Source organism: Sphingomonas cynarae, assembly GCF_039537815.1.
GTDB lineage: Bacteria > Pseudomonadota > Alphaproteobacteria > Sphingomonadales > Sphingomonadaceae > Sphingomonas > Sphingomonas cynarae.
Window position 1 is genome coordinate 1 of the sequence record NZ_BAABBF010000002.1, and the last position, 56,284, is coordinate 56,284.

At 66.9% G+C, this 56,284-nt stretch carries 54 protein-coding genes and 1 tRNA gene (1 of these 55 cut by a window edge); 33 read left to right on the forward strand and 22 right to left on the reverse strand.

The features are described 5' to 3' along the window. Positions 1-50 precede the first annotated feature (50 nt). Positions 51-127, forward strand: a tRNA-Met gene (locus ABD719_RS03295). Positions 128-364: 237 nt separating this feature from the next. Here ABD719_RS03295 and ABD719_RS03300 read toward each other — a convergent pair. After that, positions 365-1,240 carry a LysR family transcriptional regulator gene (locus ABD719_RS03300; protein WP_344691965.1) on the reverse strand — a complete coding sequence of 292 codons (876 nt, stop codon included), beginning with the start codon at positions 1,238-1,240 and terminating at the stop codon, positions 365-367. A 93-nt stretch (positions 1,241-1,333) separates the two neighbouring features. Here ABD719_RS03300 and ABD719_RS03305 point away from each other — a divergent pair, with 93 nt between their 5' ends. The 5 genes from ABD719_RS03305 to ABD719_RS03325 are packed head-to-tail and all read left to right on the forward strand — an operon-like array spanning position 1,334 to position 7,269. Continuing rightward, complete coding sequence (locus ABD719_RS03305; protein WP_344691966.1) at positions 1,334-2,503, forward strand: isovaleryl-CoA dehydrogenase; 1,170 nt, start codon at positions 1,334-1,336, stop codon at positions 2,501-2,503. Further along, a complete protein-coding gene (locus ABD719_RS03310) occupies positions 2,503-4,098 on the forward strand; it encodes a carboxyl transferase domain-containing protein (protein WP_344691967.1) in 1,596 nt (531 codons plus the stop codon). Before ABD719_RS03305 ends, ABD719_RS03310 begins: the two co-directional genes overlap by 1 nt. A 5-nt stretch (positions 4,099-4,103) precedes the next feature. Next, positions 4,104-5,957, forward strand: a complete 1,854-nt coding sequence (locus ABD719_RS03315) for an acetyl/propionyl/methylcrotonyl-CoA carboxylase subunit alpha (protein WP_344691968.1) — start codon at positions 4,104-4,106, stop codon at positions 5,955-5,957. Then, positions 5,957-6,424: a MaoC family dehydratase gene (locus tag ABD719_RS03320; protein ID WP_344691969.1), complete on the forward strand. Its 468-nt coding sequence runs from the start codon at positions 5,957-5,959 to the stop codon at positions 6,422-6,424. The genes ABD719_RS03315 and ABD719_RS03320 overlap by 1 nt, the downstream gene beginning before the upstream one ends. Next, on the forward strand, positions 6,421-7,269 hold the full coding sequence (locus ABD719_RS03325) for an HpcH/HpaI aldolase/citrate lyase family protein (protein WP_344691970.1): 849 nt from the start codon (positions 6,421-6,423) through the stop codon (positions 7,267-7,269). Before ABD719_RS03320 ends, ABD719_RS03325 begins: the two co-directional genes overlap by 4 nt. A gap of 205 nt (positions 7,270-7,474) precedes the next feature. On the opposite strand, the gene gyrB is transcribed toward ABD719_RS03325, so the two are convergent. Then, positions 7,475-10,018: a DNA topoisomerase (ATP-hydrolyzing) subunit B gene (gene gyrB / locus ABD719_RS03330; protein ID WP_344691971.1), complete on the reverse strand. Its 2,544-nt coding sequence runs from the start codon at positions 10,016-10,018 to the stop codon at positions 7,475-7,477. Positions 10,019-10,106: 88 nt separating this feature from the next. Further along, positions 10,107-10,607, reverse strand: a complete 501-nt coding sequence (locus tag ABD719_RS03335) for an outer membrane protein assembly factor BamE (protein WP_344691972.1) — start codon at positions 10,605-10,607, stop codon at positions 10,107-10,109. Between the two features lie 153 nt (positions 10,608-10,760). On the opposite strand from ABD719_RS03335, the gene ABD719_RS03340 reads away from it, so the two are divergent. The 5 genes from ABD719_RS03340 to ABD719_RS03360 all read left to right on the forward strand — a co-directional run bounded on the left by ABD719_RS03340 (position 10,761) and on the right by ABD719_RS03360 (position 13,955). Continuing rightward, a complete protein-coding gene (locus ABD719_RS03340) occupies positions 10,761-11,288 on the forward strand; it encodes a ubiquinol-cytochrome C chaperone family protein (protein ID WP_344691973.1) in 528 nt (175 codons plus the stop codon). Then, positions 11,285-11,806, forward strand: coding sequence for a YceD family protein (locus ABD719_RS03345; RefSeq protein ID WP_344691974.1), 522 nt, complete (start codon positions 11,285-11,287; stop codon positions 11,804-11,806). Before ABD719_RS03340 ends, ABD719_RS03345 begins: the two co-directional genes overlap by 4 nt. A gap of 109 nt (positions 11,807-11,915) precedes the next feature. Beyond that, the gene (locus ABD719_RS03350) at positions 11,916-12,677 is read left to right on the forward strand and encodes a hypothetical protein (protein WP_344691975.1); all 762 of its coding nucleotides are present in this window, start codon (positions 11,916-11,918) and stop codon (positions 12,675-12,677) included. Further along, complete coding sequence (locus tag ABD719_RS03355) at positions 12,674-13,483, forward strand: metallophosphoesterase family protein (RefSeq protein ID WP_344691976.1); 810 nt, start codon at positions 12,674-12,676, stop codon at positions 13,481-13,483. The genes ABD719_RS03350 and ABD719_RS03355 overlap by 4 nt, the downstream gene beginning before the upstream one ends. A gap of 94 nt (positions 13,484-13,577) precedes the next feature. Further along, positions 13,578-13,955 carry a hypothetical protein gene (locus ABD719_RS03360; RefSeq protein ID WP_344691977.1) on the forward strand — a complete coding sequence of 126 codons (378 nt, stop codon included), beginning with the start codon at positions 13,578-13,580 and terminating at the stop codon, positions 13,953-13,955. A 15-nt stretch (positions 13,956-13,970) separates the two neighbouring features. Here the strand turns inward: ABD719_RS03360 and ABD719_RS03365 are convergent, their stop codons facing one another. Continuing rightward, a complete protein-coding gene (locus tag ABD719_RS03365; RefSeq protein ID WP_344691978.1) occupies positions 13,971-14,348 on the reverse strand; it encodes a hypothetical protein in 378 nt (125 codons plus the stop codon). 114 nt (positions 14,349-14,462) lie between these two features. Here ABD719_RS03365 and ABD719_RS03370 point away from each other — a divergent pair, with 114 nt between their 5' ends. Then, complete coding sequence (locus ABD719_RS03370) at positions 14,463-15,899, forward strand: S41 family peptidase (protein WP_344691979.1); 1,437 nt, start codon at positions 14,463-14,465, stop codon at positions 15,897-15,899. Positions 15,900-15,903: 4 nt separating this feature from the next. On the opposite strand, the gene ABD719_RS03375 is transcribed toward ABD719_RS03370, so the two are convergent. Next, complete coding sequence (locus ABD719_RS03375) at positions 15,904-16,464, reverse strand: DUF3833 family protein (RefSeq protein ID WP_344691980.1); 561 nt, start codon at positions 16,462-16,464, stop codon at positions 15,904-15,906. Between ABD719_RS03375 and ABD719_RS03380 the strand changes: the two genes are divergently transcribed. Then, positions 16,463-16,768: an alkylphosphonate utilization protein gene (locus ABD719_RS03380; protein WP_344691981.1), complete on the forward strand. Its 306-nt coding sequence runs from the start codon at positions 16,463-16,465 to the stop codon at positions 16,766-16,768. The genes ABD719_RS03375 and ABD719_RS03380 overlap by 2 nt on opposite strands. After that, positions 16,768-17,463 (forward strand): uracil-DNA glycosylase, encoded by a 696-nt coding sequence (gene ung, locus ABD719_RS03385; RefSeq protein ID WP_344691982.1) that lies wholly within the window; start codon positions 16,768-16,770, stop codon positions 17,461-17,463. The genes ABD719_RS03380 and ung overlap by 1 nt, the downstream gene beginning before the upstream one ends. 9 nt (positions 17,464-17,472) lie before the next feature. Here the strand turns inward: ung and ABD719_RS03390 are convergent, their stop codons facing one another. Beyond that, entirely contained in the window at positions 17,473-20,772 is a 3,300-nt protein-coding gene (locus ABD719_RS03390) for a trifunctional glycoside hydrolase family 18/polysaccharide deacetylase/glycosyltransferase family 2 protein (RefSeq protein WP_344691983.1), read from the reverse strand. A gap of 160 nt (positions 20,773-20,932) precedes the next feature. Next, positions 20,933-21,283 carry a hypothetical protein gene (locus tag ABD719_RS03395; RefSeq protein ID WP_344691984.1) on the reverse strand — a complete coding sequence of 117 codons (351 nt, stop codon included), beginning with the start codon at positions 21,281-21,283 and terminating at the stop codon, positions 20,933-20,935. A 139-nt stretch (positions 21,284-21,422) separates the two neighbouring features. On the opposite strand from ABD719_RS03395, the gene ABD719_RS03400 reads away from it, so the two are divergent. From ABD719_RS03400 to ABD719_RS03415, 4 genes are read left to right on the forward strand one after another with little or no spacing between them, the layout of a single operon-like run. Then, on the forward strand, positions 21,423-21,563 hold the full coding sequence (locus tag ABD719_RS03400) for a hypothetical protein (protein ID WP_344691985.1): 141 nt from the start codon (positions 21,423-21,425) through the stop codon (positions 21,561-21,563). Continuing rightward, complete coding sequence (locus tag ABD719_RS03405; RefSeq protein ID WP_344691986.1) at positions 21,560-21,898, forward strand: PDZ domain-containing protein; 339 nt, start codon at positions 21,560-21,562, stop codon at positions 21,896-21,898. Before ABD719_RS03400 ends, ABD719_RS03405 begins: the two co-directional genes overlap by 4 nt. A gap of 39 nt (positions 21,899-21,937) precedes the next feature. Further along, positions 21,938-22,624 carry a winged helix-turn-helix domain-containing protein gene (locus ABD719_RS03410; RefSeq protein WP_344691987.1) on the forward strand — a complete coding sequence of 229 codons (687 nt, stop codon included), beginning with the start codon at positions 21,938-21,940 and terminating at the stop codon, positions 22,622-22,624. Positions 22,625-22,639: 15 nt separating this feature from the next. Then, positions 22,640-23,995: a sensor histidine kinase gene (locus ABD719_RS03415; protein WP_344691988.1), complete on the forward strand. Its 1,356-nt coding sequence runs from the start codon at positions 22,640-22,642 to the stop codon at positions 23,993-23,995. A 10-nt stretch (positions 23,996-24,005) separates the two neighbouring features. On the opposite strand, the gene ABD719_RS03420 is transcribed toward ABD719_RS03415, so the two are convergent. Together ABD719_RS03420 and ABD719_RS03425 are read right to left on the reverse strand one after the other, a co-directional pair. After that, on the reverse strand, positions 24,006-24,815 hold the full coding sequence (locus tag ABD719_RS03420; protein WP_344691989.1) for a PEPxxWA-CTERM sorting domain-containing protein: 810 nt from the start codon (positions 24,813-24,815) through the stop codon (positions 24,006-24,008). 70 nt (positions 24,816-24,885) lie between these two features. Next, positions 24,886-26,976 (reverse strand): LamG-like jellyroll fold domain-containing protein, encoded by a 2,091-nt coding sequence (locus ABD719_RS03425; protein WP_344691990.1) that lies wholly within the window; start codon positions 26,974-26,976, stop codon positions 24,886-24,888. Between the two features lie 181 nt (positions 26,977-27,157). Here ABD719_RS03425 and ABD719_RS03430 point away from each other — a divergent pair, with 181 nt between their 5' ends. Beyond that, positions 27,158-28,984 carry a DUF885 domain-containing protein gene (locus tag ABD719_RS03430; protein WP_344691991.1) on the forward strand — a complete coding sequence of 609 codons (1,827 nt, stop codon included), beginning with the start codon at positions 27,158-27,160 and terminating at the stop codon, positions 28,982-28,984. 4 nt (positions 28,985-28,988) lie between these two features. On the opposite strand, the gene ABD719_RS03435 is transcribed toward ABD719_RS03430, so the two are convergent. Next, a complete protein-coding gene (locus tag ABD719_RS03435; RefSeq protein ID WP_344691992.1) occupies positions 28,989-29,654 on the reverse strand; it encodes an HAD family hydrolase in 666 nt (221 codons plus the stop codon). Between the two features lie 187 nt (positions 29,655-29,841). Between ABD719_RS03435 and epsC the strand changes: the two genes are divergently transcribed. The 3 genes from epsC to ABD719_RS03450 all read left to right on the forward strand — a co-directional run bounded on the left by epsC (position 29,842) and on the right by ABD719_RS03450 (position 32,300). After that, a complete protein-coding gene (gene epsC / locus ABD719_RS03440; protein WP_344691993.1) occupies positions 29,842-30,831 on the forward strand; it encodes a serine O-acetyltransferase EpsC in 990 nt (329 codons plus the stop codon). Positions 30,832-30,834: 3 nt separating this feature from the next. Next, positions 30,835-31,560 (forward strand): gamma-glutamyl-gamma-aminobutyrate hydrolase family protein, encoded by a 726-nt coding sequence (locus ABD719_RS03445; RefSeq protein ID WP_344691994.1) that lies wholly within the window; start codon positions 30,835-30,837, stop codon positions 31,558-31,560. 188 nt (positions 31,561-31,748) lie between these two features. Further along, positions 31,749-32,300 (forward strand): DUF4142 domain-containing protein, encoded by a 552-nt coding sequence (locus ABD719_RS03450; protein ID WP_344691995.1) that lies wholly within the window; start codon positions 31,749-31,751, stop codon positions 32,298-32,300. An 85-nt stretch (positions 32,301-32,385) separates the two neighbouring features. On the opposite strand, the gene ABD719_RS03455 is transcribed toward ABD719_RS03450, so the two are convergent. From ABD719_RS03455 to ABD719_RS03495, 9 genes are all read right to left on the reverse strand, one after another. After that, entirely contained in the window at positions 32,386-33,339 is a 954-nt protein-coding gene (locus tag ABD719_RS03455) for an FAD:protein FMN transferase (RefSeq protein WP_344691996.1), read from the reverse strand. 38 nt (positions 33,340-33,377) lie between these two features. Further along, positions 33,378-34,214, reverse strand: coding sequence for a DUF4198 domain-containing protein (locus ABD719_RS03460; RefSeq protein WP_344691997.1), 837 nt, complete (start codon positions 34,212-34,214; stop codon positions 33,378-33,380). 14 nt (positions 34,215-34,228) lie between these two features. After that, complete coding sequence (locus ABD719_RS03465) at positions 34,229-34,708, reverse strand: DUF2271 domain-containing protein (protein ID WP_344691998.1); 480 nt, start codon at positions 34,706-34,708, stop codon at positions 34,229-34,231. A gap of 11 nt (positions 34,709-34,719) precedes the next feature. After that, the gene (locus ABD719_RS03470) at positions 34,720-35,397 is read right to left on the reverse strand and encodes a PepSY-associated TM helix domain-containing protein (RefSeq protein ID WP_344691999.1); all 678 of its coding nucleotides are present in this window, start codon (positions 35,395-35,397) and stop codon (positions 34,720-34,722) included. A 39-nt stretch (positions 35,398-35,436) separates the two neighbouring features. Then, positions 35,437-37,914: a DUF3772 domain-containing protein gene (locus ABD719_RS03475; RefSeq protein WP_344692000.1), complete on the reverse strand. Its 2,478-nt coding sequence runs from the start codon at positions 37,912-37,914 to the stop codon at positions 35,437-35,439. 80 nt (positions 37,915-37,994) lie between these two features. Continuing rightward, complete coding sequence (locus ABD719_RS03480; RefSeq protein WP_344692001.1) at positions 37,995-38,924, reverse strand: glycoside hydrolase family 43 protein; 930 nt, start codon at positions 38,922-38,924, stop codon at positions 37,995-37,997. Positions 38,925-38,988: 64 nt separating this feature from the next. Continuing rightward, a complete protein-coding gene (locus tag ABD719_RS03485) occupies positions 38,989-39,897 on the reverse strand; it encodes a flagellin (RefSeq protein ID WP_344692002.1) in 909 nt (302 codons plus the stop codon). Between the two features lie 8 nt (positions 39,898-39,905). Next, positions 39,906-41,999 carry a flagellar hook-associated protein FlgK gene (flgK, locus tag ABD719_RS03490; RefSeq protein ID WP_344692003.1) on the reverse strand — a complete coding sequence of 698 codons (2,094 nt, stop codon included), beginning with the start codon at positions 41,997-41,999 and terminating at the stop codon, positions 39,906-39,908. 23 nt (positions 42,000-42,022) lie between these two features. Continuing rightward, positions 42,023-43,342 (reverse strand): flagellar hook protein FlgE, encoded by a 1,320-nt coding sequence (locus ABD719_RS03495; protein WP_344692004.1) that lies wholly within the window; start codon positions 43,340-43,342, stop codon positions 42,023-42,025. Positions 43,343-43,548: 206 nt separating this feature from the next. On the opposite strand from ABD719_RS03495, the gene ABD719_RS03500 reads away from it, so the two are divergent. The 8 genes from ABD719_RS03500 to ABD719_RS03535 all read left to right on the forward strand — a co-directional run bounded on the left by ABD719_RS03500 (position 43,549) and on the right by ABD719_RS03535 (position 49,069). Beyond that, positions 43,549-43,953, forward strand: coding sequence for a flagellar biosynthesis repressor FlbT (locus tag ABD719_RS03500; RefSeq protein ID WP_344692005.1), 405 nt, complete (start codon positions 43,549-43,551; stop codon positions 43,951-43,953). Next, complete coding sequence (fliI, locus tag ABD719_RS03505) at positions 43,950-45,320, forward strand: flagellar protein export ATPase FliI (RefSeq protein ID WP_344692006.1); 1,371 nt, start codon at positions 43,950-43,952, stop codon at positions 45,318-45,320. The genes ABD719_RS03500 and fliI overlap by 4 nt, the downstream gene beginning before the upstream one ends. Next, the gene (locus tag ABD719_RS03510) at positions 45,317-45,763 is read left to right on the forward strand and encodes a flagellar FliJ family protein (protein ID WP_344692007.1); all 447 of its coding nucleotides are present in this window, start codon (positions 45,317-45,319) and stop codon (positions 45,761-45,763) included. The genes fliI and ABD719_RS03510 overlap by 4 nt, the downstream gene beginning before the upstream one ends. Next, positions 45,760-46,710: a peptidoglycan-binding protein gene (locus tag ABD719_RS03515; protein WP_344692008.1), complete on the forward strand. Its 951-nt coding sequence runs from the start codon at positions 45,760-45,762 to the stop codon at positions 46,708-46,710. Before ABD719_RS03510 ends, ABD719_RS03515 begins: the two co-directional genes overlap by 4 nt. A gap of 145 nt (positions 46,711-46,855) precedes the next feature. After that, the gene (locus ABD719_RS03520; protein WP_344692009.1) at positions 46,856-47,749 is read left to right on the forward strand and encodes a sigma-70 family RNA polymerase sigma factor; all 894 of its coding nucleotides are present in this window, start codon (positions 46,856-46,858) and stop codon (positions 47,747-47,749) included. Positions 47,750-47,852: 103 nt separating this feature from the next. Next, on the forward strand, positions 47,853-48,356 hold the full coding sequence (locus tag ABD719_RS03525; protein ID WP_344692010.1) for a hypothetical protein: 504 nt from the start codon (positions 47,853-47,855) through the stop codon (positions 48,354-48,356). 62 nt (positions 48,357-48,418) lie between these two features. Then, positions 48,419-48,691, forward strand: coding sequence for a hypothetical protein (locus tag ABD719_RS03530; RefSeq protein ID WP_344692011.1), 273 nt, complete (start codon positions 48,419-48,421; stop codon positions 48,689-48,691). A 21-nt stretch (positions 48,692-48,712) separates the two neighbouring features. Beyond that, the gene (locus tag ABD719_RS03535; protein ID WP_344692012.1) at positions 48,713-49,069 is read left to right on the forward strand and encodes a hypothetical protein; all 357 of its coding nucleotides are present in this window, start codon (positions 48,713-48,715) and stop codon (positions 49,067-49,069) included. Between the two features lie 292 nt (positions 49,070-49,361). Here the strand turns inward: ABD719_RS03535 and ABD719_RS03540 are convergent, their stop codons facing one another. The 3 genes from ABD719_RS03540 to ABD719_RS03550 form a co-directional block, all read right to left on the reverse strand. Further along, positions 49,362-50,810 carry a radical SAM/SPASM domain-containing protein gene (locus tag ABD719_RS03540; protein WP_344692013.1) on the reverse strand — a complete coding sequence of 483 codons (1,449 nt, stop codon included), beginning with the start codon at positions 50,808-50,810 and terminating at the stop codon, positions 49,362-49,364. Positions 50,811-50,897: 87 nt separating this feature from the next. Continuing rightward, complete coding sequence (locus ABD719_RS03545) at positions 50,898-51,329, reverse strand: flagellar basal body protein (RefSeq protein ID WP_344692015.1); 432 nt, start codon at positions 51,327-51,329, stop codon at positions 50,898-50,900. 4 nt (positions 51,330-51,333) lie between these two features. Next, entirely contained in the window at positions 51,334-54,069 is a 2,736-nt protein-coding gene (locus ABD719_RS03550; RefSeq protein WP_344692016.1) for a hypothetical protein, read from the reverse strand. 108 nt (positions 54,070-54,177) lie between these two features. Here ABD719_RS03550 and ABD719_RS03555 point away from each other — a divergent pair, with 108 nt between their 5' ends. The 3 genes from ABD719_RS03555 to fliF all read left to right on the forward strand — a co-directional run. Continuing rightward, a complete protein-coding gene (locus tag ABD719_RS03555; RefSeq protein ID WP_344692017.1) occupies positions 54,178-55,200 on the forward strand; it encodes a flagellar motor switch protein FliG in 1,023 nt (340 codons plus the stop codon). Positions 55,201-55,210: 10 nt separating this feature from the next. Beyond that, complete coding sequence (locus tag ABD719_RS03560) at positions 55,211-55,879, forward strand: FliH/SctL family protein (RefSeq protein ID WP_344692018.1); 669 nt, start codon at positions 55,211-55,213, stop codon at positions 55,877-55,879. A 219-nt stretch (positions 55,880-56,098) separates the two neighbouring features. Then, positions 56,099-56,284: the 5' end (the start) of a flagellar basal-body MS-ring/collar protein FliF gene (fliF, locus tag ABD719_RS03565; RefSeq protein WP_425567103.1), read on the forward strand. Its footprint extends 1,422 nt past the window's final position; only the first 186 of its 1,608 coding nucleotides appear in the window; it begins with the start codon at positions 56,099-56,101; its stop codon lies beyond the right edge, outside the window.

Below are 56,284 nucleotides of genomic sequence, written 5' to 3' on the forward strand. Positions count from 1 at the left end.
CCCCGCATCCCAACGGGGAAGGTACACGCCGGCACCAACAAGCCGGCCACCGCGGGGTGGAGCAGCCCGGTAGCTCGTCAGGCTCATAACCTGAAGGTCACAGGTTCAAATCCTGTCCCCGCAACCAAACACCCGACATACACCACCGCCTCGGTAGCTACACGCTCCGAGGTTCTTTGCGTTTCTATGGGATTTTTTACGTTGCTGCCAGCCGTGCCAATCATAGGCTGACGAACTTCAGGTCAAACTTGGCGATCGTCTTGCCTATTCCCGGTGCGCTCGCCTACAAATCACGAAATATACAGGCTGATTAAACATCGGGGACTAACTATCGATATCACCATTGTGGCGACGGGCATGGGCGCTATCGATCGTCGGTGACGGCAGCGACCAGTGCGTCGGCGATCTGGCGATGGGAGGCGGATTGCGCGTCGACATGCGCGGCATGGATCAGCCCGATGGTACGGGTGAAGTCGAAACCTTCCAGTGGGATGCGCACGACGCCGGCTTCGCGAAAACCATCGGGCATCACCGTCACCCCCAGGCCGGCCCGCACATAGCCCAGCGCCCTGTCGTCACTCGTCGTTCGCGCCGGGAAAAAGGGGCGGATACCGCGCGCCGTGAAGAACCGGCTGGTTTCCGACAGCAGTTCGCAGTGTCGGCGCAGGATCATGGGATCGTTCGCCAGTTCCTCGACGCGGATGCGAACACGCGTGGCGAGGGGATGCGCGGTGCCGAGGGCCAGCGAATAGCCTTCGATCAGGATCGGTCGTCCCCTGTCCGCATCGTCGTCGTCGCGCATGATCGTCACCGCCGCGTCAATCCGCCCTCGGGCCAGCCGGTGGCGCAGGTCCCGCTCCGTACCCTCGACGATTTCGATCCGGTCGCCGGTCGGGAAGGCGCGGCGTTCGTGCAGGATCTGCTCGGTCCAGCGCCGCGGCGTCGTCGACAATACTCCCAGGCGGAGCGTGCCGCCATCGACCGTGCCGACTACCTCGCGTTCAGCTGCGGCGAATTCCGCTTCGATCATCCGGGCATGGCCGAGCAGCCGGACCCCGGCATCGGTCAGCTCCACGCGGCGGTTGGTGCGGTGGAACAGCGACCGGCCGAGCGCCGCCTCCATCTTGGCGATGCCGACCGACAGCGTCGGTTGCGACACGTTGCAGGCCGCCGCGCCGCGCGAGAAATTACCGGTATCGACCACCGATAGGAAATAGCGGAGGTGATACCGGTCGATCATAGACATGATCTATGAACTTCCCCCGGCTCTTTCAATTTTGCATGCAGGCCGCATCGCCCTAAAAGTCGCGGCAACGATATTCGGGAGAGCAAGATGGCAGAGCTGGACTTTGGCCTGGGCGAGATGGCGGATACGATCCGCGATACGGTACGACGGTTCGCGCTCGACCGGATCGAGCCGATCGCGGCCCGTATCGACGCGGAGGACAGCTTCCCGCGCGAACTGTGGCCCGAGATGGGGGCGCTCGGTCTGCACGGCATCACCGTCGAGGAAGCGGATGGCGGCCTCGGTCTCGGTTATCTGGAGCATCTGATCGCCTGTGAGGAGATCAGCCGCTCGTCCGCCTCGGTCGGTCTCAGCTATGGCGCGCATTCCAATCTGTGCGTCAACCAGATCCGCCGCTGGGGCAATGCGGAGCAGAAGGCGAGATACCTGCCGAAGCTGATCTCGGGTGAGCATGTCGGTAGCCTCGCAATGTCAGAGGCCGGTGCCGGATCGGACGTCGTGTCGATGAAGCTGCGCGCCGACAAGGTCGATGGCGGATATCGCCTGAATGGCACGAAGTTCTGGATCACCAACGCACCCTATGCCGACACGCTGGTGGTCTATGCCAAGACGATCCCCGACGCGGGGTCGAAGGGCATCACCGCCTTCCTGATCGAAAAGGGCATGTCCGGTTTTTCGATCGGGCAGAAGATCGACAAGGTCGGGATGCGTGGATCGCCGACCGCCGAACTGGTGTTCGACGATTGCTTCGTCGCCGACGAACAGGTGATGGGGCCGCTGAACGGCGGCGTGAAGGTATTGATGTCGGGACTGGATTACGAGCGGGTGGTGCTGTCCGGCATCCAGCTCGGCATCATGCAGGCGTGCCTCGACGTCGTCCTGCCCTATGTCCGCGAGCGGAAACAATTTGGTCGGGCGATCGGCGAGTTCCAGCTGATGCAGGCGAAGATCGCCGACATGTACGTCGCGCTGAACACGTCGCGCGCCTATGTCTACGCGGTCGCCAAGGCGTGCGATGCGGGACGGACGACGCGGTTCGATGCGGCGGGCTGTATCCTGTTCGCGTCCGAGAATGCGGTGAAGGTCGCGAACGAGGCGATTCAGGCGCTGGGCGGCGCGGGCTATACGAAGGACTGGCCGGTCGAGCGTTACTGGCGCGACGCCAAGCTGCTCGACATCGGGGCTGGCACTAACGAGGTTCGGCGGATGCTCGTCGGGCGCGAACTGATCGGTCACGACGCACCGAAAGCGCAATAATGACAACGCTTACCACGCTGATCGACCCGGCCTCGGACGAATATCAGGCGAATGAGGCGCATAATCGCGGTCTGGCCGAGGCCTTGCGCGCGACCGTCGCGAAGACCGCACTGGGTGGTTCGGAGCAGCATCGCGCCCGGCACGTCTCGCGTGGCAAGCTGCTGCCCCGCGACCGGGTGGAACGGTTGCTCGATCCCGGCTCGCCGTTCCTGGAGGTCGGCGCGCTGGCGTCGAGCGGGATGTACGACGATGGCGCGCCCGGCGCGGGCGTGATCGCCGGGATCGGCCGCGTTTCCGGGCGCGAGTGCATGATCGTCGCCAACGATGCGACGGTGAAGGGCGGTGCCTATTTCCCGATGACGGTGAAGAAGCATCTCCGCGCGCAGGAGATCGCACGCGAGAACCGCCTGCCCTGCATCTATCTGGTCGACAGCGGCGGCGCGAACCTGCCGCATCAGGCGGAGGTGTTCCCGGATCGCGAGCATTTCGGCCGCATCTTCTTCAACCAGGCGCAGATGTCGGCGGAGGGCATTCCACAGATCGCCTGCGTGATGGGCAGTTGTACCGCCGGCGGTGCCTATGTCCCGGCGATGGCCGATGAAAGCGTGATCGTGCGCAATCAGGGCACGATCTTTCTCGCCGGGCCGCCGCTGGTGAAGGCGGCGACGGGTGAGGTGATCTCCGCCGAGGAACTGGGCGGGGCGGAGACGCACGGCCGTAAATCCGGCGTCGTCGATCACGTCGCCGAGAATGACGAACACGCCCTGCTGATCGTGCGCGATATCGTCGCGACGCTGAACCGGCCCAAGGCGGTGGACATCGAGATCACCGCGCCGCGTCCGCCGAAGCTGGACCCGGCGGAACTCTACGGCCTCGTACCGCAGGACGTGCGCGCGCCCTATGACGTGCGCGAGGTGATCGGGCGGCTGGTCGACGGATCGGAGTTCCACGAATTCAAGGCGCTGTACGGCACTACCCTCGTGTGCGGCTTTGCCCGCATCTGGGGGATGCCGGTCGCGATCCTCGCTAATAACGGCGTGCTGTTTTCCGAATCTGCGCTGAAGGGCGCGCATTTCATCGAACTGGCGTGCCAGCGGCGGGTGCCGTTGCTGTTCCTCCAGAACATCTCCGGCTTCATGGTTGGCGGCAAGTACGAGGCGGAAGGGATCGCCAAGAACGGCGCGAAGCTGGTCACCGCCGTCGCCACTGCATCGGTGCCGAAGATCACGGTACTGATCGGCGGCAGCTTCGGCGCGGGCAATTACGGTATGTGCGGGCGCGCCTATGGCCCACGCTTCCTGTTCACCTGGCCCAATGCCCGCATCTCGGTGATGGGCGGCGAGCAGGCGGCGAGCGTGCTGGCCACCGTCCACCGCGATGCCGAAAGCTGGACGCCCGAACAGGCCGAAGCCTTCAAGGCGCCGGTTCGCCAGAAATACGAGGATGAGGGCAATCCCTATTACGCCACCGCGCGACTGTGGGACGACGGCATCATCGACCCCGTGCAGACCCGCGACGTCCTCGGGCTCGCCTTTTCCGCCACGCTGAACGCGCCGATTCCCAAGCGCGCGCAGTTCGGCCTGTTCCGGATGTGATGGTGATGATCCAGAGCCTGTTGATCGCCAATCGCGGCGAGATCGCCCGCCGCATCATCCACACCGCGAAGCGGCTGGGTATCCGTACCATCGCGGTCCATTCCGACGTCGATGCCGACATGCCGTTCGTGCGCGAGGCGGACGCGGCGGTATGCATCGGCACCGCCGCCGCCATCGACAGCTATCTACGGCAGGACCGCTTGCTGGAAGCGGCACGCGCGACGGGCGCGGCGGCGATCCACCCCGGTTATGGCTTCCTGTCGGAGAATGCCGAATTCGCCGAGGCGGTGGTCGCGGCCGGACTGGTCTGGGTCGGTGCGCCGCCCGCCGCGATCCGGGCGATGGGATTGAAGGATGCCGCCAAGGAACGGATGATCGCCGCCGGTGTGCCGGTGACGCCCGGCTATCTGGGCGCGGATCAGTCGCCCGAACGCCTGCAATCCGAAGCCGACGCGATCGGCTATCCGGTGCTCATCAAGGCGGTCGCCGGTGGCGGCGGCAAGGGGATGCGCAAGGTCGATGCCGCGGCCGACTTTGCCGAGATGCTCGAAAGCTGCAAGCGCGAGGCTGCGGCCTCGTTCGGCAACACGCAGGTGCTGATCGAGAAATACATCCTGTCGCCCCGCCATATCGAGGTGCAGGTGTTCGGCGACACCCATGGCGGGGCCGTCCACCTGTTCGAACGCGACTGTTCGCTGCAACGCCGCCATCAGAAAGTGATTGAGGAAGCCCCCGCGCCGGGCATGGATGCGGCCACGCGCGCGGCGGTGTGCGACGCGGCGGTGCGCGCGGCCAGGGCGGTCGATTATGTCGGCGCGGGCACGATCGAGTTCATCGCCGACGGGTCCGAGGGGCTGCGCGCCGACCGCATCTGGTTCATGGAAATGAACACGCGGTTGCAGGTCGAGCATCCGGTGACGGAAGCGATCACGGGACAGGATCTGGTCGAATGGCAGCTCCGCGTCGCATCGGGCGAGCCGTTGCCGAAGCGGCAGGAGGAATTGTCGATCACCGGCTGGGCGATGGAGGCGCGGCTCTATGCCGAGAACCCGTCGACCGGCTTCCTGCCCTCGACCGGCCCGCTCGACCGGCTGCGTTTTCCGGGCGACGTCCGCATCGACAGCGGCGTCGAGGAGGGCGGTGCGGTCACGCCTTGGTACGATCCGATGATCGCCAAGCTGATCGTTCACGGCGCCAGCCGGCGTGAGGCGGCGGCGAAGCTGGCAGCGGCGGCGCGGGGCACGCAGGTGTGGCCGGTCAGGACCAACGCCGCCTTTCTGGCACGCGCGGCGGCGCATCCCGATTTCGTCGCGGGGCACGTCGATACCGGCTTTATCGAGCGTCATGCGGATGCGTTGATCCCGTCGGCCGAGCCGTCCCCGGCGGTGCTGGCGGCGGCGGCGGGAGCGATCCTGCCCGTCTCCACCGGCGATCCGTGGACCAGCCTGCGCGGCTTCCGGGCCAACGCCGCACCGTCGCCGCGGATCGAGGTGGAGGTCGCGGGCAAGCCGTATCTCGTCACCGACGCGCCGGGCACCGGCGTGGTCGTGGCGGACGGCGTGCTGTTCCTCGACGGCGAGGCATGGCCGTTCGGTCCACGCCGCGCCGATCATGTCGCGGGCGGCGGCGACGGTGACGGCGCGATCCTGTCGCCGATGCCGGGCCGCGTGATCGCGGTGCTGGTCACGGCGGGGCAGGCGGTGAGCAAGGGCGAACGGATGCTGGTGCTGGAGGCGATGAAGATGGAGCAGGCGCTGCTGGCCCCGTTCGACGGCATCGTCGCCGACCTGAAAGTGGCCGAAGGCGCACAGGTGCCCGAGGGCACGCTGCTGGTGCGCATCGACAGGGGAGAGAGTTGATGGCCGGACGTTTCTACGACCAGTGGACGGTCGGTGACCGGATCGTCCACGACATCCGCCGCACCGTGACCGAGACGGACAACCTCCTGTTCTCGACCATGACGCACAACCCGCAGCCGCTGCATCTGGATGCGGAGGCGGCGCGGGCGAGCGAGTTCGGCCAGATACTCGTCAACGGCACCTTCACCTTCGCGCTGATGGTCGGGCTGTCGGTCGGCGACACCACGCTCGGTACGCTGGTCGCCAATCTCGGTTATGACAGGCTGGTGATGCCGAAGCCGGTGTTCCTCGGTGACACGCTGCGTGCCGAAACCGAGGTGCATGAGGTGAAGGACAGCCGGTCACGGCCGGATGCCGGTATCGTCACGTTCTCGCACCGCATGCTCAACCAGCGCGACGAGATTGTCTGCCAATGCCTGCGCAGTGCGCTCCTGAAGCGCGCCGTTGCCGGGCAGGTCGGGGCATGAGGCTGCGATCGCTGTTGTTCGTGCCCGGTGACCGGCCCGAACGGTTCGACAAGGCCGCCGCCAGCGGTGCCGACGCGCTGATCCTCGATCTGGAGGATTCGGTGTCGGCCGCGAACAAGCATGTCGCGCGCGCCGCAGTGGCGGCCAGGCTCGCCGCGCGTAGCGGCATCGCGACGTTCGTGCGGGTCAATCCGCTCGATACCGATCTGTTGGCGGACGATGTCGCCGCGCTGCACGGCCTGTCGCCGGATGCGATCGTGATGCCTAAGGCGGAGGGTGCAGACAGCGTCCGGCTGCTCGCCCGGCGGCTGGCAGCGGCGGGGATCGATGCACCGATCCTGCCGATCGCCACCGAGACGCCGGTCGCGATCTTCCAGCTCGGCAGCTATGCCGACGCGGGTGTGCCATTGGCGGGACTGACCTGGGGCGCAGAGGATTTGCCTGCCGCGATCGGCGCGGCGACCTCGCGCGAGGTGGACGGCCGCTACACCGCACCCTATGACATGGTGCGGTCGCTGGCGTTGTTCGGTGCCCATGCGGCGGGCGTGCCGGCGATCGAGACGGTGTATCCGGCATTCCGCGATCTCGACGGACTGGATGCCTATGCCCGGCGCGCGGCGCGGGACGGCTTCACCGGCATGATGGCGATCCACCCGACCCAGATCGCGACGATCAACGCCGCCTTTTCACCCGACGAGCGACAGGTGGCGGCGGCGCGGGCGATCATCGCCGCCTTCGCCGCCGCCCCGGATGCGGGGGCGTTGCAGGTCGATGGCCGCATGGTGGACGCCCCGCACCTGAAACAGGCGCAGCGCCTGCTCGATCGCGTCGACGGGACGCCATAGAGCCGGATGTCATCTGGCTGAACCAGATGTCCGTCATTGCGAGCATAGCGAAGCAATCCAGGGCGTCCTGATCCGGCGCTGGATTGCTTCGCTGTGCTCGCAATGACGGATCGGGTGAGCCCAATGTCATCCTGCCGTAGAGTCCATTGGGAAACTCGCGAAAGGGCGAGTTTCCCAATGGACTTTTAAACCGGGCCGGCTCCGGTCACACGTCCAGATTAGCGACGTTCAGCGCATTGTCCTGGATGAACTCGCGCCGTGGCTCCACCACCTCGCCCATCAGCTGCGTGAAGATCATGTCCGCCGCCGACACATCGTCGCTGGTCACGCGCAGCATCGTGCGGTTCGACGGATCGAGCGTGGTTTCCCACAGCTGTTCGGCGTTCATCTCGCCCAGCCCCTTGTAGCGCTGGATGGCGAGGCCCTTGCGCCCTGCGGCAAGGATCGCATCCAGCAACTGCGAGGGCCGCGCGACCCGCGATTCGCCACGGGCCAGCGTGGTCTTTTCGCCATTCTCGTCGGTGGGGGCATCGTCGCCCTCACGGTCCTCGTCCTCGGGGGCGGTCGCCTGCGCCGCGCCGCGCGCGGGCACCAGCTTGCCGGCCTGGGCGAAACTGTCGGCCTGTTCGGCCGACAGCGTGTGCAGCTTGCGCGCCTCCGCCGAGGCGATGAAGCTCGCCTCGACGATGTGGTGGTCGGTCACGCCGCGCCAGCGCCGCTCGAAATGGATGCCGCCATCCTCGGTCAGGCGCGCGGTCCACGTCGCCTCGCCGACGGTGCCGGTCTCTCCCGATTCCAGCCGCCGCGTCACTTCCGCGACGGTCGCCTGCCGCTGTTCGCGGGTCAGCGCGGGGTCGAGCGCGCCGCCCAGTGCCAGCACCTCGATGATCGACGGATCGTAGCGGCGCGGGACGTAGCGCATCAGCGTGCGCATCCGCCGCGCGTGATCGGTCAGGTCCTTCAGGTCGCGGCCGGTGCGGGCGCCCACCGCCGTCTCGAACACCATCGTCTGCACGCCGCCCTCGACCAGATATTCGTCGAGCGCGGTATCGTCCTTCAGATAGACCTCCGACCGGCCCTTGGTCGCCTTGTACAGCGGCGGCTGCGCGATGAAGAGGTGCCCGCGCTCGATCAGTTCGGGCATCTGGCGGTAGAAGAAGGTCAGCAGCAGAGTGCGGATGTGCGCGCCGTCGACGTCTGCGTCGGTCATGATGACGACCTTGTGATACCGCAGCTTGTCCGCGTTGAAATCGTCGCGGCCGATGCCGGTGCCCATCGCCTGGATCAGCGTCCCGATCTCCTTGGACGAGATCATCCGGTCGAACCGGGCGCGCTCGGTGTTCAGGATCTTGCCGCGCAGGGGAAGGATCGCCTGGAAATGGCGGTCGCGGCCCTGCTTCGCGGAACCGCCGGCTGAATCACCCTCGACCAGAAACAGTTCGGACTTGGCGGGATCGCGTTCCTGGCAATCGGCCAGCTTGCCGGGCAGCGATGCGATATCCATCGCGCCCTTGCGCCGGGTCAGTTCACGCGCACGCTTCGCCGCCTCGCGCGCGGCGGCGGCGTCGATGATCTTGCCGACGATGCTGCGCCCATGCGCGGGGTTTTCCTCCAGCCATTCCGCCAGCTTGTCCGCCATCAGGCTTTCGAGCGGCTGCCGCACCTCGGACGAGACCAGCTTGTCCTTGGTCTGCGAGCTGAACTTCGGGTCGGGCAGCTTGACCGAGACGATCGCGGTCAGCCCCTCGCGCATGTCGTCACCGGTCAGGCTGACCTTTTCCTTCTTCAGTAACCCCGATTTCTCGGCATAGTTGTTGAGCGTGCGGGTCAGCGCCGCACGGAACGCGGCCAGATGCGTACCGCCGTCGCGCTGCGGGATGTTGTTGGTGAAGGCGAGGACGTTCTCGTAATAGCTGTCGTTCCATTCCAGCGCGACGTCGATGCCCACTTCATCCCGCTGGCCGTGGATCGCGATCGGTTCGGGGAACAGCGGCGTCTTGGCGCGGTCCAGCCACTTCACGAACGCGGCGATACCGCCCTCGTAATACAGCTCCACCGTCTTGGGCTCTTCATGCCGTCCATCGGTCAGGAACAGACGCACGCCCGAATTGAGGAAGGCCAGTTCGCGGTAGCGGTGCTCCAGCTTCTCGAAGTCGAACTCCAGGATCTTGAACGTGGCGGGGGAGGGGAGGAAGGTGACGCGCGTCCCCTTCTGGCCGGGTGCCGCGGGGCCGACCACCTTCAGCGGCGCCACGGCGTCGCCGAATGCGAAGCGCATGTAATGCTCCTCGCCATCACGCCAGATCGTCAGGTCGAGGAACTCGCTGAGCGCGTTCACCACCGACACGCCGACGCCGTGCAGGCCGCCCGAGACCTTGTAGGCATTGTCGTCGCTGGTGTTCTCGAACTTCCCGCCGGCGTGCAGCTGGGTCATGATGACCTCGGCCGCCGACACGCCCTCCTCGGGGTGGATGCCAGTCGGGATGCCGCGACCGTTGTCGGTGACGCTGACCGACCCATCGGGGTTCAGGACGATGTCGATGCGGTCGCAATGCCCGGCCAGCGCCTCGTCGATCGCGTTGTCGCTGACCTCGAACACCATGTGGTGCAGGCCCGATCCGTCATCGGTGTCGCCGATATACATGCCGGGCCGCTTGCGGACGGCATCCAGGCCCTTCAGCACCTTGATCGACGAGGCGCCATAGTCGGAGGTATTGGCGGGATTCTGCGAATTCTGCGGAGTGGTCATGCCCGATCTATAGCCGGGCGGGCCGCCAATCCCAACTGCAATCCGCCCATTTCTGCCGTGCAGGCCGGGCGGATCGCGGGCAGGCCGCTCAGGGGTTGGTGCGCCCGCCGCCATTGGCGCCGCCGCCACCCGGTCCGCCACCGCCCGCCGCGCCGACCGTGCCGATATTGCCGAACAGGTCCTGGAAGAAACCGCGCTGGCGACCCAGCGTCGGCGTCGTCTTGCCATAGGGGCTGATCGAGGCGACCTGCGACACGTCGCCGCGGCGGATCGCGGTGACGTTGCCGGCGGGATCGAAGCTGATCTGGATGGTGATCTGCGACTTCACCTTGGGCGTCTGGAACCCGTAGTTGCGGCTGTCGCGGGCGACATAGTACCAGTCGCCCTGGCCATCGGGCGCGAACTGGCCGGACACGCTGGGCTGGCCCAGCACCTGCGCCACCGATTGCCGGGTGTCGACGCCCGGCTGCACCGAATTGACCAGATCGGCATCGATCACATAACCCTGATGCGAGCGCAGCGGCGCACAGCCGCCGACCGCGACCCCGACGATAAGCCCAGCGACAAGCGCGGCGGACGGGAAACGCATGGGGATCACTCCAGACGGGCACGCAAGCGATATGACGGGGCGGCCGCGCGCCCGCGATTGCATCGGCCACCGATCGCCTCGATATGCGAGGAGCCCGCAGCGCACAAGCCATGCACCGCCGGGCATGGTGGCCGGAGCGGGGCGACGGGAGAAATGCGGGTGAACTGGTGGAAGCGGATAAGGGGAGCGCACCGTGACGAGGCGATATTGCCGCTGTACCGGGCGGTGGTCGCTCGTGGCCGCGCGCCGCACTGGTATCTCGACGGGGCGGTGCCCGATACGCTGGACGGCCGGTTCGACATGATCGCCGCGGTGCTGGCGATAGTGCTGCTGCGGCTGGAGGAACGTCCCGATGAACAGGCCGTCGCGGCCGGTCCCTCGGCTGCGCTGACCGAGCATTTCGTCGACGACATGGACGCGCAGCTCCGCCAGATCGGTTTCGGCGACATGGTCGTCGGCAAGCAGGTCGGCCGGATGATGGCGGCGCTGGGCGGGCGGCTCGGCGCCTATCGCGACGGGCTGGCGACCGGCAGTCTCGCCGAGGCGCTGGTCCGCAACCTGTATCGCGGCGATCCGCCCGCACCCACCGCGCTCGCCCATGCCGAGCATCATCTGCGCACGCTGCGCACCACCCTGTCCGCCACGCCGCTGGCCAGCCTGATCGCCGGAGAATTGCCATGACCACCCCCGAATGGAGCCGTCCCGAGCGCCTCGATGCGATCGCGCATGACGAGCGCGCCGTGACGATCGAGGCCGACGAAACCGAACGGGCCGCGGTCGCCCGCCGGTTCGACCTTGTCGCGATCGACCGGCTGTCCGCGCACCTGACGATGCGCCGCGACGGGGCGGGTATCCTCGTCACCGGACGGGTGACGGCGGCGGTGGTGCAGGCCTGCTCGGTCACCGCCGAGCGGCTGGCCGTGACGGTCGACGAGCCGGTGCTGGTCCGGTTCGTCGAACCCGTGGCCGAGGAGGACGAGATCGAACTGTCCGCCGACGCGCTCGACACGATCGAGATCGAAGGCGGTGCGATCGACCTGGGGGAGGCGGCGGCGCAGACGATGGCGCTGGCGCTTGATCCCTTCCCGCGCGGCCCGAATGCCGGCAAGGTGCTGAAGGCCGCGGGCGTCATCGGCGAGGACGAGGCCCGGCCGCTCGGAGCGCTTGCCGGGTTGAAGGCGTTGCTCCAGAAGGAGTGACGACTCCCGGCGTTTCACCTGCAGCCGGCACCCGTAAACCATCGGTTCACGGGCAGGACGGCATGGCGTATGCGATGGCGGATACGTAAAGTACGTAAAGGTGGACCGGATGCCGGATGACAGGGTGGCCGATCGGGTGTCGGCCGACATGGAACGGATCTTCCGGCGGCATCCCCAGGCCGCCGAGACATCGGCGGCAGAGCGTGCCGCCAGCAGCAGGTCGCGCGAGTTCGTCGTCCAGACGCCACCGGCCACTCGCGCGCCGTCGCGGGTCGTGCGCGTGGTGACGATCATCGTCCCCCTGCTCGCCATTGCCGTAATAGCATTCCTGTTCCTCCAGATCGGCGCGGACCGGCGACCGGCGGCGGCGCTGGCCCAGCCCAGTCCGGTCAGGCGATCCATCGCCGTACCGCCCGCCCGGTCGATACCGGCGACCTATCGCGCCGCCGCGCCCGTCGTCGCCGCTGACGAAGCGGACATGCCTGCGGAGGCGGTCGCTTCTCCGGGCATGGAAAGGCCCGCCACTACGTCCGCCGTGCCCGCGCGCCAACCGCGCGCGGGCACGCGGACGATGACCGCCGCCACGGCGCCGTCCGCCGCAACCGACGATGGCTGCCGCCCCGGCAGCGAGGAGAACCGCTGCATCTATCGCGAGGTGCGGGCAGCCGATCGTCGTCTCGTCGCCGCCTATCATGCCGCCACCGCGGCGGGGGTGCCGCGGCGCGAAATGCTGGCGGTGCGCCGCATCTGGACGCGGGCGCTGGCGGTATCGCTCGACGATCCTGACGGCACGATCCGTACCTATGACGAGCTTGCCGCCCGGTTGCGCGACGCCGCGCGGCAGGCGCAGGCGGATGACGACCGGCCATGACCGGCCCGGATAGCACGCTCGACGCGGAGTCGGATTGGGAGGTCGGGCCGCACGCATCGGTCGAGGGACGGCTGGTCTATGCGATTGGCGACGTCCACGGGTGCTACGATATCCTGACCAGACTGCTGGCGATGATCGCCGACGATGTGGCGGCGCGCGGGCAGGGACGGCGGCCGCTGCTGGTCTTCGTCGGGGATTATGTCGATCGCGGACCGGCGACCGCCAAGGTATTGTCGTCGCTGGTCTGGTTGCAACGCCATGCCCCGTTCGAGCCGCGCTTCCTGAAGGGTAATCACGAGGAGATGCTGCTCGCGTGGCTCGACGATCCGGCGGAGGCACGCGGCTGGCTACGGGTGGGCGGGGCGGAGACGTTGCGGTCCTATGCGGTCGAACCACCTGCCGAGGTCGATGCGATCGACGATCACCTGCGCGCGCGCGACGATCTGCTCGAACGGATGCCCGCCTCGCACATGCGGTTCCTGCAGGCGCTGGAACTGACGCTGACGCTGGGCGACTACGCCTTCGTCCATGCCGGCGTGCGGCCCGGCGTGCCGCTGCGCAAACAGGTACCCGCCGATCTGCTGTGGATCCGCGAACCGTTCCTCAGCCATGGCAAGCGGTTCGAAAAGGTCATCGTCCATGGCCATACTTGGGATTCGGCGGAACCGATGATCCGGGAACAGCGGATCGGCATCGATACCGGCGTCTATCGAACCGGCGTGCTGACCGCGCTCAGGCTGGAGGACGGGCGGATCGGTTGTTTCCAGGCCAAGGGGGCCGGCGATCCACTCGCGATCAGGCTGTGACGGCGGACGTTTGTCATGCTTTGTATTGCCGCCCGACAACTTCTATGAACGATGGTCCATCCTGCCCAGACCCCTGCCGGAGCCACCGTCACGCATGTTGAAGATCCGTCTCTGGGCCGCCTTGTGGGCGGCGACGACCATCGTTCTGGCGTTGCTGCTGTTCATCACGCCATCGGCGGATCTTGCTCTGCCGATCCTGCTGGCCATCGCCGCGTTGTGCCTCGCGATCGTGACGCCGTTCGAGGCGACGAAGCGCGCCGCGCGTCTGCGCGTCGTGGCGGCATGCGGCGCCTATGCCGGCATCTGCGTGGGCGCGCTGGGTTGGGCGATCTGGCAGGGACAGTCGTTCGGCATCCTCGCGCTGCTCGCGATCATGGTGGCGTTCGGACTGTTCCTGTCCGGCTGGGCATGGACGACGCGGGCGCGCAAGCACCGCACCGGCTGGGGCGGCTATTACGACCGCGCCGATTAAGCGCTTGACCCTGCTTCAGCCGGGCTGGCGTTCGGCGCGGGAGGACGGCGATACCTTGTTGACGGCCGCGGTGCCCGACTTGTCGATCGTGATGACCCAGCGCGTGCTGCGGTCGCAGGTCACCACCCAGGCGGGTTTACCCTCAATCGCGGCGATGCCGTCTTCCTCCGTCACCTCTTGGCATTCCTCGCCGGCGTCGCGGATCGCGCGCAGGAATACACCCTGTCGCAGACGGGGGGAAAGCGCCGTGATCCGCGCCGCATAACCACCATCGGGTGCTGCTGCCGCAGCGTTGTCGGCCGTGTTATCGGCCGCTTCCGTGGCAGGTCCACCGGTGCCGCAGGCAGCCAGCATCAGCAGGGGAAGCGAGGCGACGAGCATCGATCGAATCATGAGGGGTCCTCCTGATCGCCCAAACGAGCGATCCACCGGCTGGTTGCGCATGTGATTTTCTCTCTGACGGCGTGGTGGCGATCGGCTAGACATACTTTGATACAGGGGGATTCGATGAAGTCCAAGTTCGCCGGGATGCTTGCCATGGTCGCGCTGCTGTCCGCCTGCGGCGGTGGTGACGGCAGCGGCGGCGGTGGTACGTTCACCGGCGGCACGACGACCGCAGGCGGCGGTGCGGGGGGCGCAGGGTGTTCGCTGCTGGAACGCCAGAACTGGGCGGCGGCGCAGTTGCGTGAATGGTATCTGTTTCCCGAACTGCTGCCCGCCTCGTCGAACCCGGCCGGCTATGGCAATGTCGACGATTATATCGATGCGCTGACCGCCACCGCGCGCAGCCAGCGCAAGGATCGCTATTTCACCTACCTGACCTCGATCCGCCAAGAGGACGCCTATTACAACGCCGGCACCAGCGGCGGGTTCGGTGTGCGCCTGTCCTACGATACGCTCGCCCGGCGCGTGTTCGTGGCGGAATCATTCGAGGGGGCCCCCGCGCTGGCCGCGGGGATCGACCGCGGGGCGGAGATCGTATCGATTGGCACCAGTGCCGCCAATCTTGCCTCGGTGGCGTCGATCATGGCTGCGAGCGGGCCTAATGGCGTGCTGACCGCGCTCGGCCCCGATACGGCGGGAACGACCCGGGTGTTGCGCATCACGGGCGGGGGTGGCGGGCAACGCGACGTGACGGTTACCAAGGCCGATTATGCGCTGACCCCGATCTCGTCGCGTTATGGCGTGCAGATATTGAACGATGGCGGCCGGCAGGTCGGCTATGTCAACCTGCGCACCTTCATCGGCACCGCCGATCCGGCGCTGCGCGATGCCTTTGCCCGGTTCAGGGCAGCGGGGATCACGCAGGTGATCGTCGACCTGCGGTACAATGGCGGTGGCGCGATCGTGATCGCCGAGTTGTTCAGCGATCTGCTGGGCGGGCAACGCTCCACTGCGGACGTGCAGAGCCGTACCGTCTTCCGGCCTGACAAGTCGTCGAACAATTCGATCAGATATTATGGTCCGCAGCCACAGTCGATCGCAGCGACGCGGATCGCCTTCATCGGCACCGGCGGCACCGCCTCGGCCAGCGAACTCGTCATCAACGCGTCGATCCCCTATCTCGGCGCGAACGCCGGACTGATCGGCACCAATACCTATGGCAAACCGGTCGGCCAGATCGCGCGCGATCAGGCGGCCTGTGACGACCGGCTGCGCGTGGTGGCGCTGGCGACCCAGAACGCGGCACGGCAGGGTGACTATTACGACGGGCTGGCGGGCAAGGTGCAAGCCAGTTGCCAGGCGACCGACGACGTGAACTATCCGATGGGCGATCCGCGAGAGGCATCGACCAGGGCGGCGCTCGATTTCCTGGCGGGGCGTAGCTGCGGTGCGGCGATCGGCGATGCCGGCCTTCGCAGCGCGACGTCGGGCGGGCGGCGAGAATTGCTGACACCGATGCGGCCCAACACCGCGCAGCGCGAGGTGCCCGGGCTGCTGTAGGGCGTCAGTCGGTTTTGACGATCGTCTCGTCCAGCGACGCCACCGTCACGCCGAACCGTTTGGCGGTCAGCCGGTTCTGCGCGGAACGGCCATCGGGCGACAATGTCAGCCATTGCTCGACCGCGAAGCCGCCGGTGCTGGTGTAGCGCAGGTGCAGGCGATCACCGGTCGTCTCGCCGGTGATAGGTCCCTTCGCATCGGTCAGCGTGCCGGTATAGCGGCCCGGTGCGGTCGCGCGGATGCGCCACTGGCGCGACTTGGGGGCGGTGCCCTCGCGTGTCACGATCTGGTCGAGAATCAGGGTGTCGCCCTCGATCCGGCCCCGGCCCTGTACCGTGACCCGGTGGCTGCCGCGCAGGATCACCTTGAACAGGCCGTCTCCGCGTGTGCCGCCTTCGAAAAACCGGATCGCTTCAAACTCGGGCGGCGGCGGCGTGGCCGATGCGGCGGTGGCGAACAGGGCAAGGACGATCAGGGCGGAACGCATGGTCGAGCAACGCACCATGTCGCCGGCCGGACGCATGTGGTGGACCATCGCCGCCGCCTGCTCTAGCGGATGCAACATGAGCGACGACGATTATGTCTATGACGAGGCGAGCGGCGAATGGGTCGCGGCCTCCACCGTGCAGGATGCGGCGGTGGCGGATGCCGATACGGTGGTGGTCCGCGATGCCGTGGGCAACGTGCTGGCCGATGGCGATCAGGTGACGCTGATCAAGGACCTGACCGTCAAGGGCGCAGGGCAGACGTTGAAGCGTGGCACGTTGATCCGGTCCATCCGGCTGACCGGCGACGCGCAGGAGATCGACTGCAAGTTCGACGGGATCAAGGGGTTGGTGCTGCGCGCCGAGTTCGTGCGGAAGCGCTGATGACCGATCCGAAGATCGATCCGACCTGGCTGGAGCCGCTGCGCGAGGAGTTCGCCGGCCCCGCAATGGCAGCACTGCGTACTTTTCTGAAGGGCGAGAAGGCGGCGGGCAAGCGCATCTTCCCCCATTCCAGCGACTGGTTCCGCGCGCTGGAACTGACGCCGCTGCCCGCCGTGCGCGTCGTGATACTGGGGCAGGACCCCTATCATGGCGAGGGGCAGGCGCATGGCCTCTGCTTCTCCGTCCGGCCCGGCGTGAAGCCGCCGCCGAGCCTGCTCAACATCTACAAGGAAATGGCGACCGATTGCGGCATCCCGCCCGCCACGCACGGTTTCCTGGAGCATTGGGCCAGACAGGGTGTGCTGCTGCTCAACAGCGTGATGACGGTGGAAAACGGCAAGGCGGGATCGCACCAGAACCGGGGCTGGGAACGGTTCACCGATGCGGTCGTGCGGCTGGTGGCGGCAAAGCCGGAACCGGTCGTGTTCCTGCTTTGGGGCGCCTATGCCCAGAAGAAGGTAGCGTTCGTGCAGGACGTGGCGGCGGGCGGCCGCCATCTGGTGCTGAAGGCGCCGCACCCTTCGCCGCTGTCCGCGCATAATGGCTGGTTCGGCAGCAAGCCCTTCTCGCAGACCAACGCGTTTCTGGAACAGCACGGCCGCGGCACGATCGACTGGGCCTTGCCGCCGGTGTGACGGGGCGGTTCACACCCCCGCCACGCCGACCCGGCCGGTGCGTTCCAGCTTGCCCCAACTCACCGTCCAGCCACCGATCGCCGCGCCGATCGCGCGCAGAACGACGCCGTACATGATCTGGCGGTAGACCAGCCGCTGGGCGATCAGGAGCAGTGCCGGAAAGCGCTGACCATGCCCGTCGAGGCTATAGCCGATCCATCCGCACGCTGCGTCGATCGCGGTGAACGCGGCCCAGTACATCGCCATCGTGCCGACATCGCCGCTGGTCTGCGCCCAGCCATGCTGCTCGACGCGGAGCGCGGTGCCGCCGATCGACAGCAGCAGCGCCAGATCGATCAGCGGAGAGATCGCGGCGAATATGATCTGGAACAGCCATGCCTGCGGCAGGCCGACCAGCGCGAGGCCGGATGGTGTGCGGGTGCGCAGGATGCCACGATGCTTCCACAGGCATTGCAGCGTACCGAACGCCCAGCGGAACCGCTGCTTCGCCAGCGCGCGGAACGTCTCCGGCGCCTCCGTCCAGGCGATCGCCTGCGGATCGTAGGTGACGCGCCAGCCGGCGCGCTGGATCGCGATCGTCAGGTCCTGATCCTCCGCCAGCGTATCCTCCGGATAGCCGCCGACCGCGTCCAGCGCGCTGCGCCGCCATGCGCCCACCGCACCGGGCACCACCGTCATCGCGTCGAACCCGGCGAGCGCGCGGCGTTCCAGATTCTGCGCGGTGATGTATTCGATCGCCTGCCAGCGGGTGACGAGATTGACGCGGTTGCCCACCCGCGCGTCGCCCGCGACCGCGCCGATCGCCGGATCGGCGAACCACCGCGCCAGCCGGGCGATGGTCTGTGCCTCGAACTGGGTATCGGCATCGAGCGCGATCACCACTTCGCCGTCCGACTCTTGCAAGGCGCGGTTGAGCGCCGCCGCCTTGCCGCCGTTGGCCAGCGTCAGCAGGCGGACGCGCGGGTCGTCGGCGAACGCCGCGCGTATCAGTGCGCTGGTCGTATCGCGCGACCCGTCGTCGGCGACGATCACCTGCACGGCGGGATAATCGCTCGCCAGCACCCGCCGGACCGAGGCGACGATGACCCGCTCCTCGTTATAGGCGGGGATGATGACCGAGACGGTGGGTGCGAACACCTGCGGTTCGGTGCGGCGGCGGCGCGCCTGCAACCGTGCGAGCCCCGCCATCATCACTGCCCGCGCCATGCCCAGCGCGATCGCGACGTAGAACAGCCAGGTCAGCGCCGCGGACAGCGCCGCCAGCACGACGAAGACCGCGACATCGGTACGCACCGCCCACAGGTCGCCGCCCGTCACCGCCGGCATCGCCCGCGCCGGCGACACGCCGACCAGTCGTGATGCGGTGACGAAGCGATAGCCGTTCGCCTTCAGGGCGGTGATGATCCGCGGCAGCGCCGCCACCGTCTGCGCCCGGTCGCCGCCGCCGTCGTGGAGCAGGATCACGTTGCCGCTGCTGCTCACGGTGGCGTCGTGGACCTGATCCAGCACCTGCCGCACGATCGCATCGGTGCCCGGCCGCTGCCAGTCGTTGGGATCGACGTGGAGGCCGACTACGGTATAGCCCGCGCGCTGCGCCTGCAGCGCCGGTCCCAGTTCGTCGGTAGTGGTCGGCTCGGCATCCCCGAAATAGGGCGCGCGGAACAGCGTCATCGACCGGCCGGTATAGGCCTGCACCAGCCGCTGCGTCGTGTTCAGTTCCAGCGCGGTGCCGCGCGGCCCCAGCCGGGCCATGTTGGGATGGGTATAGCTGTGGTTACCGATCTCGCTGCCGTCGGCGACGATCCGGTTGAGCAGACCGGGATGCGCCAGCGCGTTCTCGCCGATGACGAAGAAGGTCGCGGGTACGTGCGCGGCTTTCAGCACGTCGAGTATCTTCGGCGTCCAGGTCGCGTCCGGCCCGTCGTCGAAGGTCAGCGCCAGCGCCTTGGGGTCGGCGGCGCCGGCACGCTGCACGACATAGGGAGTGGGCAGCACGTCGTAGCGTTCGTCGCGGATGATGCCTTGTGCATCGGTGCGCAGCGTGCGCCGCCCGACCGTGGGTGTGGCGGCGATCCGCAGGATTTCACCCGATCCCTCGACATCGGTGTTCAGCATCGCGGCGGGGTGCGACAGGGCGGGGCGGTGGCCGGTACGCATCGCCGCCAGATCGGCCCAGAAGCCCTGATCCTCGCTGCCGAGCCGCCACAGCGCGACATCGCCGATTCCCAGCCGCTTCAGCGCCTGCATCTGGTTCCAGCTGGTGGCAGCGTCGAGCATCCACACCGCATGGTGCGTTCCCCCTTCGTCATAGGCAAAACTGGCATTGCCGCTGCCGGAATCGAAGACCGGCGCGGCGCTGCTGTCATGGGCGGCCAGCCATGCCTCCTCGATCGACAGCGCATCGGTATCGTCGCCGTGCCAGTCATAGGCATAGCTGCCAAGCGCCACGACCAGCTTCGCGGCCGGCACGATGCGCCGCGCGGCGCCGACCTGTTGCACGAACCAGTCCTGCGCAGCGATCGGGCCGGCGCTGCCCCCCTCCCAATGCTGGTCATAGGCCATGAAGATCAGCTTGTCCGACACGGCCGCCAGTGCCGCGAGCGGCCAGCGTTCGTCTTCCGCCGGCGCGGTGACGGCAAGGACGGTGCCGGCGGGCATGGCGCTGTGCAACTGGCGCAGGAAGTCGAGATAGGGGCGGATCGCGGTGGCGGGCAACGCCTCGAAATCCATCACCAGCCCCGTCACCTTGCGGGTCGCGACCATGGCGGCGAGCTTTCGGGCGAGCATCCGGCTATCGGTGCGGTGGGCCAGCAGCGCGGCGGCGCCGTCGCCGTCCCAATCGCTGTCGCCGAAATTCTGCACCATCGGCAGCACCCTGGGTGGATGTCGCATCGCCGCCAGCGTGCGGTCGAACGGGTCGTCGCGGGCGATGGACATGGTATGCCTCGGCCCCGCCACCGTGATGAGCGCGGGCACGATCCAGTCGAGCGCATCGTGGTTGCGGCGCAACGAGGCGAGACTGCCGTCATTGCCCGGTTCATAGAAGCCGATGCTGAGTGCGGACCCGCCTGCCGCTGCCCGGCGATGCGGCAGCCATGCGGCCAGCCCGCGCGGATGATGGTCGCCACGTGCAGCGGCCGCATGGGGCAGCGGCAGCGGCAGGCGGAAGTCCGGTCGTTGCGGCATCACCATCAACGTCGTCGCGAACGCGGCCGCCGCCAGCGCCACCACCAGCATCAGCACCGCCATCATCCGCCGCGACACGCGGCCGCGTCGCCCGGTGGGATCGAAGAAAACCGGTGCCGACATCGTTTCTGTCCTGCCCTGCTAATATGCCATCGCGGCCGATAGTGTCGCGACGGTCTTGCCCGCTCGCCTACCTGTGGCGACCTGAGCGGGGGCTGGGCGCCAGCTTACCTTTTCGTCATCTTGGCCCGTCCCGACGACGGCGGCGGGGTCCGGCTCCGGTTCAGGCGCTCAACGCATAGGTGATGACGAAGCATGCCGCCGTCAGCAGCAGCATGGCGATCATGAAGGTGGCATCCGCCACCCGTTCCATCCGATGCAGGCGATGACGATGCAGGCTACGCAGCGAGACGTAGGAGGCGAGCGTCGCGACGAGGAACAGGAGCGAATCGATCGCCAGCAGATCGTCGGCGATGCTGGCCCGCCGCCCGATTGCCACGCCGACGTGCAGCAGGCCGATGCCGGTCAGGCATACCCCGACCATCGCCGAGGCGATCGGGCAGATCAGCCGGCAGATCCGCTCGTCCAGCGCCGCGCGACGGGCCGGGCCGGGGATGGGTGATGGTTCGATCATCGCCATCCTGTGGGCGGGGGCGTCTGGCAGCGGGCTGACCGGAAGATGAGCGATCCGTCATGTTGCGCCCATCGCCCGAACAGGCGCGGTCGGCGACAAGGGCGGCCGAACCGGACGAACAGATGCAGGAAAATCGCCGATGCTCTCCCTTTCCTACCGGCAGGCCGCGACCTTCGCCGATCTGTTCGCGGCGTGGTTCGATACGGCAATGGGCGTGTGGCCGGGCGCACCGGCCGCAATCGTGCGGGCCGAACCGGTGTCGCCGGGGTGGGCGCCATGAACGACGTCCGCCGGCTCGGTCGGGTGGCGCTGGCCTTGGCGCTGCCCGCATTGCTGGTGGCGGCGCTGGCGCTGCACGGTATGCGGGGGCAGCGGATCGCGATGCAGGCGCGGCTGGGCGCGACGTTTGCCGGGGTCCGGCCGGTCGTGGTCACCAGCCTGCGCCGGGGCGGACCGGCGGACCATGCCGGGCTGGCGGTGGGCGACGTGGTGGAAACCATCGACGGCCACCCGGCCGGCTCGCTTGCCGGACTGGACCGGGCGGTGGCATCAGGCACCCCGGCGGCGGTGCGCATCCGGCGCGGCACGCGTGAGATCGGGGTCATCGTCTGGTAACGACGGGACGGTTACCGGAGCGGACATCGGAGGGCGGCCATGGGTCACAAGATATTGCTGGTCGAGGACGACGACGCCACCGCCGGCTACGTTGCCAGGGGGTTGGGCGAGGAGGGGTTCGTGGTCGATCGCGTCGGCAACGGGCGCGATGGCCTGTTCCACGCCACCGACGGCAGCTATGACTGCATCGTCCTCGACCGGATGTTGCCGGGCATGGACGGGATGGCGGTGCTGTCCGCATTGCGGGCCGCGGGGGTGGCGACGCCGGTCATTATCCTGTCCGCGCTGGGATCGCCCGAAGACCGGGTGAAGGGACTGGTCGGCGGCTCCGACGATTATCTGGTCAAGCCGTTCGCCTTCGCCGAACTGCTCGCGCGCATTCGGCTGCTGATGCGACGCGGTGCGGCCACGCCGACGGCGCAGACAGTGCTGCGATGCGATGATCTGGAAATGGACCTGCTCGCCCGCCGCGTGGTCCGGTCTGGTCGGACGCTGACGTTGCAGCCGCGCGAGTTCCGCCTGCTCGAATATCTGCTGCGCCATGCCGAGCAGGTGGTGACGCGCACCATGTTGCTGGAAGGCGTATGGGATTATCATTTCGATCCGGGTACCAACGTGATCGACGTCCATCTCAGCCGCCTGCGCAAGAAGGTGGATGAGGGGTTCGCCCGGCCATTGCTCCATACCGTGCGCGGGGTCGGATACCGGCTCGGCGTGGATGGTTGAGGGCCACGTGCCGGCATGAACTGGCGGTCGACCACGGTGCGGTTCGCCGCGCTGGTGTTCCTGTTGCAGATCGCGGCGGCGGGCGTGCTGCTGCTGGCGGTGCGCGTGATCGTCCATGGGCAGGTCTATGCCGGCGCCGCCGCGACCGGTGAGATGGTGCGGCAGGACGTGCTGGCGGTGCAGGCACAGGGTGTCGCGGCAATCGCCCACGCCATCGTCCTGCACACCATCGGCGACACAGGTTCACGCGCCGTGCTGCTGCTGACCGATGCCGCCGGCCGGCCACTGGCGGGGAATCTCGATGCGCTGCCACCCAATGTCATGCCCGACGGCCAGCCGGTGCAGATCGACCTTTATCGCCGCCGCCATGCGACGCCGGAGGCCATGTTGGTGCGCGTCGATCGACTGGCGGGCGGATTGCGGCTGCTGACCGGCAGCGTGGTGGAGGACGAGGCGCGCACCGTCCGCCTGCTCGAACTGGCGATGCTGGTCGCCCTGTCGCTGGCGGTCGCATTCGCCGCGCTGGCGGCGTGGCTGGCGGCGCGGATGATCGTGTTGCGGCTGGGGGATACGGTCGCGACGCTGGATGCGGTGCGCGATGGCGCGCTGTCGCGTCGGGTGCCCGCCGATGCCAGCGGCGATGCGTTCGCGCTGCTGGCGGCCTCTGTCAATGCCACGCTCGACCGGACCGGGCGGCTGGTGGAGGAACTGACGCTGGCGACCGACATGCTGGCGCACGACCTGAAATCACCGCTGACCCGACTGCGATCGGCGCTGGAACGCGCTGCGGTCGCGGCCGATACGCCGGCGGCGCAGGAGGCAGTGGAGCGTGCGCAGGCGGAAGGGCAGCGGTTGCTGACGACGGTGGAGACGGCGTTGCGCATCTCCCGCGCCGAGGCGGGGATCGGGCGCGATGCGTTCGCCCCGGTCGACCTTGCGATCGAGTTGGAGGAGATCGCGGAAATCTACGGCCCGCTGGTCGAGGAGGCGGGCCGCGCGATCCGGGTGGTGACACCGGTGCGACCGACGCTGAAACTGCACCGCGAACTGATGGCGCAGGCGTTGGGAAACCTGATCGACAATGCCGCGAAATACGGGGCCGGCACGATCACGCTGGCGGTGGAGGCGATCGTCGGCGGGGTGCGGGTGTCAGTGTCCGACGAAGGTGCCGGCATCGCGCCCGAACACCGCGCGGCCGCGCTTCGCCGGTTCGGGCGGGTGGATGAGGCGCGGGGCGGGTCGGGCGCGGGGCTGGGCCTGTCGCTGGTCGGGGCGGTCGCCCGATTGCACGGCGGCGCCCTCGCGCTGCAGGACGCGGGCGGCCTGCGGGTGGTGATCGACCTGCCGGTCGGGGAAGAACCGACCGGCTGATCGACCTGTATCAGGCGAAGGCGACGCGGGTGGGGCGGCGGCGGCGCAGCATCATGCCGGTTGCACCGAAGCCGATCAGCATCATCGCCCAACTTGCTGGCTCCGGCACCGCCGACACGGTGAAATTGACGATCGTCGCGATCTGCGCCGTCGACAGCCCGTCGACGCGCGGGGCCGCCATCAGCGCCTGCCCGGTGGTGCGGGCGAGGTCCACGTCGCTGGCGAGCGGCCCGGCCTCGCCCCTTGCCAGGAACGCGAAGTTGAGCAGGCTGACGCTCTGCCCGGCCGCGACGTCCAGCACGAAGCGGGCATTGTAGCGATCGGGTGTGATCGCGGCCTGTGCCAGCCCGTTATTGCCCGCGACCAGCGCCAGCACCGCATCGCTGGTGCAATTGCCGTCACCATCGTCCTCGCAGCTGACCGTCAGGCCACCCTGTGCGTAATGGACCAGTTCGTCGCCATCCGACCCGAGGTTGCCGAAGAAGTTCACCGTCGTGCGGATCGCGGCACCGGTGGTGTTCGTGAAGGTGTCGAGGAAGCGATAGGTATTGCCCGACAGCAATTCGACCTGCCGGTTGAGCGCCAGTCCGCCGGTGCCGGTGTTATAGAAACCGAACGTATCGAACGTGTCGAAGCCGCCATCGGCGATTGATCCCAGCGCGCGGTTGCTCGGCTGCACGTTGCCACCAGGGCCGACATAGCGCGCGGCGACGCCGGTGCCCGTGAAGATGTCGGCACCAGCTTGGAACTGCGCGGCATGGGCGCTGGCGGGAAGCGTGGCGGCCAGCAGGGTGAGCGCCGCGATCATACGGGTGTGCATGGGTTTCTCCGGGAAAGGAATGGTCGGTCGGCAACGGGCCGACCGCAAAATGGATGATGCCGGACGAGCGTCAGGCGCGGCGGGCGGTGAGCCACTGATCGGGCTTCAGCGGGCGGCCGACCAGGCGGACCTCGCCGATATTCCCGAAGAAGCCGTCGACACGGGCGCCGTTCCACCATGACGCGCCGATGATCCACGGATTGTTGACGCTCTGCGAGCGCATGCCGACCTCGCCCGTCACGTTGCGCAGCACGGGCGCGCCCTCGACGTACAAGATCGTTTCCCGTGTCGCGGGGTCGCAGACGATCGCGACATGATACCAGGTGTCGGCCATGATCTCGCCCGACCAGTTGGCCTGCGGCAGTGCGGCGTTGCTGGCCGGCACCACCTCCCACTGGATTTCACGCAGCGACGAGATTGCGAACAGCACCGACGACGCCTCGCGGTCACCGCCGCGGAAGCCGGGCAGGTTGCCGCGATTGCCGACGCGGCCCAGGATGTTGCCCCAACGGTGGTTCTCCCGCGTCCAGCCGGCATCCACCTTGATGAACGCCTCCACCGTATAGCCGTCCCAGAAGCTGCGGTTGTTGACCGCGGCGTTCATCGCGGTCGAGAACGAGCTGTTGCGGCCGGTGACCTTGTCGGTGTTCAGGAAGCGGACGCTGGCCGGGCACGACGACAGGTGATGACGGTCGTCGGACCATTGCACGTCGCCGGCCTGTGCCGGACCCGCCAGTGGCACACGCGTCATCGGGAAGGCGCCGGTGGCATCCGGCAGTGCCTCGCCCACCGCGACGATCGCACCTGCCTTGCCCGCCATTGGCCGCCAATGGGCATAGGTGTCGGCGACGACGGGATAGTCGTTGGCATCGCGCGGTGGTACCGCCACCGGTACGGCCGGCTCGACATAGCCGGCCAGCAGCTTTTCCTTCACGACCGGCAGGATCGGCGCGCCGGTGGTCGACCAGACCGGGCGGAAGCGCAGGAAGCCCGCGAACCGTTTCTTGAAGTTGATGTCGATGCTGAACTGTTCGTTTGGCTCGGTCAGCAGCGCACGATCGAACTGGTTGAGCGTCGCCTTGGGCTTCTGCACCACCCAAGGCGAGAACGACATAACGTCGATCCGATTGGCAGACAGGTCGAATTCGTACAGCCGCATCAGCGCGTTGCCGCCCTGATAATCCATCTGGTAATCGACCACCATCTCCTCGACCGAATTGCCGAAGTCGTTGAGCTTGGTCAGCCGTGCGGCGCCGTGGTGATGGCCGTTCAGCGTCATGAAGATCTGGTCGTTGTCGCGGATCAGCCGGTCCCACAGCATCTTGCCATAGTCGGTTTCGAGCGGGCTGATGCCGTCCTTGTCGATGTTGAGCAACTGGTGGTTGGACAGGATCACCGGCAGTGTCGGATTGCGGCGGATCACGTCGCGCGCCCAGCCGATCGCGGCATCGGAGATGCGCCACGACAGCGACATCACCATGAAGCGGATACCATGCGCCTCAAATACGTGATATTCGTGGAAGCCCGAGCCGTCGCGTTCCCGGAAGGTCGCCTGCGCCGCCGCCCGGCTGGCCGGGAACCACTGGAGATAGGGTTCGCCGCTGCCGTTGCGCTGTGCATCGGTGCCGGTCCCCTGATCCCAGGGGCCGCGATATTCGAAGGCGGCGGCGACGTCGTGATTGCCTGCCAGGATTGAATAGGGGATGCGGGCCGCCTCCAGCCGCTTCATCGCGGCATCGGCGACCTGCCACTGGCTGGGCTTGCCGACCTGGTCGACTACATCGCCCAGATGGATGACGAACGGGATATTGTACGCCGCCGCGTTGTCGGCGATCCACTTCGTCTGCGCGGCGAACGGCTCGCTGCCATATTTGCGGGAGAACTGGCTGCTCTCCTCCGGCGTGGCGTAGCGCGAATAGAATTGCGTGTCGGGCAGCACGGCCACCGTGAAACTGGTGGTGGCGTTCGGAATCTTCGCATCCGCCATTGACGAGGCGTCGCCGCTGGCGGCCGTCGGGGTGGCATTCGCATCCCCCTCCCCATCGCAGCCCGACAGCAACCCGGCGCCCAATGGCAGTATCGACAGTCCGGCAACATTGCGCAGCACCGCGCGTCGATCGGCGACGTGACGCATCGCGCCACCGCCCTGTTCGTCGTTCATGATGTATTTTCCCCACGGATCGGCATTTCGCCGTTGCCCGTGCAGCTACCCACAGCAGATTGCAGCCACGCGTCGGTTGCATGTCAATTTCACGACGCCGTGGCGCGATGGCGTCCGTGCAGCGGACGATTGCGTCGGGCGGGCAGGCGGACGACAAGGAGACAATTGACAGGAGTATCCCATGCGTTCGCTTGCCTTTGCCCTGCTGCCGATGATGGCGTTGTTGCCCGCCGCTACGCCCGTTCCGATCCAGGCGACGAAACCCGCAACCGGTTCGACGGCGACGGCACAGGATGCCGCGCTGATCCGCTTCCTCGATGCCGCCTATGACGAGCAATTGGCCCTCAGCCCGGAAGCGCAGACCCAGCTCGGCCTCAAGACCGATTACGGCCGGCTCGACGACTATACCGATGCCGCCGCGGTGCGCGCGCAGACGCTGGCCGAACGCCAGCTGGCGGCGATGCGTATGCGGTTCAAGCCCGATCAATTGGGCGAGGGCGGGCGGGTCAGCTATCGCCTGTTCGAATATGAGGTCGACCGGGGCCGCCGTTCGCTGCCGTTCCGCAATCTGCGCTTCCCGGTATCGACCAATGGCAGCCCGGCGGGAGAAATTCCTGTACTGCTCATCAACAACCACAAGGTCGACACGGTCGCCGACGCCGAAGCCTATGTCTCGCGGCTGCGCGAGACCGAGCGAGTGATGCGCGAGGTGGCGACGACGATGCGGGCGCAAGCGGCGGCCGGGATCATCCCCAACAAGGTCAATTTCGCGCCCGCGCGGGCCGACGCGCAGGCGATCGTCACCGGCGCACCGTTTGACGGGGCGGCGGATTCGACGCTGATGGCCGATTTTCGCAAGAAGGTGGCGGCGCTGGATGCCCCCGCTGCCACCAAGGCGCGGCTGCTGGGCGAGGCACAGGCAGCGCTGACCGGGCCGTTCCGGCACGGTTACGCGCTGCTGTTCGCGGCGCTGGACGAGATCGAGCCTAAGGCGACGGGCAATTTCGGCGCATGGCATCTGCCCGGCGGCGACGCCTATTACGCCGATCGCCTGCGCAATTCGACGACGACCGAACTGACCGCGGACCAGATCCATCAGCTCGGCCTGCGCCAGGTCGCGGCGATCCGGCAGGAGATGGAGGGGATCAAGCGCGAGGTCGGCTTTACCGGCACGCTGGAAGAATTCTTCACCCGGATCCGCACCGATCCGCAGTTCAAATATGCCAACACCGCTGCCGGGCGCGACGAATATCTGCGCGATGCGCGCGGCGTGATCGCGGCATCGATGGCGGCAGCCCCCCGCTATTTCAGGGTGCTGCCCAAGGCGGCGCTGGAAGTGCGCGCAGTGGAAAAATGGCGGGAGGGCACCGCCTCCACCGCCTTCTATAACCCGCCCTCGGCGGACGGATCGCGGCCCGGCATCTATTACGTCAATCTGGTCGACATGAACCAGACGCAGAAGGTGCAGGTCGCCGGCATCGCCGCGCATGAAGGCGCGCCGGGCCATCATTTCCAGATCGCCCGTCAACAGGAACTGGCCGCGCTGCCCAAGTTCCGCAAGTTCGGTGGCTATGGTGCCTATGTCGAGGGGTGGGGCCTCTATTCGGAGCGGCTGGCGAACGAGATGGGGGTGTACAAGACCCCGTACGACCGGTTCGGCATGTTGTCGTTGCAGGTATGGCGCGCGATCCGGCTGGTGCTGGATACCGGCATCCATTCCAAGCGGTGGACGCGCGAACAGGCGATCGCCTATTTCCGGGCGAACAGTTCCGTCTCCGACAAGGATATCGCGCGTGAGGTGGACCGGTATTTCAACTGGCCGGGGCAGGCGACCAGCTACATGGTCGGCCAGTTGAAGATCGCCGAACTGCGCGCCCGCGCCGAACGCGAACTGGGACCCCGCTTCGATATCCGCGACTTCCACGAGGCGGTGCTGGGGCAGGGCGCGCTGCCGCTCGACGTGCTGGAGGAGCAGATCAAGGACTATATCGCGGCGAAAAAGGGATAGCGGTTCAGCCGGCCAGCGGTGAACGGTCGTAGTCGCGCAGCAGCGCGGCGACGTCGTCATAAATCGCGACCGCGCCGGCTCGTGTCAGCGCATCGTCGGCGAACCCGCCGGAGCGGACGGCGACTGCGGCAATCCCGCATTTCGCCGCGGCTTCCAGATCATACGGGGTGTCGCCGACCACGATCACCTCGTGCGGGGGCAGCGATCCGATCTTCTTCAGCGCGGTGGCGAAGATATCGGGCGCGGGCTTGGTGTTCTCGACATCGTCGGCACTGGTGGTTTCGGCCACCAGTTCGCGGGCATCCAGCAGGTCCAGATAATGGTCGAGTTCCTGCTCCGATGCGGAGGAGGCGAGAACCACCCGCAGGCCCGCGGCATGAACCCGGCGCAGCAGGTCGTGCGCGCCGGGAAAAGGCTTCACCTCGTTCAGGAAGCGCGCCTTGAACACCTTGCCGTGCGTCTCGCCGAGCGCCGCCTGTTCCTCCTCGTCCAGATCGGGCAGCAGCGTGGGGACGAGCATGTCGGTGCCCTTGCCGATCTGGTCATGGATCGTCTGGCGATCGAACCGTGCGCCGATGCCCGCAAAGGCTTCTTCCCATGCGATGACGTGATGATCGTTGCTGTCGACGAGCGTACCGTCGATGTCGAACAGGACAGCCGTGATGGCCATAGGAATGCCTTTCGGGAAACGGGCGATGTGATCCGCCGCGCCTGTGATGGGAGCGCATGGCCGGATGCCGTGGTTCCCGTCGACCTTCCATGGCGCGGAAATAGCGGGTGGCGGCGGGACAGCGACGCTTGGCCGACGGCTATCTTTTCTATCAATTCCTATCGCGGTGATGGGGTATGCTGACGATATGTCAGCCAGCGTATCCGCCATCGACCGTCTTGCCCGACCCCATAACGAGGGCGGAGCTGGCGCGAGCATCGGTGAGGCGCTGGCCTCGCTGAAGGCCGCGCGCCTCGACTGGCGGCAGCGGCGCGCGGTGACCGCAGATTCTCCTCGCTTTCCGTCCCGGCATGGGCTGGAGCGGATCGTCGAGATGCTGGCGGCGGCACTCTATCCGCGCCGGCTCGGCCAGTTTCGCGGCGAGGCGGCGGACGAGGATGCGTTCGTCGTCGCCAAGCTGATCGCCGCGACCGGCGAACTGGAGCGCGAGATCGCCGCCGAACTAGGATATTGGCAGGAAGAGGCTCGCGGCGGCACGTTCGATTCCGATCAGCCCGGCCTGATCGTGCGATTATTCTCGGCCACGCTGGGCGCGGTACGTCGACTGGTGGACAGCGATGTCGAGGCGGCGTTCCTCGGCGATCCTGCTGCGCGCAGCGTCGATGAAATCCTGATCTGCTATCCCGGCGCTACCGCCAGCCTGTATCACCGCATCGCGCACCAACTGCACGAATTGGGCGCGCCGATCACCGCCCGGATCATCTCCGAGATCGCCAACGAACGCACCGGGATCGATATTCATCCGGGCGCGACGATCGGCGAGGGCTTCTTCATCGATCACGGCACCGGCGTGGTGATCGGCGAAACCGCGATCATCGGCGCGCGGGTGCGGCTGTACCAGCACGTCACGCTGGGTGCGCGCACGCCGATCGGCGATCGTCAGCCGGGGCCGATGGAGCGCCATGCCCGGCATCCGATCATCGAGGACGATGTCGTCATCTATGCCGGCGCGACGATTCTGGGGCGGGTGACGATCGGGCGCGGCACGACGATCGGTGGTAATGTGTGGCTGCTGGATGACGTGCCCCCCGGCAGCATCGTCGTCCAGCCTGCCGCACGGGTCGCCGCGGCGGCCGACGCCGCGGCGGTGCGCGACGCGCTGTCGGGCGGGGGCTGAAGGGTGGGTGGCATCCCCCGCAAGCCGGTGATCGGCGTGCTCTGCTGTAACGAGGTGGCGGATCGCCCCGTGCAGGTCGTCGCCAGCCGCTTCGTCCTGCCCCTGCGCAGCATATCGGACGCCACCGTGCTGCTGGTGCCCGCGTTGATCGATGGCAACGATGCCGGGCAACTGGCCGCGATCCTCGATGGATTGCTGCTGACGGGATCGCGATCGCACGTCGCGCCCTTGCGCTATGGCAGCGATGCCGTGGCCGCACCGCTCGACGAGCAGCGTGACGAGGTGGCATTGTCGCTGGCCGGGCGGATGATCGAGGCGGGCAAGCCGGTGTTCGGCATCTGCCGGGGGATGCAGGAGATCAACGTGCTGTTCGGCGGTACCCTGGCCGCGGATCGCGACGGCGCGCATCTGCACGGCACGCCCGGCGACTATGCCTCGCTCTTTGATCACCGCCACGATGTCGAACTGGTCGACGGCGGTCGGCTGGCGGGCGGGATCGGCACCCGGCGGCTGTCGGTCAATTCGGTGCATTATCAGGGTGTCGACCGGTTGGGCGGTGGCCTGTCGGTGGAGGCGGTGGCGACCGACGACGGGCTGATCGAGGCGATCTCGGCACAGCCCTGCGGCGCAGACGTGTTGGCGGTGCAGTGGCATCCCGAATGGAACGTCGAATCTTGCGCCGACGGCCGCGCGTTCTTCACGATGATCGGCACGTCGTTGCGACGTTAAACTGGATCGATGATCCAGATTACAGTTCGGCAGGCATCGTTGAAAAATCGTTATGCTCCGTGTTAATTCAGCCGCTTACCAGCGTTTCGAGTGGACCAATCACCCCGCCGTGCGTTTCGATCGCGACATCATGGATAACGGGAAAGCGCCGCATCCGGATGGCCGATCACGATCGAAAGGATGATGACATGATCCGTTTACGCACCCTGCCGCTGGCGCTGCTGCTCGCCGGGACAGCCGTAACCGCCTCTGCCCAGACGCCCCCGCCCCCGCCCCCGGCCGAGGCGAAGATACAGGCCACCGCCTATGTGATGGCTGCCGGCAAGAGCGACATGTATGAGATCGAATCGAGCCGTATCGCGCTCCAGAAGACGCAGAATGCCGGCATTCGCCGTTATGCCGACATGATGATCAAGCATCATCAGAAGACGACCGCCGACACGATGGCGGCGGCGCGCAAGGCTGGCATGAACCCGTCGCCGCCCGCACCGGACGCTGGCATCACCGCCTCGCTGGGCGAACTGCAGGCGGCGTCGGGGGCCGATTTCGATCGCCTGTATCTGGGGCAGCAGGTGCCCGCGCACCAAGCCGCACTCGACCTTCATCAGAGCTATGGTGCCGGCGGCGATCAGCCGGCGCTGAAGACGACCGCGAAGAAGGCGGTGCCGATCGTCAAACAGCATCTGGCTGCCGCCCAGCGGATGCAAGGTGCGATGGGCGGCAGCGCCGGCGGTATGTAACGACTGACCGGACCAGCGGCCGTTGGGCGACCGCTGGTCCGGCGATTGATGGCATACCGGCAGTCATGCCGTTCGTGAGGTGGCGCTAGTCCGCCAGCATCGCTGCCAGCGGGGCGGTTATCATTTCCCGTATGCCGACATCGTCATGGGTGATGATCCGGGCCGCGATGCCCATCCTGCCAGCCAATGTCGTACCTTTCTCGGCACCCAGCACCGTCAGTGCAGTCGCCCATGCATCCGCGACAAGTGTCGACGAATGGATGACGCTGGCGGAGATTATGCCGCCGGTGGCAGCACGGCCGGTGCGGGAGTCGATCGTGTGCTCGCCCCGCCGATAGTTCCCCGATGTCGCGACCGACAGGCCGTGAAGCGCGATCCGAAGCGACGGGAGATCGGCAATTGGGGGCACTTCCAGATCCACCCACCAGGGCTCGCCATCAGGGCGCAGGCCACGCCCGGCAAGTTCGCCCCCGATCTCGATCAGCGCATGACGGATACCGCGCGCATGAAGCAGGTCGGTGACCGCGTCGACCGCATGGCCCTTCGCGATCCCCGACAGGTCGAGTGACAGGCCGCCGGGCTGGCGCAATCGCCGCGTTCCCGCATCGAAGGCCAGCCGCCGCCAGCCCGATCGCGCCAATGCCGCCTCGATATCGACCGGGGTCGGTGGCGTGGCGACAGAGCGGGGGCCGAAACCCCACAAATCGACCACCAATCCGATCGCCGGATCGAATGCACCGTCGGTAATCCCGGCGATCGTCAGCCCCTGCGCCATCACCGTCGCGAAATCGGGCGGTAACGCACACCACTGGCCGCCGGCGGCACGGTTGAATCTCGACAGCAGCGAAGCCGGTTCCCAATGGCTCATCTCCGCGACGATGCCGTCCAGTCGCGCCTCTATCGCTATCTGGACGGTGGCGGCGTCGAAGCCGCGCGGTGCGGCGAGGCGGACATGCCACGTCGTTCCCATCGTCTCGCCGCCCAAGTCGACGATCGCCGCCGCCGGATCGCGGTTGGCGACGGCGGCGGGGTCGATCATCGCGGGCAAGGCGATCCGCATGGCGGGAGTGAGCGGCGTCAGGGGGTAAGCACTTCCAGCGTGGTGGTGTAGTTCATCCGCCGCTCGGTTGCGCGTGGGGTGGTGGGCTTGGCATCGGTAGCGGTCGCGTTCAGCCAGTACATGCCGGCGGCCGGCCACGTTACCGTCACCACGCCGTCCGGCCCGGCGACCAGTTCCCGCGCACCCTCCGCATCGCGATACCGCTTGCCGCCGGGAACCACCGTTGCCTTCAGGCCGGCGGCAGGCTTGCCGTCGATCAGGAAGCGGAACCTGGCCGGCTGGCCTGCGACCAGTTCGTCCGGATGGGTAATGGGGGCGAATTCCAGCCCCTTGCCCATGATGGCGAACACCTTGGTGGTAGGTTCGCCAGCGGTCACGAAAATCTCGTTGCGGCCCGACATCTCGATCACCTTGACGTCGGTGGCGTTGGCCGGAATGTCAGCGACGGTCAGCGCTGCCGCGTCACCTGGCCGGGGCGGGCCACGGCGGCCGATCCGCTTCTCGACGCCGTCCGCCTTGAAACTGCCCATGACCGCGTTCTGCACCAGACCGATCTTCCACGTGCCCGGCTTGTCGAGCTTCACGTCGAAAGTGGAGCGGTAACGGCCGGTCGCGCCGTTCTGCAACTGGCCTTCGCTACCGTCGGGCTGCCAGACCTTCATGGGCTCGATCCGCAGCGGCTGATGATCGAAGAAGAACAGGTCGTTCGATATCGCGGCATCGACGGTGACCCAGCCGTCCGTCCCCGAAAAAACGGTGCCGGACGGCAATAGCCAACTGCGATGCGCAGAGACCATGGCGGGAACGGAGACCAGCGCGGCGGCGGCGATCAGGCGACGGACGAACGGCGACATGCGGATGATCCTTATCAACGGGGGGAAATGGTGACGGCGCCAAGTTCGGCCTTGCCGGCGGCGCGGGCGATGGATTTGGGGACGGACAGCGGCACCGACACCAGCTCGCGACCACCGGTCTCGCGTGCGGCCTCGACGTTCAGCACATATTGGCCGGGCTTCAGGTCGGCGGGCAGGGGGATGCTGTACTGGCCGGGCGCGCGGGTCGCGCCGCTGACACCGTCGGCGGGCATCGCCATCGACCGGCCGCCCTTGCGCCACCAGGCGCGCAGATCCGCCAGCCATTTGGTCCCGGGTTCGTTGCCGCGCTTCTTCACATCGTACCAGACGCCCAGCGTGCGGGCCGTGCCGCCCCCGGCCGGCTCCAGCCAGATCGCGACATAGGGACGGTGGTATTCGGCGACGTCGAGGCGCGGAATGGTGACGCTGACGGTCCCGGCGGCGGCAGGGGCGCTGATGGCACCGGCCAGCAGGACGAAACGGGATGGACGCATGACAGGCCCTTTCAGTGAAGGAAGACGAGGATCAGGATGACGGGAATGACCACGCCGAGCGCGACCATCGGCCAGGTCAGCGGACGGTGGCGCGCGTGAAACTGAAGCAGCAGAAGCCCGGTCAGCGTGAACAGGATGCAGGCACCGGCGAAGATGTCGATGAACCAGCTCCATGCGGTGCCGGCATTGCGCCCCTTGTGCAGATCGTTGAGATACGAGATCCAGCCGCGATCCGTGGTTTCCGCGGTGATGCGGCCGCTGGCCCGGTCGATGCTGACCCATGCGTCGCCACCGGGGCGCGGCAACGCGACATAGACGTCGGTATCGGACCATTCGCCCGGCCGGTCGGCGGGATCGAGACCCACCACCGTGGCGATCCGGGTAGCCACGGCAGCTGGCAGCGGCGCGTCGGCGGCAGGCGTTTGCGCCAGCATGCGCCGCAGCGCGGGCGGCAGGGTGCCCGTCTTTTCCTTCACCACCGGCGTCGCGCCGATCGTGGCGGCATGGTTCAAGGTGATGCCAGTGGCCGCGAACAGCAGCATCCCGACCAGCGAGACGGCGGCACTGATCCAGTGCCAGCTGTGCAACTGCTTCAGCCACCAGCTGCGCCACTTGCGCTTCGGCTTCGGCCGGGCGGCGGGCACCACGGTGTGGCTGCGATCCGGGGGAGGGGCGATTGTGTCGGTCACGAAACGCTCGCTAACCGGTGTCCGTCACGGGTTCAACCGCTATTGCGAACCACTATCACGATTGTTGGTGGCGGAAGCGATCATGGTGCCGGGGGACGACACCAGTTCCAGCCGCTGCGCGACGGTGCCGATCTCCACCCCCTCCTCTCGCAAGGTGTGGAGGAGCGCGAGCAGCACGTTGCTGCGCGCGCCGTACGCGGCACGGGGCGAGACAACCTGCGCCATGCAATTGAACAGGATACGGCCATCGGCGATGCCGTCGACGAATGCGTTGGGAGCGGGATCGGCGAGTACCGCTTCCTCGGCGGCGAAGGCATCCAGCACGATCCGGCGGACGCGCGGCGCATCGGTGCCGATCGGCACGGAGAAGAGAATCTGGATTCGCCCCAGCGGGCTGCCCAGCGTCTTGTTGAGCACGGATTTGGTGATGAGTTCGGAATTGGGAACGATCAGCGTCGAATGATCGCCCAATTCGATCTCGGTGGAACGGACGCTGATCCGCTTTACGTCGCCCTCGTCGGTGCCGACGCGGATCAGGTCGCCGATCTTGATCGGGCGTTCGGCCAGCAGGATCAGGCCGGACACGAAGTTCTGCGTGATCGCCTGCAGGCCGAAGCCGATGCCGACCGACAGCGCCGACAACAGCAGCGCGATCCGTTCCACCCCGATGCCCAGCGACGCGAGCGTCCAGATCACCGCCAGCGCGACACCCAGATAACGCGCGATCAGGCTGACCGAATTGCGCCCGTTGCCGTCGAGGTCGGTGGCGGGCAGGTAGCGGCGCTCCAGCCAGCCCATGAACGCACGCAGCAGCGTCAGCCCGACGAACAGCACGACGATTCCGCGCAGGATCGTGCCGGGCGAGATGGTGATCCCGCCGACCTTCACCCCCTGCGCCAGTACCCCCAGCCGCCCGAACAACGTGCCGACGCCATCGCCCGCACCGAACGGCGACACCAGCATACCCAGCGCGACGATCGCGAGCAGGACGCGCAGCACGCCCGACAGCAGCACGCCGAACTGGTCGATCGTGCTGCCGCGCAGGCCGAAGCCATGGCTCAGCGCCAGCCCGACCCCGCTGTCCCGCGCGAACACGGTCGAAGCGATATCGTCGACCGCGACCATCAGCAGATAGACGGCACTGCCGAGCAGCACGATCCAGACGATGAATTGCCCGACCAGCAGCCCGAACTGGACATAGCCGATCAGCAGCGCGAGCAGCGCCGCAGCCAGCGCGATCCACGTCGCCAGCATGACGATGCCGAGTCCGGTGCGGGCCGGCGCGGGCGCGGCTGGCACATCGTCGCCCGCCGCGGCGTCCATGGCGGCGGTCTGTTCCGCGCGCAGCCGTCCGACCGTCAGCAACGTCGCGCCGATCAGCATCAGGTACAATAGCGCTAGAAAGGCGGCGGTCGCGGTCTGCGCCGTATCGCTGGCCCCGATCGCCGTGTTGAACCCCTGCGTGACCAGCACGACGAAGCACAAGGCGCCGAGCAGCGGCGGGAACGGCCGTAGCCGGATCGCCGCGGCATCGGCGATCGGCGCTATCCGCCATGACGGCTGGCTAGTCATCAACACCGCCCCGCAGATCGAGATCGCGAACCCGGTGAACCCGGCCGCCCCGACCAGCACGTCGAGCATGTCGGCCCAGCCGGGCGGGGAGATACCCGACCAGCGCAGTCCCTGCATCGTCAGCACGCCGGCAAGAATCGGCGACAATGTGCCGACCAGCACCCGCCAGATCGCATTGGCCGACCGACGGATACGTTGGCCGGGCGCCTCCTCGATCAGCAGCCGGCGGCCGAGCCGCCTTGCCGCCTGTCGCCCCGGCATCAGCACCAGATAGCCGCCGACCAGCCCCAGTATCGCCTGCCACGGCAGATCGCGCCGCAGCCCCGCCTCGATCTGGCGTACCCCCGTCGTCACGAAATTCACGGCACGGCGCGCATCGCGGGGAAAGGCATGGAATACCGCCGTCCAGAACGCCGGCGTTACCGGCGAAGGGACCTTGGAGGAAATGCGGGCGCTGAACTGTTCTGCCTGACTCTGCTGAATCTCCTCGACCAGTTGCTGCCCCTCGATCGCCAGCAGGCGCGCGCGTTTGATCGCCGAATCGAGTACCGCGCGCTGCCGTGACAGGTCAGTGCGTTCCGCCACGATCTCGGGCGTTTCGGGGGCGCCCGGCGTGACCGGGCCAAGCTGGGCGATCCGCACTGCGATCAGGTCGAACTGGGCTTGCAGATCGGTCGCGGCGGCAGTGGCGGTGGCACGCGCGGCATCGGCGCGGGCGCGCAGTTGCTGGCGGTCCTTGTCATCGACGCGTTTGTCGAGCGCGCGGTCGATCGCGGCCAGTTCGGTGGCGACGCTGCCGATCTGCGCCGACGGTACCGGCGGCAGCGCGGGAGATGCGGCGGCCGCGACCGTCGCCCATGCCAACACGAACAGGACGATCAGTCCCGCAAGCAGCGTCGGGCACCGGCGGCGGCCGGCGGGTCGGATCAGGTCAGCGATATCCACCTCCCGTCCGGGTGCCGGACGTGGCGGATCGTCTAGGCACGGGGCCAGACCCACGCAACCGTCGCACCCGTCCGCCGCGATCAGCCAAGTGCGGCCAGCGCCGCGTGGCGGACACGGTCGATGGGGATGATCGTGCCATGGTTTGCCCCGGCGGGGATCACGATCCGGTCCGACACGTCGCGCCACGTCACCAGATCGCGTGAGGCGATCGCGCCGTATTTCTTGTCGATGTACCGATCGAAGAACACCACCGTCTCGCCATCCACCTCGATCGCGGTCGGCCCCTCGGCCCAGGCGGGGGTGATCGACGGCGACAGCGGCCCGAACCGGCCAGTCACAGGCGACAGCTCGCACCACTGGATCACCTTGCGCAGCGGTTCCTTGCGTTCGTCCTTCACGAACATGATCGTCCGGTCACCACGGTTCAGGAAGGTGGCGTCGATCACGCTGAACCCGGGATCATAGAACAGCCGGGTCGGTGAGAAGCGGCGGAAATCGGTGGTATCGGTGGCATAGAGGCGGTGATCGCCCTCCTTGCCCGCACCGTCGCCCCGCGTGCTGGCCCAGACGATCGTGAAGCGACGCCGCGCCGCATCGTACAGGATATCCGGAGCCCAAGTGTTGCGGGTGTCGGGAAACGCCGCCATCACCGGCACCGCCTGCTGCGCCGACCAGGTCACCAGATCGCGCGAGGACGCATGGCCGATCGTCCTGCCCGTCCAGCTCGTCGTCCAGACCATGTGATACAGACCAGTACGGGGATCGAGCGCCACGCACGGGTCGCGCATCAGCCGGTTCTCGCCGACCTGCGGGACCAGCATCGGCACCCCGCCGCGGACCGGACGATAGGTGAAGCCATCGTCGCTGATCGCCAGCCGCATCCCGGCGCCGCCATTGTCGGCATTGGCGAAATAGGTGAAGGCGAAGCACCGGTCACCGCGCGCCGCGAGAGCCGGCCCCGCCACCGCGGTCGCGGCGAGGGCGACGCACAAGTCGCGTCGGTCGAGCATGGTCTTCTCCCGAAAATTCTTCGGGCGGGACCGTGCCGTCTTCCCGCCGGATCGTCCAGACGCCCTATCGCAGATATTGGGTCAGGCTGAGGTCGCTGAGCTGCGTGAAGACCGAATAGCTGGCCTTCAGCACCGTCTGCTGCTGGGTCAGCTGCATCGCGATCTCGCCATAGTCGGCATCCTCGGCATCGGAGATCAGGCTGGTCAGCAGATTCGACCGTTCCTCGCCGCGGGTCGCCAGCGTCTCCGCCTCCGTCTGCTTGCGGCCGTTTTCGGCATTGATGGCGCGGACCTGGGGCAGGGCGGAATCGATCTGGCCCAGCGCGGTCTTCAGCGCATCGATCTGGCCGGGGCTCAGCGTGTCGCCGATCGTCCCCGCGCCCGCCAGCGTCTGGAACGCCGACAATATCCCAGATCCCAGTTCGCGCGCACCGACCCCGTAGGTCATGTCGACGCCGTCGCCGATCCGGGCAGAGGCACGGACATCGTCGTTGCTGAACGCGGTGGCTGGGGTCAGGCCGATCGTTGCGGACAGTGTCTGGGGCTTGAACGGCGTCGCGTCGGTCTGCGCTCCGGCGAACAGGGGGTTGCTGCCGTCGGTTGCGTTCAAAGCGGCGCGGAACTGGTCGAACGCCCCCTCGATCGCGCCTTGCAGGCCGGCGGTCTGGCCGGTGCCGATCACCGTCATCAGCTTCTGGCGCAGGCCCGCGGCGGATTCGTCGATGTTGGAAATGTTGGCGTCGTAGAGCGACAGCGTGGTGCCCAGCCGCTTGGCGGATGAGGACTGTGCGTCCTGCGCGGAACGCAGGCTGCGTGCCGACAGCGTGCGGCCGGCATCGATGCCGAGGCCGGCCAGGTCGTTGGCCTTCTTGCCCGAGTTGAGCTGTAGCTGCGTGTCCGCCAGCCGCTGCTGTGCCTGCTGGATGCCGGCGGACAGCGTACGCTGGAGGGGAATGGTGGCGACGCGGATCATGGCGGTTCCTATCGTCCAAGTTGAAGCAGGGTATCGTACATCGCGGTCGCCGCGCTCATCACGCGGGCCGAAGCGGCATAGCTGTTCTGAAGAACCACCATCTGGGACAGTTCCTCGTCGATGCTGACGCCTGAATAGTTATCGCGTCGCGCGATCGCGTCGTCGCGGCGCGCGGTCGCTTCGGTCGTGCGGTCCTTGGCGCGAGCGGCGGCGGTGCCGGTATCGCCGAGCAGCGTATTGGCGAAGCGCGACATCGTCGTGATGCCGCCGGCCAGATCGATATTGGCCCCCAGCGCGTCCGCGAACGCGGCGGCACCGCGCCGGTCGCCGTTACCCAAACCCTTCTGGCCGATCGTCGCGGTCTGCAACCGGGCGAGGGGCAGGCCATCGGGATTGCTCGCGATGTCGCGACGCACCTCGCCGGTCGCCAGTGCATTGCCACCGCTTAGCCCCGTGATCGCGGCCAGTCCGATGCCGATGCCGCCACGATCGGTGGTGTCGGACAGTACCGACAGCGTGCTGCCGGCGGCGGACGCTTTCGATGAAAAGCCGATCCGCCCCATGTCGTCGAGCGCGAAGCTGCCATAGGCAGCCATCGGGCTGGTATTGAGGTCGGCGACGAGGGCATCGAAGCCGGAACCGGTCGAGGCGGTGATCTTGAGCGAATAGGTGGCGACCATTCGGCCGGACGTATCGCGCAGGGCGAATTCGGTCGCCTGACCGGCCGTGAAGCCGTGCGGATCGGTACCCTTCAAACCCGTCGGGGTCAGCATCGCTCCGTCGCTGCGGACCAGATCGTTGAGGCCGAAAAACTGCGAGAAGCCCGCCCCGGCGCGGTTGCTGGGGGAGGCGGCGTCCTGTGCGACGACCACGCCGTTACCGCCGCTTGCCGCCTTGATCGTCAGCTTGCCGTCGACGAAACTGGCGGTGCCGGTGCCGCTCAGTCCGGCGTTGATCGCGTCCACCGCCGTAGCGATAGTCGCGCCGCTGCCCAGGGCATCGAAGTCGATCGCGACACTGTCCACCACGGTGCCGTCCCGCGCGGTGACCGCAAAGGTCGCCTTGCCCGAAAAGCCGAGCCGGTCGGTTTCGAGCAGCGGCGTGCGCGTCCCCTCCAGTATTGCCGGGGCGGGAGAGGTGGTGCCGGCATTCGATGCCGCATTCAACGATCGGGCAAGGCCGTCATACAGCGTGTTCAGCTTTTCGGAAAAAACCGGCAGCTCCGCATCGCGCAAGCTGATCAGCCCACCCAGCTTGCCACCCGCCGCAGCGTCGATCCGCTCACCCGTGGCAGCGCCGGCGGTGCCGTCCGTGTCGGCAAAGCGCAGTTCGACGGGGGGGTAGAGCGTCTGCGAACTGCCCGCGCCGTTCGACGGATAGGACAATTGGCGCAGGCGGCGGTCAATCAGCTGGACGCCGGCGGTGGTGTCGATCGTCAGTCGGCCGTCGGGCTGCTGACGCGAGACGATGCCGATCAGTCCGCCTAGTTCCTCGACCGCGGCGTTGCGCTGGTCCGCAGCGCCAGCGGAACTGCGGCCCAGCCCTTCCGAACGGGCGACGGTTTCGTTGAGCTCGTGGACCTGGCGTAGCAGCGAGTTGATGCGGGTGACGGTATCGCCGACCTCGCCCTCCACGTCGCTGCGCAGTCCGGATACGTCCTTGGCGAGTTGCTGGACCGAACGGATCGCGTCGCCGACATCGCCGATGAAGGCGGCGTTGGTCTGTGTCCCGCCGGCCGCACCGGTCATGGTGGTGGCGGAGGCGGCGACCGCGTCGAGCCGCGACGGCAGACCCGCCTCCGCACCCGTAGTGCCCAGGAACGACTGGAGCCGATCCAGATAGATAGACCGGGTTTCCGCCGCGCCGGCGGCACCGGCTCGGGTGAAGACGGTCGCCTCCAGAAACTGGTCGGCGACGCGGCCCGGCTCGCCCACCGTCACGCCGCTGACGCGTCCGGCGGCGGTGTCGGTCGACAGGTTCGTCTTCTCGCGCGCGTAACCGGGCGTGTTGACGTTGGCGATGTTGTTCGAGACCGTGCGCATGCTGGCCTGCGCCGCGCCCAGCCCCGAAAGGGCCGAATTGAGGATCTCGCCAAGGGACACCGCCGTATTCTCCTAACCGTCGATCAACGCTTCAGATTGCTGACTTCCTGAAGCATGTCGTCCACCGTGGTGATGATCTTCGAGGCGGCGCTGTACGCACGCTGAAAGCGGATCATATTGGTGAATTCCTGCGCCAGGTCGGACGTCGACGCCTCCAGCTTGAAGGCCTGGATCGCTCCTGCGCCGAGCGAGCCCGGCGCGTTGATCGCATAGGAGCCCGACTGTTCGGATACCGCGAAGGCGTTGCCCGACACGCGGGTCAGCGCGTTGGGATTGGGCACGGTCGCGACCGGCAGCTGGAACACGGTGCGGCTGGTGCCGTCGTCGAACAGCGCGCTGACCTTACCGGTATCGGACACCTGCACCGAGGCGACGTTGCCCAGCTTGCCGCCGTTGACGGTATAGTTGATGGCCGAAGAATCGGTGTTGAACTGCGTCAGTCCGTCGAGCTTGCCGTCGCTGCCGAGGCTGAGGACGATCGGCTGCGCGCCGGCGCCGTTGGTCCAGGTCGGCACGACCGGATCGAACACGGCGGCAGTGCTGTTCGCTTTGTCGAGGCTGCCGTCCGGATTGAACTTGATCGTCCCGCTCTGCATCAGGCCGTTGGTGACCGCGGTGCCATTCGAGGCGGAAACGTCGCCCGGGGGCTGCATGTAGATTTCGGCCTGCCAGGTGTTCGGCCCGGTCTTCAGATAGCCCATCGTCATCTGGTGCGATCCGCCCTGCGCGTCATAGACGTCGAACGAGCGTGACCAGGTAGGGGCAACCGCGCCGGTCGCCATGTTACCCGCGACATAGGTGCCGGCGAAGGTCGTCGCGGTCGACTTCAGGTTGGCGCGCAGCGTCAGCGACGAGGTGGAGGCGGCGGTACCGGTCAGATCATTAAGCCGGATCGGCTCTAGGCCATTGACCGAGCCGGTGTTGTTGTAGTTGCCCTGGGTGTCGAGACGCCAGCCCTGCAGGTAGAGGCCCGCCGAGTTGCGCAGATAGCCTTCCTTGTCGGGGGTGAACGAGCCCGCGCGGGTCAGTGCGACGGACGTGTCCGCGCCCTTGCCCGATCGGGTGACGAAAAAGCCCTGGCCGTCGATGCCGAGATCAGTCGAACTGCTCGACGCCTGAAGCTGACCCTGTTGCGAGATCAATGCGCGGGGCGCGGCGTTGACGCCGCCTGCGACATAATTGGGACCGGTCTTGCCGTCCGCCACCATCGTGCTGAACTGCGCGTCGACGCTCTTGTACCCGACCGTGTTGATGTTGGCGATGTTGTCGCCGACCGTGGCCATCGCGGCCGCTTCGGCCTTGAGGCCGGATACGCCGGAAAACAGCGCGGAATACAAGCTCACTCGACATCTCCCGTGGATGGGGCCGGCCCATGACCGGTTTGGATGCCTTATAGGTGACGGTGCCCGGTGCCGGTCGGAGCCGGCTGAGATAATCGTTGTTGGAACGCCAAACTCTGGGGAAGGCGGCAATTTCTGCCGGGTAGCCCGACCGCGGCCGATCCGGTGATCCTATTAGAGAGCCGATAGCTGTTGAGGATGATGATGCGATGACCCTGCGGATTTCGCTGCGCGATGGTGAGAAGATGATCGTGAACGGTGCGGTGATGCGCGCCAGTGGCCGTGTCGAACTGATGATCGAGAACCATGTCGCGTTGCTGCGCGGTCGAGAGGTGATGCAGGCGGAAGAGGCCAGCACGCCGGCCCGGCGTCTCTATTTCACCTGCATGATGGCCTATATTGATGAGAGCGGCCGATCAGACCACCAGCAGCATGTTGTCGGGCTGCTGGGCGACCTGATGAGCGTGTTCCGCACCGACGAGGCGCGTATGGCCTGTCTTGAATTCGCCCGGCTGGCGGCGCTTGGCGATTATTATCGCGCGTTGGGCGTCTGCCGCCAGCTGATGACCTACGAGGCTGCGGCCTTCGACCGGCTGGCTGGCGAGGCGGCGTGACCCCGGCTGTCGACCTCTTTCGGGCCGCCGCCGCCACGTTGCGCGACACCCCGACCGAGGAGCGCTATGGCCGGGTGGTCGCCGCGCGCGGCGCGTTGATCGAGGTCGATGGTCTGGCGGGCGCCGCGCAGATCGGCTCGCGCATCCGGATCAGCACCGGCAAGGGCATGATCGAGGCGGAGGTGACCGGGCTCGATGCCGGGCTGGCGCAATGCCTGCCGTTCAGCGAGGCGCAGGGGCTGGCTGCGGGCAATCACGCCGTGGTCGCCGCAGGGCAGTTCGCGGTGCGGCCGTGCGATGCGTGGCTCGGGCGGATGGTAGACGGTCTTGGTCGTCCGGTCGACGGGGGCGGGGCATTGGCGTCGGGCAATCTCGCCCGTCCGATCCGCGCCAACCCGCCGCTGGCCGCAACCCGGTCGCGGGTCGGCGAACGGGTGGAGACGGGGGTGCGCGCGCTCGACGTGTTCGTGCCGCTGTGCCGTGGCCAGCGGCTTGGCCTGTTCGCGGGTTCCGGCGTCGGCAAATCGGTGCTGCTGTCGATGCTGGCGCGCTGGACCAAATGCGATGTCGCGGTGATCGGCCTGATCGGCGAGCGCGGGCGCGAGGTGCAGGAGTTCGTCGAGGACGATCTGGGGCCGGAAGGGTTGGCGCGCAGCGTCGTCGTCGTCGCGACCTCGGACGAGCCGGCACTGATGCGGCGGCAGGCGGCGTGGACCACGCTGGCGATTGCCGAACACTTTCGCGATCAGGGGCTGAACGTGCTGTGCCTGATGGATTCGGTCACCCGCTTCGCGATGGCGCAGCGTGAGATCGGTCTCGCTTCTGGCGAGCCGCCGGCGACCAAGGGCTATACGCCGACCGTCTTCGCGGAACTGCCGCGGCTGCTGGAACGCGCGGGGCCGGGCGCGGCGGGGCAGGGGTCGATCACCGGCCTGTTCACGGTGCTGGTCGATGGCGACGATCATAACGAGCCGGTCGCCGATGCCGTGCGCGGCATCCTCGACGGCCACGTCGTCATCACCCGCAAGATCGCCGAGCGGGGTCGCTATCCCGCGATCGACATCCTGAAATCGGTGTCGCGCACGCTACCGCATTGTCATTCCGCGGAAGAGAACGCGATTCGCCTCGCCGCGCGGCGCATCCTGTCGACACACGGCGACATGGAGGAGATGGTGCGGCTGGGTGCGTACAAGCCTGGCTCCAGCGCGGAGGTGGACGAGGCGATCCGCATCGCGCCGGATATCGAAAAGCTGCTGACGCAGGGCAAGGGCGATCGCGGCTATGCCGGCGCCACGTTCGACACGCTGGCCGGGCTGATGGAGCCCGCTGCACCCGTGGACGCCTTCCCGATGGGCAGAGCGGCATGAAGACGCCCTACGACGCCCCGTTGCGCGTCGCCGAACGCGAGCTGGACGAGGTCCGCGCCGCGATCGGCGCGGCGCTGGGGGAGATTCGACAGATCGAGGACGCCGCGGCGTCGCTGCGCGATACGATGGCGCGCGAAACCGCAGCGGTGGCCGGCGATCATAGTCTGGCGGCGGAGCGGTTCTTTGCCCGCGCCCGCGAACGCCGCACACAACTGGCCACGGCCTGCGAAGCCGCGAACGCACGGGTGGAGACGCTGCGCGAGCGGGCGATCGAATGTTACGGTGCGCGTACCGCGATCGGCAACGCCGCCGCTCGTTATCGACAGGAGGCGGAACGCGCCGCCGCCGCCGCTGAACAGGCCGCGCTCGACGATATCGCCGCCTCGCGGCTGGTGCGGCTGCGGCGGCGACGTCGGCCGGTCACGGCCCGGCTTGCATCATGATCGACCGGCTCGCGCTCCAGTCGCTGCCGCCTGCGCAGCGGGCCCGCCTGATCTATGGTGAGGTGCAGGCCGATATGTCGCGCCGGCTGTGGCAGGCGGCGTTGGGCAATGGCGATGGCGCGGCTGACGGCGATACCGTCACTCGCGCGCAGTTGCCGGGGGCGGCGGAGGAGCGTTCGTCGCTCGACACGCTGCTCGCGCTGCTGAAGCCCGATGCCCCCGCTACTCCCATCGCGCCGCGCGCCATCGCCGAGCCGCGGGTGGCGGAGGCAAGGATTGCCCAGCCATCGCACGACGATGCGCCGGTGGCCGGGCTGGGGCCGAACGCCCGTTATGCCGGGGTGATCGACGCGGCGGCGGAACGTACCGGCCTGTCTCCGGCCGCGCTGGCGGCGATCGTCGACGCCGAGGCGGGTCGATCCGCCGACGGCAGCTGGCAGACCTGGTCGCGCAACCCGCGTTCCAGCGCCGCCGGGCTCGGCCAGTTCCTCGCCGGGACATGGCAAGGCATGGCCGAGATTCCAGGCACCTGGCTCAACCAGCAGGCGCGCGGCAACGGCTGGCTCGATGCGCATGGCAAAGTGGCGGCCGGCGCGCGCAGTGCATTGCTGGCGCTGCGCTACGACCCCGCCGCCTCGATCAACAGCGTCGCCGATTATGCCCGCCGCAACATCGACGGGCTGGCGCGCGCCGGCGTGACCGATCGGGATACCGGCGGCAATACCGCCCAACTCGCCTATCTCGGTCATCATCTGGGGCTGGGCGACGCGATCCGTTTCATGCGCGGTGGCCTGCCCGAATCGCGGGCGCGCGTCCTTCTCAATGCCCAGGTCGGCACCGCCGGCAGCGAGCGGCGGATCGAGGCGGCGGGTGGCGCACGGGCGGCGCATCGCAGCTGGTTGATGGGTTATCTCGACCGGAAATTCAGCCCCGAGCGATTCGGTTAAGCCGATTGGGCGCCTGGAAGCGGTGTTCGCTCCAGGAAGCAAAATAAATCAGGCGGTTAAAACCGAAAACCGGATGTTAACCATTTGAGCCGAAATTGCCCTTGTCCGGCGGGAAAGCCCGCCCCGAGATTCGAGGGAATGTTCGATGTCGAAAATCACTGCCGCTCTGGAAGCCGCGGTCACGGTCGTGATCGGCAACACCCCCGCAGAGGGCGCACGGCAGACCAACCGGCAGCGCGTCGAATCGGATCGTGCCTTTGCGCAGATCCTGAAGCTGATCGCTCCGCGTATCCGCCACTTCATCCGCCAATACGGTCTGGTCGCGCATTGGGACGATGCCGAGCAATGCTGCGCGATCGGCGTGCATCGCGCGATCCTGGCCTATGATCCCACCAAGGCGCAGTTCACCACCTTCGTGAACTGGCAGCTGCGCGGCGAATTGCAGGCACTGCGTTTCCGCCTGATGACCGACCAGCGCCAGTCGGCCAAGAAGGTCGCGGCGACCACCGTCTCGCTCCATGCCGGCATCGCCGGTGCCGATGGCGAGGAAAGCTCGCTGGAGGCGACCATCGTCGACGAGCAGGCGCTGGAACTGACCGAGGCGGGCGCATCGAGCTACATGGCCGCGATCACCCGCACCAAGCTGATCGAGGAATATGTCGATCAGCTGCGCATCGCCGGTACCGAGCAGTTGCAGCGCAAGGCGCGTAGCAAGAGTGCCGAACGTCCGCTCGACCCCTCCGTACCCCGTCTCAAGGCGGCGCTGTATCCGGTCGATGCCGCCGAACTGGCCGCCGTCGAGGAAAAGATCGCGTTGCACCGCGAGGCCCTGATCCGCCGCCTGTCCGACGATGTCGAGGTGGACACCACGGCCGTGGTCGACGAGGCGGCCCGCGAGCGGCTGCGCCAGGTCGCCAAGCGCGCCACCGCGGCGATGGCCGACATGGCCGAGCGCACGCCGCGCTTCGCCGAGGTGCTGACCGCGCCGGCCCCGTCGCGCTGGCGTCGCCAGGCCGCCACGGTGGCGGTGGCGGGCTGAAGCCGGCAGGTAGGAAAAAATTGCCGATCTTCACGAAAAGTTGACGAACCCGCCCGCGACTCCGTTTCTCGTCCTACTATAAGGACAGTACGGGAGACAGCGGATGATGACGGCCAGCATGATGGAAATACCGGCATGCCGCACGCTGCCGATCACGGATAGCCTGTTCGCCGAGGCGGCAAGCGACATCGCGCTGATCGGCGGCGGCCTGTTGATGCTGCACGATGCGCCGCTCATGGCGGTGTCGCTGCCCAGTGACGGCTGGCAGACCGGTTGGCCGCTGATGATCTGGAACGCGGGGCTGTCACCATGCGAGGATCATGTCCGCGCGGTATGCGAAAACTCGCTGACCGGCCCCGCGCTGGAGGCGCTGTGCCTTGCCGCCGACGCGCTCCACGACCGGCTCACTGCCTGGGCCTGGATGGATGTCGACGTGCGCGGCCTGTGCGCGATCACTGACGGTACCGGGCTGGCGATCGGCCGCATCGCCGACCTGATAAAGGGCCTGCTCCACGCCGCCCCGCGCGTGACGCCGGTGCTGCCGATGGCGACCGACGGCCTATGGGCGCTGCTCGGTGAAGTGGCGGGGGATGCCGTCTGCCACTAGGTTGGTTATTCGTTCATATCTTGTTCGTGTAGTGTAAAATTTCATGTGCTGAATGGAAACTCTTGGCTCTTGCAGCCAAGAAGGAAAATCGCATGACGACCTATTGCTATCAACCTTTGATGCCCTGTGCCGATTATCTTCAGGCATATTTCTTCCGATTGGGTGGCGATATCGCAATATTGGGCCGGGTCGCGGGTCAATTCGCGGTCAGCGAAAACTCACCCTCCGGCATGACGTTGCTCGTGACGGCCGGTGCCGCCTTTCGATCCGGCTCGGTGATCGAGGTACCTGCGCGTGTCACGGCGACCATCGTCGCGCCCACCGGCAATCCATAGATCGATCGCGTCGTCATCAACATGACGACGGATGTGCTGGTGGTGCAGGCAGCGGAGGCATCGGTGCCGACGGTCCGGCTTGTTCCTGTCGGGCACCTGCCGCTCCTGACACCCGGCATGACGGCGATCACCAACGCCGCCATCACCGACGAACGCCCGAACGGCGGTGATGGCACCACGCAGGGCGGTGGGTTGGTTGGCGTGCTAGACGTTCACGACGAACGGCATTTACATGCCGACGCCGGGCACGAACAGCATCATCGTAGAAGTCGTAGACGGCGGCGGTACGACAGCCACTGGAGGAAGTACGGGAGCTGCTTCCAGCGGAGGGTGCGCGGGAGCCTATGCAAGGGCGGCATTCGCCCCAAATTTCAATAACGTTGCAGTAGCCGTGGGGCTAAGGGGGCATCGATTGCTTTCGGTGCCCCCTCGTAATTTTGGTAGCGGAGTTTTTAGCGGCGGTAATGGACTTAGCCGTTCCGTATGGGTCCAAGTGCAGAAGGTAGCGGCTCTGGCTCGATATTCAATACGGGGCCCAAAGTCGGTGCGACAGGCATCGTGATAGTGTATCAATACAAATAAAATGGTATTTATATTTCGATCATGGCCGTCATCGGTCCTAAAGTTCGATGGCGACCGTGATTGCATAATTATCTATTGGTTTGTCACATCAGTGCGAGAACTTCCTGGTGATGGTGCCGGTATTTGGCAGGAACTCCTCCAGATCGCCAAGCAAGACAATCGGATCGTGTAACCGCTCGTCCGCCATACATGCGAGAAAATCGTCATGCTCGGGATGAATAGGCAGGAACATCGCCTTTTCACGGTATTCATCGGAGGAAAATGTGCCCCAATTGGTAATCCGGGCAAAATAAATACCAGTGGCTCCGACCTGCTTAGCTAGGTCGACTGCGTCGCCCATTTCTCGATAATTGTCGGTTTGTACCGTAAAGACCAGTTCGAAATGATCGATCAGCCCGGCCGCAGTCAGGCGGCCAGCGAATGCCATGTTCTCCATCATTAGCGGCCAACGTGCGCCGCGGCGCAGCAGTTCGTGCGTCGGGCCGGTGGCGGCATCGGTACTGATCTTAAGAATCTTTACCCTGTTGTGCAGGGCGGGAAAACTATCCCACTGGCGGGGCGTGAACAACATGCCGTTGGTCATGATCTGGAAACGGAGGTCTGGATATTCTTCCGGGGTCAGCCGTTCCATCATTGATCGAAAGTTCTTACTGGCGAAGGGGTCGCCCGACCCGGTGATAAATACCGTTTTCGCGTTTTTCAGCATCGGCAGGATCGCGTTCTCCTGCATGTCATTATAGCGAGCACGGGTGGCATCGTCCGCAGCGTATCGCTCTACCCGGCAACTGGGACAGGACAGGTTGCAGGTACGATCGTAGGCGAGATTAACGATCTCCGGACCGGCAGGCACCTCAGTCGCCATTTCCTCGACGATCCGGCGCCAGTGATCGGACCGTTCGGCCACCTCGCTGGCTTTGGGCAGGCTGCCGCTCTGAATGCGCGGGCAGGCACCCTTATTGCAATAGCGATAGGATCCGTCGTGAATGCTGGCCCGGATCGCTTGTGCGGTGTCGCCGTTCCACACGTTCGGCCAAGGCGTTCTGGTCATGTCGCCGACGGAGGTCTGCAACCAGCTTGCGCAGCATAGGTGACTGGATATTTCGAGAACATCCATCTGAATGAACGGTGTCTCGCAAAAGGTGCCAGCAAGTGCGTATTTGGGATTGGTAGGATCAGCCATCGCGTGAAGATGAAACAGGGCCCCCTGGACCAGCGGGGAAAGACTGTAGTCAGCGGCGAACGGCGTCAACACCTCGATGATTGATGCAGGACTGCCTTCCACGGCCGCGCACAAGCCAAGTAACAATTGTGCAGAGACGCACGTGTTGAGATCGCTGGCCAAGTGACCCCGCCGCCGTAACGCATCTGGTAGATCAGGTGCCTGTGCCAGAAGGTTGGGCAGCATCTCCCATAATTCCGGATGGTCGAGACCATCGGAAAGGACGCTGAACATCAGATCGGCGACATCCTCTGCGCCAAATGGAGCAGACGCGACATTGACGTCTGCCTCTTCGATAAGCGCGTGGTCGATCTTCATGGCCAGGTCCTTCCGGAATAAATACCGTTCAGGACATTTTAGGAAAAAAACCAGGTTTGGATCATTCGACCCGGCAAATTCTTCCGATCAACCCCCGCCACCGCGGCCCAGTGCCGTCTTCAGCAGCAATTGCTGTTTGCGGTACAGGTTGGTCATCGCGGTGAAATCGGCCTGAACCTGGCCCATCTTCAGCAGCTGGTCTTCCAGCGTCACGTTGTTGCCGTCGGGCTTGGTTTCGGTCACGTCGTGGTCGAGGATGAGCGAGCCGCCGGTCGGGCGGGCACCGAGCGCGGCCATGCCGGCGGTCAGCTCCACCCGCGGACGCGCGATGCGGGGCGCACCGCCGCCCACGTTCTGCTGGGCCAGCAACGCCGAGAAATCGGGTGCGCGAACCTCGTGCGCCTTGTAGCCCGGCGTCTCCGAATTGGCGATGTTCTGGGCGATCACGCGCTGGCGCTCGCTCAGGTGTTTCATCTCGCGCGCGATGCCGCCGAGGATCGAGGGAACGCCGTCCGCCATGATGTCAGAATCCCGTAAAGGTGGTGCCGCCGGACAGGCGGGAGAGCGCAGCCTGGTAGTTCTTCAACTGAGCCTGCTGGACCGCGGTGGAGCCGCCCTTGCGGCTGCTGGTGGTGGGGGTGTCGACCAGCGTGGCCTTGGTATCGTCCCAGTAAAGCGAGCGATAGGCGGACTGGGTGAACGAGATCGCTTGCTTGATCCGCGTCAGCGAATTCGCCGCCTCTGCCTTGGTGTCGAGCCTGAGCGAAGTGCTGAGGTCGAGGCCGAAGCTGCCGCCGGGGCGCACCTTGGGTGCGTCGTCGGCCAGAGTGGCGGGGGCGCTGATCCGGCGCGCGTCGAGCCCGAGCTTGGCGAGCGCGTTCTTGTCGCCATTCCCGGCGATCAGCTGGATCTCGTTGCCCGGCTTCACGTCGATGCGCAAGGAACGGCCGCCGTCCTTCGACGGCATCGTCACCGTGGCGACGCGGGTGCCGATCAGTTCCCGGACACGGTTGGTGAAGCTTGATAGCGTGTCGTTCTCGTTGATCGTGATCTTGCGCAACGCGCCGCCGTTCACGCGGATCGAGAATTCATCACCAGCGCGAAGCGAGGTTTGTGCTTCAAGCTTCACCGAATCCGTGGGTGTCAGCGTGCCGCGGCTCAGGCCAAGCGCGCCGAGCACGCTGCCGCCGCCTTCGATCGCCGACAGTCGCACGCCGCCGCTGGCCGCATCGAAATTGCCGAACTGGCGCGTGCTGGCGACTACACCCGTGGCGGCATCGATCCGGGCGACAAAGGCGTCGGTGGTACCTGTCTTCGCATCCGCCCCGATCGTGCCGGTGGTGCGTCCGCCGAGATAGATTGATCCGTCCAGGAAGGCGACGCTATCGACCTGATCCTCGCCAGTCGTACCGACATAGGTGACATTCGCACCGGCCAGCCCGGCGTCGATCCGCGCGACGAAGCCGTCGCGCGATCCGGCAAGACCGTTGGTGCCGGTGCCGCTCAATGTCGCCTCGGTCGCACCCGCCACCGCAATGGTGCCGTCCGCCGCAACCGCGATCGCGCGCGCATCGGCGCGGCCGAGATTGAGCGAGCCGAGATCGGTCGACAGGGCGGCGGGATCGATCCGGCGCAGCTTGGCATCGCCATTTTCACCGGTCAGCACCAGCAGCTTGCCGTCGCTGCCGAATGCCAGCGCCTTCACCTGATCGCTGCCGCCGCTGTTGATCGTGCGCCGCTCGACCAGTTTTCCCTGGGCGTCGAGCCGGGCGAGATAGGCATCGCCGCCGCCCGTATCGCTGCGCCCACCGACATAGATCGCGCCGTCCGGCCCGACCGCGACCGCATTGGCCGATTCGGTGCCGAGCGCGCGCACCGAGGTCGAGAAGGTCTCGTCGCCATTGGCGTCGAAGCGGACGACGAGCATGTCGCCGTCGCTGGAATTACCGTCCAGCGTTCCCTTGATCGATCCGGCAACGACGATGCCGCCGTCGGGCGCCACGGTCACCGCCGCGCCTTCGGCCTTGCCGCCTGCGCCCAGCGTGCGCGACCAGACGATCTTGCCCTCGCTGTCTACCTTGGTCAGCAACAGGTCGTCCTGCCCGTCGGAACGGTTGGCGCCGACATCGCCCGCACTGGTACCGACGACGTAGCTGAACCCCTGCCGGTCGGTAGCGATTGCGTTGCTACGGGTATCGGCGGCGACGGTGGTCGCTTTTACCTTCTTGGGGTCCGCCTCGGCGGCAATCTGCTGGCGCTCGGTAGCAGCGCGGTCGACCGCGCTGATCGTATCGAAGGTACGGCGGTCGAGCGCACCGGCGGGATCGTCCAGCCGGGTGATGCGCGTCGCGGTCTTGCCGCCGGTCGGCGTCATGTCGCCCGCGATCATCAACGCGTCCTGCCCGTCGACCTGGTCGATCGCCACCGTCTCGAATCCGGCGCGCTGGATCGACAGGCCCCATTTCTCGCCGGATTTGGCGGGTACCATCTTGACCGAGGGCCAGCGCGGCTCCGGCTTGCCGTCGGTGCCCATCACCGGATCGCCGTTCGCATCGCGTTTCGGCACGGCGGCGATCGCGGCGTTGACCGCGTCGGATACGCTGTCGAGCGTCGGAGGCTGCGGCGTGGTCGACAGGTCCACCTCGACGATGTCGGCGGCTGCTCCGGGCATCGACAGGGTGATGCGCAGCTTCTCCTGCCCCGTCACGCCGGCCAGTGCGCCGTCGCGGGTGTCGCGCACGCCCTTGCCCGGAATCGTCGCGGCACTGGTCGTGGCGGTGGATTTGATCCCCACCGTCTGTGCCTGCCGCGCAGTCTTGGTGAAGGCGATGTCGACCAGATCGGAGGGGGCGGAAGACAGGAAGGTCTGGAGATCGGCCAGCCCCTTGGCGAAGCTGTTCTGCAGCAGCACGCGTTCCGCGCTGCTGGTGGTGCCCTTGGCGGCGCTTTCCGCCAGCACGCGCAGCCGGTCCAGCGCCTTGTACGTCGTGAAGCTGGTCTGCACGTCCTGGGGCAGCGCGCCGATCCCGGCCGCCGGCTTGTCGACGATCGTCTTCATCCCCTTGATCGTGGTGATCTGGGTGGAGATGGAGGTGGTGGCGGGAGCCGCCTTCCACGGTGCGTCGGTCGGCGCGGTGGTGAAGGCGGCCTTCGCCTTGCGCTGCGCGCGCGTTTCGATCGACGGTGCGGTATAGTCCGCGAAACCGTTCGTCCCCGACAGGATGCTCAGGCCGACCAGCCCGCTCGTGTAATCGGCCATCGTGTGATTGCCTCCTTGCCCGCCCGTCATGCCCGGACTTTCCTATAATAGGATGAACGATCCCTGTTCGGCCTGCCGGTCGTCGGGATCATCCGCAGGAGCGACGTGATGATACTGGCCGAACCCCCGGAGCTGAAGCGTTATGGTGGCATCGAACGCGCCGCGGCGCTGATGCTGGTGCTGGGCAAGGATCACGGCGCACAGATCTGGGAGCATCTGTCGGTCGACGAGATCAAAGAATTGTCGGCGACGATCTCGACGCTGGGCCGGGTGCCCTCCGCCGCGGCGGAGCATCTGCTGATCGCCTTCGCAGGCGAGGTATCGGCGATGAACGCGCTGCACGGTTCGTTCGAGACGACCGAGCGGCTGCTCGACGGCATCCTGCCCAGCGATCGCGTGCGCGAGATCATGGAGGATATTCGCGGCCCCGCCGGGCGGACCATGTGGGACAAGCTGTCCAACGTGTCCGAAGCGGTGCTCGCCGGCTATCTGAAGAACGAATATCCGCAGACCGTGGCGGTCATCCTGTCCAAGCTGAAGGCGGATCACGCCGCCCGGGTGCTGGGCCAGTTGCCGCGCGAGATCGCGATCGACGTCGTACAGCGGATGCTGCGGATGGAGACGGTGCAGAAGGACGTGCTGCTCCAGGTCGAGCAGACGCTGCGCAGCGAATTCATGAGCAACCTGTCGCGCGCCCAGCGCCGCGACCCGCACGAGGCGATGGCCGAGGTGTTCAACGCGATGGACCGGTCGACCGAACAGTCGATCCTGGGCTCGCTCGACGAACACGCGCCGGAATCGGCGGAACGCATCCGCGCGCTGATGTTCACCTTCGAGGATCTGGGCAGCCTGATCCCGACTGCGGTGTCGGCGATCGTCCGCCAGGCGGACAAGCGTCAGATGGCGCTGGCGCTGAAGGGCGCGCCGGATCAGATTCGCCAGCTGTTCATGAGCACGATGACCGAACGCTCGGCCAAGCTGATGCGCGAGGACATGGCGGGCATGGGGCCGGTGCGCGCCCGCGATTGCGAGGAGGCGCAGACCGCACTCGTCCGGCTGGCCAAGTCGTTGGCGGATCGTGGCGAAATTGTGCTCGCCGATCCCAAGAGCGACGATGCGATGATCGTCTGAGGATAGCGCGATGGATACCTCTTTCCACATCCGCCCCTTCGCGTTCGACAAGGTATTCGAGGCGATCGGCGAGGGGCCGCCGTCGCTGGGGCCGGACGACGATATCGACATGGCACTGCGCGTCGCCGCGCTGGAGGCCGAACTGGCGATGGCGCGGCACGGCTTCAACGAGGAACTGGGCCGCGCCCGCGCCGATGGGTTCGAGGCGGGGCTGACCCATGCCAGAACCGAGCGGGATGCCGCACTGCTGATCGCCGCCGACGGACTCCATGCCGCGATCGAGGGGATCGACGCGCATCTGGAGCAGGTCGCCGGCGATCTGGCGCGGGAGGCTGCCGCCGTCGCCCATGCCGCCGCCGAGCAGCTGGCGGCGCGCGCGCTGACCGAACTGCCCGCCGCCGCGATCGACGAGGCGATCGGCCGCGTCCTCCGCCAGGTCGCGCGGGGTCAGGAGATCCAGGTCGCCGTCGCGCCCGCGCTGGTCGCGGAGATGGAGCAACTGATCGCGGTACGCCAGAACGGCGATCGTCGCCGGCTGGCGATCACCGTTGTCGCCGATGGCTCGCTGCAACCGGGCGATGCGCATATCAACTGGGAACAGGGGGGCGTGATCCTTGACGCCGCCGCCCGCGCCGACGTGGTGCGCGACGCGCTGGACGCGCTGCTGCCCGCGACCTGACGCCGATCCCGATCCACCGCGCTCGATAGACTTCGCGCCATCCCGGCCTTTGCCGGGGTGGCGCGTATCGTTTGAGGATAGCAACGCCGGCGGCGGGGTGGGGGGATTTTTCCTTCCATTCCACTGACCCGGCAAGTTTTTCCGCCCGGCACAAACTGCCGCCCTCCGCGCCTTCTATAAAGAAACCAGACGCCGCCGTCGTGACGTTTGGAGCAAGGCTTGGACCAGGTCCGTACAATGTTCGCCCAGATCGGGCGCCAGCGCCTGATAATCATGGGCGTGGTCGCGGCCGTCATGCTGGGCGTGCTGGCGATGGTCGCCACCCGTGGTGGCGATGGCCCGATGGGTTTCCTCTACACCGATCTCGATCCCGCCGCGGCGCAGTCGATCGCGGAAAAGCTAAAG

Excerpts from the sequence above, each read along its gene's own strand:
- ABD719_RS03510 (WP_344692007.1), top strand. The coding sequence starts at position 45,317 with ATGAAGACGCCCTACGACGCCCCGTTGCGCGTCGCCGAACGCGAGCTG.
- ABD719_RS03335 (WP_344691972.1), bottom strand. The coding sequence starts at position 10,607 with ATGCGTTTCCCGTCCGCCGCGCTTGTCGCTGGGCTTATCGTCGGGGTC.
- ABD719_RS03410 (WP_344691987.1), top strand. The coding sequence starts at position 21,938 with ATGGGTCACAAGATATTGCTGGTCGAGGACGACGACGCCACCGCCGGC.
- ABD719_RS03300 (WP_344691965.1), bottom strand. The coding sequence starts at position 1,240 with ATGATCGACCGGTATCACCTCCGCTATTTCCTATCGGTGGTCGATACC.
- ABD719_RS03320 (WP_344691969.1), top strand. The coding sequence starts at position 5,957 with ATGGCCGGACGTTTCTACGACCAGTGGACGGTCGGTGACCGGATCGTC.
- ABD719_RS03550 (WP_344692016.1), bottom strand. The coding sequence starts at position 54,069 with ATGGCCGATTACACGAGCGGGCTGGTCGGCCTGAGCATCCTGTCGGGG.
- ABD719_RS03350 (WP_344691975.1), top strand. The coding sequence starts at position 11,916 with ATGCCGGATGACAGGGTGGCCGATCGGGTGTCGGCCGACATGGAACGG.
- ABD719_RS03400 (WP_344691985.1), top strand. The coding sequence starts at position 21,423 with ATGCTCTCCCTTTCCTACCGGCAGGCCGCGACCTTCGCCGATCTGTTC.
- ABD719_RS03370 (WP_344691979.1), top strand. The coding sequence starts at position 14,463 with ATGAAGTCCAAGTTCGCCGGGATGCTTGCCATGGTCGCGCTGCTGTCC.
- ABD719_RS03455 (WP_344691996.1), bottom strand. The coding sequence starts at position 33,339 with ATGATCGACCCCGCCGCCGTCGCCAACCGCGATCCGGCGGCGGCGATC.
- ABD719_RS03540 (WP_344692013.1), bottom strand. The coding sequence starts at position 50,810 with ATGAAGATCGACCACGCGCTTATCGAAGAGGCAGACGTCAATGTCGCG.
- ABD719_RS03365 (WP_344691978.1), bottom strand. The coding sequence starts at position 14,348 with ATGATTCGATCGATGCTCGTCGCCTCGCTTCCCCTGCTGATGCTGGCT.
- ABD719_RS03415 (WP_344691988.1), top strand. The coding sequence starts at position 22,640 with ATGAACTGGCGGTCGACCACGGTGCGGTTCGCCGCGCTGGTGTTCCTG.
- ABD719_RS03430 (WP_344691991.1), top strand. The coding sequence starts at position 27,158 with ATGCGTTCGCTTGCCTTTGCCCTGCTGCCGATGATGGCGTTGTTGCCC.
- epsC (WP_344691993.1), top strand. The coding sequence starts at position 29,842 with ATGTCAGCCAGCGTATCCGCCATCGACCGTCTTGCCCGACCCCATAAC.
- ABD719_RS03375 (WP_344691980.1), bottom strand. The coding sequence starts at position 16,464 with ATGTTGCATCCGCTAGAGCAGGCGGCGGCGATGGTCCACCACATGCGT.
- ABD719_RS03435 (WP_344691992.1), bottom strand. The coding sequence starts at position 29,654 with ATGGCCATCACGGCTGTCCTGTTCGACATCGACGGTACGCTCGTCGAC.
- ABD719_RS03500 (WP_344692005.1), top strand. The coding sequence starts at position 43,549 with ATGACCCTGCGGATTTCGCTGCGCGATGGTGAGAAGATGATCGTGAAC.
- ABD719_RS03545 (WP_344692015.1), bottom strand. The coding sequence starts at position 51,329 with ATGGCGGACGGCGTTCCCTCGATCCTCGGCGGCATCGCGCGCGAGATG.
- ABD719_RS03520 (WP_344692009.1), top strand. The coding sequence starts at position 46,856 with ATGTCGAAAATCACTGCCGCTCTGGAAGCCGCGGTCACGGTCGTGATC.
- ABD719_RS03460 (WP_344691997.1), bottom strand. The coding sequence starts at position 34,214 with ATGTCGCCGTTCGTCCGTCGCCTGATCGCCGCCGCCGCGCTGGTCTCC.
- ABD719_RS03465 (WP_344691998.1), bottom strand. The coding sequence starts at position 34,708 with ATGCGTCCATCCCGTTTCGTCCTGCTGGCCGGTGCCATCAGCGCCCCT.
- ABD719_RS03515 (WP_344692008.1), top strand. The coding sequence starts at position 45,760 with ATGATCGACCGGCTCGCGCTCCAGTCGCTGCCGCCTGCGCAGCGGGCC.
- ABD719_RS03535 (WP_344692012.1), top strand. The coding sequence starts at position 48,713 with ATGACGACGGATGTGCTGGTGGTGCAGGCAGCGGAGGCATCGGTGCCG.
- gyrB (WP_344691971.1), bottom strand. The coding sequence starts at position 10,018 with ATGACCACTCCGCAGAATTCGCAGAATCCCGCCAATACCTCCGACTAT.
- ABD719_RS03325 (WP_344691970.1), top strand. The coding sequence starts at position 6,421 with ATGAGGCTGCGATCGCTGTTGTTCGTGCCCGGTGACCGGCCCGAACGG.
- ung (WP_344691982.1), top strand. The coding sequence starts at position 16,768 with ATGACCGATCCGAAGATCGATCCGACCTGGCTGGAGCCGCTGCGCGAG.
- ABD719_RS03555 (WP_344692017.1), top strand. The coding sequence starts at position 54,178 with ATGATACTGGCCGAACCCCCGGAGCTGAAGCGTTATGGTGGCATCGAA.
- ABD719_RS03390 (WP_344691983.1), bottom strand. The coding sequence starts at position 20,772 with ATGTCGGCACCGGTTTTCTTCGATCCCACCGGGCGACGCGGCCGCGTG.
- ABD719_RS03450 (WP_344691995.1), top strand. The coding sequence starts at position 31,749 with ATGATCCGTTTACGCACCCTGCCGCTGGCGCTGCTGCTCGCCGGGACA.
- ABD719_RS03340 (WP_344691973.1), top strand. The coding sequence starts at position 10,761 with ATGCGGGTGAACTGGTGGAAGCGGATAAGGGGAGCGCACCGTGACGAG.
- ABD719_RS03405 (WP_344691986.1), top strand. The coding sequence starts at position 21,560 with ATGAACGACGTCCGCCGGCTCGGTCGGGTGGCGCTGGCCTTGGCGCTG.
- ABD719_RS03420 (WP_344691989.1), bottom strand. The coding sequence starts at position 24,815 with ATGCACACCCGTATGATCGCGGCGCTCACCCTGCTGGCCGCCACGCTT.
- ABD719_RS03355 (WP_344691976.1), top strand. The coding sequence starts at position 12,674 with ATGACCGGCCCGGATAGCACGCTCGACGCGGAGTCGGATTGGGAGGTC.
- ABD719_RS03425 (WP_344691990.1), bottom strand. The coding sequence starts at position 26,976 with ATGAACGACGAACAGGGCGGTGGCGCGATGCGTCACGTCGCCGATCGA.
- ABD719_RS03315 (WP_344691968.1), top strand. The coding sequence starts at position 4,104 with ATGATCCAGAGCCTGTTGATCGCCAATCGCGGCGAGATCGCCCGCCGC.
- ABD719_RS03485 (WP_344692002.1), bottom strand. The coding sequence starts at position 39,897 with ATGATCCGCGTCGCCACCATTCCCCTCCAGCGTACGCTGTCCGCCGGC.
- ABD719_RS03395 (WP_344691984.1), bottom strand. The coding sequence starts at position 21,283 with ATGATCGAACCATCACCCATCCCCGGCCCGGCCCGTCGCGCGGCGCTG.
- ABD719_RS03360 (WP_344691977.1), top strand. The coding sequence starts at position 13,578 with ATGTTGAAGATCCGTCTCTGGGCCGCCTTGTGGGCGGCGACGACCATC.
- ABD719_RS03310 (WP_344691967.1), top strand. The coding sequence starts at position 2,503 with ATGACAACGCTTACCACGCTGATCGACCCGGCCTCGGACGAATATCAG.
- ABD719_RS03345 (WP_344691974.1), top strand. The coding sequence starts at position 11,285 with ATGACCACCCCCGAATGGAGCCGTCCCGAGCGCCTCGATGCGATCGCG.
- ABD719_RS03380 (WP_344691981.1), top strand. The coding sequence starts at position 16,463 with ATGAGCGACGACGATTATGTCTATGACGAGGCGAGCGGCGAATGGGTC.
- ABD719_RS03525 (WP_344692010.1), top strand. The coding sequence starts at position 47,853 with ATGATGACGGCCAGCATGATGGAAATACCGGCATGCCGCACGCTGCCG.
- ABD719_RS03480 (WP_344692001.1), bottom strand. The coding sequence starts at position 38,924 with ATGCTCGACCGACGCGACTTGTGCGTCGCCCTCGCCGCGACCGCGGTG.
- ABD719_RS03560 (WP_344692018.1), top strand. The coding sequence starts at position 55,211 with ATGGATACCTCTTTCCACATCCGCCCCTTCGCGTTCGACAAGGTATTC.
- ABD719_RS03305 (WP_344691966.1), top strand. The coding sequence starts at position 1,334 with ATGGCAGAGCTGGACTTTGGCCTGGGCGAGATGGCGGATACGATCCGC.